The sequence below is a fragment of the Streptomyces sp. PA03-6a genome, assembly GCF_033792765.1.
Taxonomy (GTDB): Bacteria; Actinomycetota; Actinomycetes; order Streptomycetales; family Streptomycetaceae; genus Actinacidiphila.
Window position 1 is genome coordinate 1 of record NZ_JARAVK010000002.1, and the last position, 55716, is coordinate 55716.

Here is a 55716-nt window from a genome sequence, read left to right on the forward strand (position 1 = left end):
TCGGAAATGTTTATCAGGGACAGCTGCCGGAGAGCACGGGTGGCACCCATTCACGGATCAGCGCGCGGAGCCGGGCCTCCTCGTCCTCGTCCCAGGCGAACGGGTGGCGGCCCGGGTCGAGATCGGCCCAGTCGTGCATGCCCGTGAGGGAGGCGGGAGGCACGCGGTTCTCGGGAAGGGGAAGGGTGTCCCGGTTGTACGTCAGTTCCGGCCCCGCTCTGTCCGTCCGGTGTGATGAGCCCTCCAGTCTCGGCCCTCGGTCACCAGGTTGACCAACGGTTTTCGCCGGGCTCAGGCGAAGTCCTCCCTGTCGACCGCGGCCTCCTCCATCGCCTTGCGGAGGGCGTCCCCGACGGTGCCCTGCTCACGGTGCGAGGAGTCGCGGCCTCCTTCGTCCTGGGATTCCTTGCGGGATCGCCGGGTGATGTCGCCGGTCCCGGCGCTCTTCCGGCGGTCTTGTTCTGACGTGGCCATGAGTCCTCCTCGGTGCGTGGCCGGTGACGGCCACGACCTGCCCCTTTCCGGCCCTTCGGGTTCCATGCGGAAAACGGCGGCCCCGTTCGCACGCCATCCGGTGCCCCGTGGTCCACGCATGGCGATCGTGGGTCGGGGCAGACGCGTGGTCAGGAGGTTGACGACATGGTTCCCTTGCTTCTCGTCCTGCTGCTGGCTCTGCTGCTGTTCGGGGCCGGGTTCGCCCTCAAGGCCCTGTGGTGGATCGCCATCATCGTGCTGGTGGTGTGGCTGCTCGGCTTCGTGTTCCGGGCCGCCGAGGGCGGCGGGCGCCGCCGCTGGTACCGATGGTGACCTGACGCCTCTCCCCCGTGCCAGGGTGGGGTTCGCGCTGCCGGAAGGGCCGCGAACCCCACCCTTTGCACTGCCCGGACGCGTCACGGTGGGCGCACCACGGATGGCTCGCCGGCGCCGCGTTCGCCATCAGCGTGGAACCTCCCCGGCGGCCACACCGCCGTTGGAGTGACAACCGCCCAACACCACGCCACGCCGCCCGGTTTCACACCTTCTCATCGGGTTGACTCGGAATGCCGCATCGGTGGTGTTGACCACCGATGTGCACGGCCCTGTGAGCGGTGGGTTGCAACTGCCGGCCACCCACCGCCGCAGGCAGCCATCCGAAGGGCCCTCGCCCTGCGCGTGTTGGGCGCGAGGCTGCCGAGCCGGGCCCTCCCGTTCCAACGGCCGCGACCTCCCCCTCCTCCGCGCCGGCCTGCGCCCTGACCAGCGGTAACAGACACTCACCCCTATGCATCCTTGATCAAGTGTGGTTTTCTCATCGCTCGTGACCAAGGACTCGGTCGGGCGTTCGACCTGAGGGGCAACTCGCCCCAGCGCAGGCCTGCCCAGGCCGTCTCCCGGGTGGCCGGCGACCGCCGGGCACCTCTCTGTCCGCCGCCCGCGTCCCAGGTCTCCCCGGGCGGCCAAAAGGTACTCATACATGCGTATACGAGCCGGATGGGCCCTGGCGTTGGCCGGGCTGGTCGCCGGCGCCGTACCAGGCGCCGCGCAGGCATCCCCGAACGACGCACCGCCCGTACCCGCCCTGGGCCCCGCCTCGCCCGGCGCGAAGGCGGTCCGCACCCTGACCCTGATCACCGGTGACAAGGTCACCGTCACCCAAGGCGCCGGCGGCGTCCCCGCGGTCAGCGTCACACGCGGCCCGGGCCGCGACCGCATCGGTTTCGACGTGTCCCACCAGTGGAAGGGCACGGCCCACCACATCCTCGTGGTCCCGTCCGACGCACAGCCGCTGTTGACCGCCGGGAAGCTCGACCCGCGTCTCTTCGACGTCACCGAGCAGCTCGACGCCGGCTACGACGACGCCTCGAGCGACTCGCTGCGGCTCATCTACTCCAGCCACAGCGCCTCTTCCTCCGCCGCCCGCGGAGCGCTCCAGCGGCACGGCGCCAGGATCACCCGGACCCTGGTCGTCCTCCACGGAGGCAGCCTCGCCCCGGCCAAGCGCGACGCCACCGCGTTCTGGACGTTCGTCAGCGGGACGCAGGGCCTGCGCGGCCCGCTGGACAAGCTGTGGCTCAACGGCCGCAGCCGCGTGGCCCTCGCCGAGAGCACCGCCATCATCGGCGCCCCGAAGGTCTGGGACAGCGTCGACTCAACCGGCGCGCACATCACCGGGCAGGGCGTCACCGTCGCCGACCTCGACACCGGCTACGACCCCACCCACCCCGACCTCTCGGACAAGGCCTCCAGCGGCGGGACCCGGGACTTCACGGGCACCGGTTCGGTGGTGGACGGCAACGGCCACGGCACCCACACCGCTTCCACCATCGCGGGCACCGGCGCGGCCTCCGCCGGCACGTACAAGGGCGTCGCGCCCGACGCCAAGCTGCTGATCGGCAAGGTCTGCACCGACGACGGCTTCTGCCCCGACGACGCCGTCATCAACGGCATGACGTGGGCGGCCGAGGCGGGTGCCAAGGCCGTCAACCTCAGCCTGGGGGCAGCCCCGTACGCGAAGACCGACCCGCTCACCGAGGCGGTCGACACGCTGACCGCCGAGCACGGCACCCTGTTCGTGATCGCGGCCGGCAACGAAGGCGCCCCCGCGGCCGACTACTTCGGCGGCACCGTGGGCTCCCCCGGCATCGCCGACTCCGCGCTCACCGTGGGCAGCACCACCAAGCAGGACTCGCTCAGCACCTTCTCCAGCCGCGGCCCGCGGATCGAGGACTTCGCCGTCAAGCCGGACATCGTCGCGCCCGGCCAGGACATCACCGCGGCCCGCGCGGCGGGCACCACCATGGGCGACCCGGTCGGCTCCTCCTACGTCACCGCGTCCGGTACCTCGATGGCGACCCCGCACGTCACGGGAGCGGTGGCGCTGCTCGCCCAGCAGCACCCGGCCTGGAAGGCCGCCGACTTCAAGGCCGCCCTCACCAGTGCCGCCAAGGGCCTGCCCGGCCTGACCGCGTACGACCAGGGCACCGGCCGGCTGGACGTCGCCCGCGCCAGCGCGCAGAACGTACGCGCCACCTCGGGCAGCATCAGCCTGGGCAAGGCCGACTACCCGCACCAGGACGTCACCCGGACCGGCACCGTCACCTACACCAACGACGGCGCAGCCGACGTCACGCTCCACCTCTCCGTCGACGCGTACGGGCCCCGAGGCACAGCCGCTCCCGCGGGGGCCTTCGCCCTGTCGGCCGACACGGTGACCGTCCCGGCCGGCGGCACCGCCTCCGCCACCCTCACCGCCTCCGTCGACGACACGATGGCGGGCGCCTACGGCGGTTCCATCGTCGCCACCACGGAGGACGGCACCACCACGGTCCGCGACGCCTTCGGTGTCTACGCCGAGCCGCTCACCCGCGCCCTGTCGCTGACCGTCCTCGGCCTCGACGGCAAGCCCGTGGGCCCGGACATCAACGTCGCCGCCTTCGACAGCCGGACCGGTCTGCAGTACAACGCCTCCACCGACGCCGACGGCAAGGTGGCGATGCAGCTGCCCGAGAGCGAGTACGACATCTCGGCGAGCAAGTTCGACCCCGTCGCGCAGACCTCGGTCCTCTTCTCCCGGCCCGGCGTCGACCTCACCGTCGACACCACGCTCGTCCTCGACGGCCGCACCGCGAAGCCGGTCGACCTCACCGTCGACAAGGGCACGGCGCAGAACGACGGCATCTTCGCCAGTACGACGTCGATCAGCGCGGACGGCCGTTACGGCACCCAGAAGTTCGTGCTGGGCTTCCCGGGCAGCCGCGTCTACGCCACCCCGACCACGACGAAGGTCACCAGCCACCCGTTCTGGTTCCTCGCCACCCAGCGGTGGAGCGGCACGGCCCCCAGGACCGCCACCAAGCCGGCCTGGAGCTACGCCTACAACCTGGCCGTCAACACCAAGGGCGGCATCCCGGACACCCTCACCCGCCCGATGCACGACAGGTCCCTCGCCCGGGTCGAGGAGACCTACGCCGACCAGGGCGGCAAGCCGCTCGGGGTCCGGATCGACACCCCGGTCCCGACCTACGGCGCCATCACGTTCGTGGACGGCAACCAGGTCCCGGTCCCCGGCAGGCAGACCCGCTACTACACCGACGACTCCGCGATCGTCTGGGACCGCACCCTCGGCATGCGCGCCCAGGGCACCGCGGGCTACGACGAGATCCAGTTCGCGGGCACCACACGGTTCACCCCGGGCAAGGCCTACACCCGAGGGTGGAACCAGGGGCCGCTGCGTGCCAGGTCGGTGGACGCCCTGCGGCTCGAAGACGGGTTGTACCTCACCCCCGGCCTGTTCTCCACGGCCGCCGAGAACACCGCGACGCACTCGGGCGAGGCCCGGGACACCACGGGCTCGTCGACCCTGTACCGCGACGGCGTGAAGATCGCGTCGCTGGACTCCCTGGGCCGGCTGCAGGCGGCGGTTCCCTACGAGAAGGCGACCTACACCCTGACCTCGTCCGGCACCCGCAAGGTCGGCTGGTCGAGCCTGGGCAGCAAGGCCTCCGCCACCTGGACCTTCACCTCCGGACGCCCGACGGGCCCGGAACCGGCCGAACTGCCGCTGATGAACGTCCGGCTGGGCGGCCCGCTGAACGCCTCCGGCACCGTCACGGGCGACCGCACGTACCTCTTCACCGTCACCGCCGAGCGCGGCAGCAAGGCCGTCACCACCTCGCTGGGCCTGCGGGTCTCCTTCGACGACGGCAGGAGCTGGAAGACCCTCAAGGTCTGGCGCGCAGGCGACCGCGGCTTCGTGAAGCTGACCACGCCCTCGGCCGGCGGTTACGCCTCGATCCGCCTCACCGCCAAGGACGCGGCGGGCGACGCCGTCGACCAGACGGTCATCCGTTCCTTCCGGATAGCCCCCCGACGGTAGGGGGACTCCCGCACGAGGCGGCCTCGCCGACGGCCGGAAACCGTGGGCGAGGCCGCTTCGTGTCCGTGCTGCATCGGCAGCACCAAGGTCAGCCGCGGACGATGTTCTCCGCCTGCGGGCCCTTCTGCCCCTGCGTCACGTCGAACGTGACGCGCTCACCCTCCACGAGCTCGCGGTATCCGGTGCTCTGGATGTTGGAGTAATGGGCGAACACGTCCGGCCCACCGTCCTGTGCGATGAAGCCGAAGCCCTTCTCCGAGTTGAACCACTTCACAACGCCAGATGCCACTGAGTTCGTCCTTTTCATGCTGCTGAGGCGCGCCCTTGGTGCGCCGGCGGACCCCCCTAGTCGGGCCGCCAGGGCACTAATTACCGCATGTCCCTGCCACAGCGCTACCGAATACGCCGATGCAGGACCAAGTGGTCGCTCGAGTGGCCTGCCACCGCGCACCGGGAACGTACCGTCCCGGTAGGGCACCAATCGGGATGATCGGGGTGCAGGTCAGAGGGCTGCTTCGGCCAGTTCCATCAGCGAACCGTCGACGGATTCGGCGCCGCGGCGGGCGGCGGTGACCCCGGGCAGGATGTCGGCCGCGAAGAACTTCGCGGCGGCGATCTTGCCGTTGTAGAACGCCCTGTCCTTGGCGGACGCGTGCGCCAGTCTCGCCTGCGCCACGGCCGCGCCGCGGAGCAGCAGGTAGCCGACGAGCACGTCACCGGACGCCATCAGCAGGCGGGTGGTGTTCAGGCCCACCCTGTAGATGGACTTCACGTCCTGCTCGGTGGCGGCGAGGTCGGTGAGCATGACGCCGACGATGGCCTCCAGATCGGTCACGGCCTGGGCGAGCCGGTCGCGCGCGGCGGCCAGCTCGTCACCGCCGGTCCCGGCCGCCAGGAACTTCTTGATCTCCTCGGTGAGGGCGGTCAGCGCTGCGCCCTGGTTGCGGACGATCTTCCGGAAGAAGTAGTCCTGGCCCTGGATCGCCGTGGTGCCCTCGTAGAGGGTGTCGATCTTGGCGTCGCGGATGTACTGCTCGATCGGGTACTCCTGCAGGAAGCCGGAGCCGCCGAAGATCTGCAGGGACTGGGCGAGCTGCTCGTAGCCCTTCTCGGAGCCGTAGCCCTTGACGATCGGCAGCAGCAGGTCGTTGACGCTGTGCAGGGCCGAGGCGTCCTCGCCGGCCGCTTCCTTGACCTCGATCTCGTCCTGCACGGTGGCGGTGTGGAGCACCAGCGCGCGCATGCCCTCGGCGTAGGCCTTCTGCGTCAGCAGGGAGCGCCGTACGTCGGGGTGGTGGGTGATGGTGACCTTGGGCGCGCTCTTGTCCGTGAAGTCCGCCAGGTCGGTGCCCTGGACGCGGTTCCTGGCGTACTCCAGCGCGTTGAGGTAGCCGGTCGACAGCGTCGCGATGGCCTTGGTTCCGACCGTCATGCGGGCGAGCTCGATGATGCGGAACATCTGGCGGATGCCGTCGTGCTTGTCGCCGATGAGCCGGCCCTTGGCGGGGTGCTGGTCGCCGAAGGTCATCTCACAGGTGTTGGACACCTTGAGGCCCATCTTGTGCTCGACGTTCGTGGCGTAGACGCCGTTGCGCTCGCCCAGCTCGCCGGTCTCGACGTCGAAGAGGTACTTCGGGACGAGGAAGAGGGACAGGCCCTTGGTGCCGGGGCCGGCGCCCTCGGGGCGGGCGAGGACGTAATGGAGGATGTTGTCGCTGAGGTCGTGTTCGCCCGAGGTGATGAAGCGCTTCACACCCTCGATGTGCCAGGACCCGTCCTCCTGCTCGACGGCCTTCGTGCGGCCGGCGCCCACGTCCGATCCTGCGTCCGGCTCGGTGAGCACCATCGTGGAACCCCACTGCCTCTCCACGGCGAGGGTGGCGATCCTCTTCTGTTCTTCGGTGCCCTCCTCGAAGAGCACCATGGCGTAGGCCGGGCCGGAGACGTACATCCACACGGCCGGGTTGGCCCCGAGCACCAGTTCCGCGTAGGCCCACATCAGGGAACGGGGAGCGGGGGTGCCGCCGATCCGTTCGGGCAGGCCGAGACGCCAGTAGCCGGAGTCCATGAAGGCCCGGTAGCTGTTCTTGAAGGTGTCGGGCAACGGTGCGCTGCCGCTGGAAGGGTCGAAGACGGGCGGGTTGCGGTCACCGTCCTCGAAGGACGCGGCGAGGTCGTCCTCCGCGAGACGGGCGACCTCTTTGAGGATGGTCGTGGCGGTGTCCACGTCCATCTCCGCGAACGGGCCGGTTCCGTAGACCTTTTCGCGGCCGAGGACCTCGAAGAGGTTGAACTCGATGTCGCGTAGATTCGACTTGTAGTGCCCCATGGCGCGAGCTCCGTAAGTGTCTGGAAGGCCCTGAGGAGGGGCCCGCCGGTGGGTGTCGGGGGCGGGGGGTGTCCAGGTGTGCGTCGACGCGCAACCGCTGCCCGCTGATGGTGCGTCGGTTCAGCCCGCTACCAGGGGCTCCTCGTTGCAGCCCGCCAGCGCGTCCAGCGCCGCCTGCCGGCCGGTGTCGACGGCTGCACGGAGCGGGCCCGGGCGTCGTTCGGTGTTGCTGATCGGCACGCTGCCGAGAGGGGGACGGATCTGCAGGGTCGCGGGGTGCGAGGCGAGGAGCCGCTCCTCCTCCGTCCTGACGGCCTCGCGTTGCAGCCAGGGCATGAGGGCTCCTGGTGCCCTCCGGGCGAACCAGCGCGACATCACCAGGCGTTGGCCGAGCGGCGGGGCGGACGGGGTCTCGTCCGTACGCCGGGTGCGCAGGGCCACGATGTGGGTGGCCTTCTGCGCGAGTGCCGTGCGTACGGGGACGGCCTCGCTCACGCCGGCGTCGACGAAGGACCGCCCGTCGATCTCGACGGGTCCGCCGGCGAGGAGGGGCATGGCGGCCGAGGCACGCAGTGCTGCCTGCAGGCTGGCCTGGTCACGGATCTGCTCGTGCAGGTCCGTGGGCCGGCCGGTGAGGGCGTCCGTGGCGATCGGGTGGAACTCGACGGTGCTGTCGAGGATCTCCTGGAACCCCATCGGCATGATCTCGGTGTACACGGTGTGTACCAGGAAGCGGGTGTCCACCACGGGCCGGCGGCTCAGGACGCGTCGTGGGTTGATGGTCGTCCTCATGATCATCGGAGTCCACCAGGCGTGCATGGTGGACTCGGCGCGTCCGCACAGCAGCCACGCCGCGTTCAGCGCTCCCGCGGAGCTGCCGTAGACGGCGTCGAACAGCGGTAGGAGCCCGAGTTGCTCGATGGCGATCGCCATACCGCTGGAGTAGGCGCCGCGGGAGCTTCCGCCTTCGACCAGGAGGACCAGGCGCGCGTCGTCGCGGCGGCGTCCGGGGGTGCTCCCCTGCCGCTGACGCTCGCGCAGCAACTGAAGGACGGTTTCGCTCATCGTTGGCTGCCTTCCCGCGGGCGGACGGTGAGGATCTGCTGGACGTGGCCGACCGGGCCGCCGACGTCGTGGAGAACGGCGCTGGTCAGGCCATGTCCATCGGGGCCGAAGCTGACGGTGGTGTCCAGGCCGGTCCAGCTCCCTTCGGGCCGGCGGTGGAAGTGGAGGGTCATGTCCACGTTGGGGTACGTCCACTTCGTGGGGGGCCGCTGCACGGCCATGCCGTTGACGACGTCCACGCGGGCGACGAACGCCGCGAGGGCGCTGCTCGGTTCGCCGGCGACGAGGCCGACGTGGCTGCCGACCCACGCGGCGGCACGGCCCGCCTGGCCGGATGCCCGTCGGCGGACGTGAAGGGAGCGGGTGTAACCGCAGTCCCACAGCTCGCTCATCGCCCACGGTGCGAAGGTCCCGGGTGGGGCGAGCCGTTCGAAGGGAGTGTCGGCGACCGCGGCGGTGTCGAGAGCCGTGAGGAGCCAGGCACGGGCCCGGATCACCGGACGTCCCGCCACGGCGACGACGGCCTCCAGTAGTTCGACGGTGCGGCCGGGGCGGATGGTCTCCACGGTGATCTCGCACTCGTCGAGGGCGAGGAAACCGAGGATGTCGTAGCTGATCCGGGCCAGGACCAGGTCGTCGGCGGGGCCGGCGGCCCGGTGCCCGTCGATCGCGTGAACGACGAGACCGGCCAGGGGGCCGAAGTGGTGCTCCCCCGCGTTCCAGGCGCCCTCCGCGTGGGTGGTGGGTGTGTAGCGATGCTCGCCCGTGCGGTGGTAGTAGCTCTCACCGGGAGCGGCGGTCGGGGTCAACGGGTGTTCTCCTCAGCTGAAGCACGGGGGCGAGCAGGATGAGAAGGCTCGCCGCGTCGGGGCCGGGATCGAAGGACCGGCAGAGCGAGCGCGGCTCCCCACACCCCTTGAAGGGGTCGCCAGTCGTGCCGCCTCAGTGTCGGAGACGGTGAACCTACTCGCGGGTAACGCGCACTTCAATGAGTGTCCGCCAGTAAATCGCTACTGTCAAATAGCAAATTTAGAGTAGCGCTATCAAAAATAATGCGTAGCGATATGCGGCGAGGTCGAACCCCGGGCCATTCCGTCAGACACCGGTCGCCATACCGGAGTCGGCGCAGACGGTGGCCATGCGGTGAATGCCCTCGGCGATCTCCTCGGTGCCGGCGATGTCGGCGAAGCTGAGCCGGATGTACGGGCCCGGAGCCTCGGCGGCGAAGTAGGGGCGGCCGGGGGACACGGCCACGTCGGCCCGGAGGAGTGCGGCGGTGAGCGCGGCCTCGTCGGTGCCGTCCGGCAGGCGGAGCCACAGGTGGTAGCCGCCCGCGGGAGCGCGGACGCCGGCGGCGACACCCGGCAGGTAACGGTGCAGTGCGGCGAGCATGGCCTCGCGGCGCTCGTGCAGGGCGGAGGTGATGGTGCGCAGATGACGGGGCCAGGCAGGGGTCCCGACGAGTTCGAGGGCGGCCTCCTGGAGCGGCCGCGGCACGAAGAAGCTGTCGACCAACTGGATGGCTCGCAGTCGCTCCATGACCGGTCCGCGGGCGACGAGCGCGCCGACCCGGAGGTTCGGCGAGGCCGGCTTGGTCAGCGAGCTGACGTGCACGACGGTGCCGTAGGCGTCATCGGCCACGAGCGGCGGAGGGAGTTGTCCGCCGTGGCCGAGACGACGCGCGAAGTCGTCCTCGATGATGAAGGCCCGTGCGGCGTGCGCGATCTCGGTGATGCGGCGGCGCCGGTCCGGAGCCAGGACCGCGCCCGTGGGGTTGTGGAAGAGCGGCTGGCAGTAGAAGACGCGCGCTCCGGTGGCGGCGAAGGCGTCCTCCAGGAGGTCGACGCGCACGCCGTCGTCGTCCATCGGCACCGGCACGGGGCGCAGCCCCGCGGCCCGGGCGGCGGCCAGCAGGCCGGGGTAGGTGGGCGACTCCACGAGCACGGGGGAGCCGGGGGGAGCGAGCGCCTGCAGGGCGGTGGTCAGCGCGGCCTGACCGCCTCCGGTGACGAGCACCTGTGAGGGGATGACGCCACCCCCCGACCCGCCCACCTCACGGGCGAACCAGGTGCGCAGTGCGGTCAGGCCCTCCAGTGGCGGCCGCACCCACGCGTCGGGACGGCGGGCGGCGCGGGCGAAGGCCGCTCCCAGGGCCTGTTGGGGCTGGAGGGAGGAGTGCAGGTAGCCGCCGTTGAAGGCGATCACGCCTGGAGGAGGAAGCGCGAGGCTGGCGAAAATGGAGGAGGCGTCGACGATCCGCGGTGCGGGCTCGGCGTGTTGCTGGTCCTCGGCCGTGAGCGCGATCTGCTGCCAGGACGTGTCGACGGCCCTGGTGTCGACGACGCTGTGGTGCGCACGGTAGGCCCCGGCCCCGGGCCGGGTGATCACCAGCCCCTCGGCGGCGAGCGCGGCCAGCGCGCGCGAGACGGTGACCGGGCTGACCGCGAAGCGCTCGACGAGGGCCCGGCTGGACGGCAGTTTCTCTCCCGGGGAGTAGCGCTCGAGCTCCTGCCGCAGGGTCGCTGCGATACTGTCGGATCTGCTACTTCTTTTCATGATAAACAAGGATAGTGCTTCCGGTCACGCGCGCGATCGCGTAGCCACCCTGTCGTCGATCTCCGACCTGCGGCGCCATGGTTGCAAGTTGACGCGTGTCCATCAAAGCGCCCACCCGCTTTCGAGGGGATCGACGGGCCCGCCCGTCACGGCGTGGTCCACATTGGGAAAGCGCCAAGGGTGGGCCCCGGTTCGGCGGGCCGGCGCTGCGGTCTTCGGCGCGGAGGATCTTCATGGCTCTGCGAAGGGGAGGCTCAGGCGTCATGACGGCCGGGTCCGAACGTATGGACCGGATCGCCGTGCGGCAGGCCCGCCACCAGGATGGCGAGTCGGTCGGCGCGTTCCTGGCCGGGCTGTCCGTGGACAGCCGCCACCGGCGGTTCTTCTCCCCCATCCGGCATGTCAGCCCCGCCCTGGTCCGGAAGATGGTCACCGTAACGCCCCGTCAGTTCGTCCTGCTCGCCCTGGACGGGGACGCCGTCGTCGGGCACGTGATGGCGGTCCGCACCGGCGAGCGCACCGTCGACGTGGGGATCGTCGTCGCCGAGGGGTACCGGTACCGCGGGATCGGTGGCCGACTGGTGCGTGAACTGGGAGGCACCCTCGAAGCGCTGGGCTGCACGCAGGTGTGCTGCGACGTACTCGGCGAGAACCGCTTCGTGCTGGAGTGGCTCCGTCGCTTGATGCCCGACCTTCGACTGGAGCGCAGCGGCGCGACGGTGACCGTACGCGGCAGTCTCACCCCGCACGCCGCTTGACGGGACACGGGCGCACAGGCGCTATCATTTTTTATGAGGCTTACGAGTAGTGCTACTACTGAGATGCGGGTAGCGGTCGGTGGACGACCGCATTGAGGCCCGGCAGCTGATCAACGCGCTGCTGCCCGAGCGACTGGAACGACTGCGGGAGGCGACCGGCGTGCCGGTCGCCCTCGGTGGCACCACTCGGCACCACGTCAGGGGCCTGTGCCTGGTGCTCGACTGCCTCCTGGGCACGGTGGGCGACTCGATGCGCGGACTGGTCGTACAGGCGGGCAAGGGGCTCGGCGGGAGCGTATTGCGTCGCCGTGCTCCCCTTCGGGTCAACGACTACCTCACCACCATGGCGATCACCCACGAATACGACCGGGTCGTGCGGGCTGAGCGCCTCACCTCCGTCTTCGCCGTACCCGTGCTCATCCGGGGCGAGGTCGGATGCGTCCTGTACGGTGCGGTGCGCGGCCGCAGTCCCCTCGGCGAGCGGACGGTCCGCACCGCCGCGGTCGTGGCCGACCAGCTGCGGCGTGACGTCGAGGAACGGCTGAGCTCCACGCCCGGGGCGGGCTCCCCGCAGACCCGCGGCGCACTGGCCGAGCTCGCCGCCGTCATCCGCGACACGGACGACCCCGCGCTGCGTGCCCGGCTGGTGCGGATCCAGCAGGCCCTGTCGGGTCGGTCGGCACCCGGCACGGTGAGGCCGCTGCTCTCACCCCGGGAGATCGACGTGCTCCGGCTGGTGGAAGTGGGCGCGGGCAACGTGGAGATCGCGGACCGCCTCGGGCTGAGCCTGGAGACGGTCAAGACGTACCTGCGGTCGGCGATGCGCAAGCTGGAAGCCCGCAACCGTACGGCCGCGGCGCACCGCGCACGGCTGAACGGACAGCTGTGACACCGACAGCCGGAGCCGGGACGAGATCCGATCCTCTCCAACTGAGTAGCACTGAAGTCCGTTTCCTCAAGAGACAGGCCCCCGGCGCTTCGCAGCGGCGGGGGCCCGGCTCTCGGCCGAGGGGACGTCTGGGGGAGGTCGACGGACCCTCATGCACGTGCCAAGCCTCGCCCCGGCCGGCCACGGCTGCCAGGCGGGAGGCGCAATCGGGTGACGGGTCGGGAGGGGCGCCCACGCTCCCCCCGCCCGGCCAGGCATGCCCGGCCGTGTGGCGATCGCCATACACGGCGGTCCTGCAGCACCTCATGGACTCGGGTCCCGTGAGAACCCGCTGACCTCTCGCGGTCGCCGATGCCGGCTGAGCGCCCGGTGTGCGACTCGGCCCCTTCCGCACCCCGATCGCGAGCACGCCCGCGGAGCCGGTCCGGTCCGGTCTCAGCGCAAGAGGTCCGACGCCATTTTCGGAGGAGTTGCGATGCAGGTAGCCGTGGTCACGTTCGACGGGTTCAACGAGCTCGACAGCTTCATCGCCGCCTCGTTGATCAACAGGTGCCGCAAGGACGGCCTGGAGGCCTTCATCACGACACCGACGCCGGTGGTCACCTCGATGAACGGCCTCGAGGTCACCGGGCAGCGCCCGATGGAATTCGTGCGCGAGGCCGACGTCGTACTCATCGGAAGCGGCGTGAGGACGCGCGACGTGGTCGCCGACGACCGGTTGCTCTCGATGCTGCCGCTCGACCCTTCGCGACAGCTGATCGGTTCGCAGTGCTCCGGCGCGCTGGTGCTGGCGCGCCTCGGTGTGCTGGGTGACATGCCGGCGTGCACCGACAAGAAGAGCCGGGCTTTCGTCGAGGCCTGCGACGTCACCGTGCTGGACGCGCCGTTCCACGCCGAGGGGAACATCGCCACGGCGGGCGGCTGCCTGGCGTCCCAGTACCTCGCCGCATGGGTGATCACCCGGACGCTCGGGGAGGACGCGGCGCGCGGCGTCATCGACTACGTGGCCCCGGTCGGTGAGAACCAGGAGACCGTCGAGCGCGCCATGCGGGCCGTCCGCGCGGGCGAGGTCGCACTGCACTGACACCCCACAGGTCCGCGTGCTTCACGCCTGAGGGCGCGTGAGCGCGTGGGTCCGCGGGCGCTCAGGCCATGCCCGCCGCGTCCAGCATGGCCGCGGCCGTGGCGACGGCCAGCCCGCCCAGACCTTGGGCCTGGGCTACGGCGCGGGAGCTGGATCCGTCGAAGGCGATGGTGAGCTGGCGGGCCAGCACATCCGGGTCGTGCGCGTCACCGCGGCTCGCCTCCTCTCGGAAGAAGTCGGTGAGCGCGTCCTTGTAGCGTCGCGCCACCACCCTGGCGGGGTGGAGGGGGTCCTTGAGTTCGAACGCGGTCGCCAGGAAGGGGCAGCCCAGGTACTCCGGGGACGCGGACAGCGACTCGAGCCGTTCGAAGACGTGCATGATGCGGTCGCGCGGTGGCAGGTCGGCCCCGGGGGCGGGCAGCAGCCGGGCCAGGTAGCGGGACCCCGCGCGCTCCAGGCTGGCCGCGAGGACGTCGTCCTTGCTCGTGAAGAGCTGGTACATCGACCGCTTGGAGACCCCGGCCGCCCGGCACAGCGCCTCGACGCCGATGTTCACGCCCTCCCGGTAGAAGAGCCCGGCTGCGGCGTCGAGGAGCCGCTCACGGCTTGGGCTCGTCGCGGTCGCAGCCACCCTCGCGGTCGCAGCCGCCGTCGCGGACTCGGACGAGGCCGATGCGGTCGAAGTCATACGCCACAGGCTACGCCCGCTGCTTGCCAGGAAGAAACCGATCGGTTTACGGTACAGAAAACCGATCGGTTTCCGCCGTCGGCCGCAACGCAACTGGGAGCAGCTCATGACCGCAATCGCAGGTTCGACCGTGCTCGTCACCGGGGGCAGCCGGGGCATCGGCAAGGCCCTGGTCGAGTCCCTGTACGCCCGGGGCGCCAAGAAGGTCTACGCCACCGCCCGCGACCCCCGCAGCGTCACCCACCCCGGCGCGGTCGCACTGCCCCTGGAGGTCACCGACCCCGCGTCGGTCGCCGCCGTCGCGGCACAGGCACGGGACGTCACCATCCTGGTCAACAACGCCGCGGCGGCCGTGGCGGCGTCCTTCCTGACCGCCCCGGTGGACGACGTCCGCCGCGAGTTCGAGACGAACTTCTACGGCCCCCTGCAGATGACCCGGGCCTTCGCCCCGATCATCGAGGCCAACGGCGGCGGCCATCTGCTCAACGTGCACTCCGTCCTGTCCTGGGTCGCTCTCGCCGGTTCCTACAGCGCTTCCAAGGCAGCGCTGTGGTCCCAGACCGACTCGCTGCGCCTGGAGCTGAAGCCACGCGGCGTCAACGTGACCGGGCTGCACGTCGGTTACGTCGACACCGATCTGGCGGCGCACATCGACGCCCCGAAGTCGTCGCCGGAGAGCGTCGCCGAGCAGGCGCTGGACGGCATCGAATCCGACGCCTACGAAGTGCTGGCCGACGAGCTGTCCCGCCAGGTCAAGGCGGGCCTGGCGGCCGACCCCGCCGCCCTGTACCCGCAGCTGGCTTCCTGAGCGCACGCCCCGGCGGCGTCGTATCGTCAACGTGTAGGAGCTTCCTCACCGAACGAGGTCGGTGAGATGGACACCTTGGATGGAGCATCCCCCGCCCGCACCCCGGCCCTCGACGGAGGCCCGGCGGCCTTCGTGGTGGACGCGGCGGGCCTGGTGTGCGGATGGAGTCCGGCGGCCGAGCGTCTTCTGGGGTACGAGACTCCCGAGGTCGTGGGCAGACCGGTCGGCGAGCTTTGCCCGGTACTTCCGTGGGACGCCCTCCGGCAACTGGTGCCGGCCACGGAGAGCAGCAGTACCCCCTGGCTCTCGGTCGTCCTCATGCATCGGCTCGGCCGCGCTGTGCCCGTCGCGCTCATGGCCTCTTCCGTGACCTCCGCCCTTCCGGGCAGCGAGCGAACGGTGATCTTGGCGACCGCCGGTCCGCTGCCGCAGATCTCGGAGGACGAGGCGGCGCGCAGCCTGCTCGACCACCACGAGCACCTTGTGGCGGTCGGCCTGAGAAGGCGCATGGAGGCCGCTCACGCACCGGACCACAGCGCGGCCGAGATCTCCCGCTCCTACGTGCCCGCCCGCAGTGGCACGGGGGTGAGCGGCGCGTGGAGCGACGTCGTCCCGTTGTCCGGTATGCGGGTCGCCTTCAGCGTCGGTGACGTCCTGGTCTCCGGGGTACAGGCCACCGTCTGCATCGGGTTGATCGGCGCCGCGGTCCGGGCCCTGTCGGAACTCGATCTCGCACCCGAGGAAGTCCTCGCCCGGTTGGACGACATCGTGTCCCGCTATGCCTCGGGTGAGCCCGACCAGTGGTCCACGTGGTTCGTGGAACGACTGGTCGGCACGACGTTCCTCTACGCGGTGTGGGACCCGGTCGGGCGCCGCTGCGTCCTGGCCAGCGCGGGCCATCCCCCGCCCGCCGTGGCCGGTCCGGACGCATCCGCTCACGTCCTCGAACTGCCGGGCAACCGGCCCTTGGGCATGGGCGAGCCGGTCTTCGAACCCCTGGACCTGGAGCTCGCCGAAGGCAGCACCCTGCTCTTCCACACGGGCAGTCTGGTGCGCGCGTGCGGCAGCGAAGACGCAGTCCCCCGGCTGCTGCGGACCGCCATGCGGCGCGGCGGCCGGTCGGTCGAGGACGTCTGCGGGGGCACCGCGGACATCGCGGCGCCGCTCCTGGCGGCCGAGGACGACCTGTCGCTCCTCCTCGTCCGCACGCACGGACTCAGCGACGACCACGCGGTCACCTGGGAGCTGCCGCGCGACCCTGCCGGTGTCGCGGGCGCCCGCTCCCTCGTGGTGCGGCAACTCGACCAGTGGGGCATCGGTGACCTCGGCTTCACCACGGAGCTGATCGCGAGCGAACTGGTCACCAACGCCATCCGCTACGGCCGTGAGCCGATCCGGCTGCGGCTGATCCACGACCGGACCTTGATCTGCGAGGTGTCCGACGGCAGCAGCACCTCGCCGCACATCCGCCGGGCGAACACCAGCGACGAGGGAGGGCGCGGCCTGTTCCTCGTGGCCGAATGCTCGCGGTGCTGGGGGGTGCGGTACAGCGGCCAGGGCAAGACCATCTGGGCCGAACAGGCACTCGCCGGCGGCGCGGCTCAGACGTGAAGCGGTTCGGCGAAGAGCTCCCGGGCGGCTTCGATGAGTTCGCCGAGATCGGCGGCGGCAGCCCGGTCGCGCCGCCGTACCGGGGCCGTCGTCAGCGACGACCCCGCGGTGGCCGCGGCCTGCGGAACACCTCGCCTGAGGGGCGACCGCCGGTCGTCTTGCGACGGGCCGGATGAGGCGCCGCCCCCTTTGATCACGGACGCCGATATCGGACACATCATCGCTGAGCCGGACGTTTACCTCGCCAGGCGCGGCAGTCGGTGATCGGCACAGGCCGTTCGGCGCTGCGATCCCCGCCAAATCGCCGCGAGCCGCAAGGGGCGCACGATCACCCGTGCAACCGGCGGAGAGCGGGTTCATGGGCACCGTTTTAGACTGTGATTTCGGGCATCACGGCGTTTCCCACGTCGCGTATTCGGGTCGCAATCCGGGTGCACCGTGTCAGCACGCTCGCGCTGTGCCCACTCCATCGCGACGCACCAGGCGAAGAGCCCCGTCCCCAGGCAAGGGAGTGGACTTCAACCTCATCGGTCACATTGGTGCGCAGGTGCCGGCATCTGCGACGAGACAGGAGCGAGGAAACGATGGACGTCCAAGCGAACACCTACGCGCCGGACGAGACAGCCCTGCTGATCATCGACCCGTACAACGACTTCCTGTCCGAGGGCGGGAAGCTGTGGCCGGCCGCCAAAGCGGTGGCGGAAGGCATCGGCCTGCTCGACAACATGCGCGCCATGCTCGGTGCGGCACGTGACCTGGGCTTCCACGTCTTCATCGTGCCTCACCACCAGACGACACCCGACGACTACCGCACGTGGGACCACCTCTCCCCCACCCAGCAGCGCGTCGTGCAGGGGCAGACCTTCGCCGCCGGCAGTTGGGGAGCCGAGTGGCACCCAGACTTCGTGCCGCGCGAGGACGAGCTGGTCATGCGCCAGCACTGGGCCTCGAGCGGCTTCGCCAACACCGACCTGGACATGCTGCTCAAGCAACACCGCATCCAGAAGGTCATCTTCATCGGCATGAAGGCCAACACCTGTGTCGACACCACCGCGCGCTTCGGCCAGGAACTCGGCTACCACGTCACGCTCATCCGCGACGCCATCGGCGCCTTCAACTGGGACGAGATGAAGGCGACGTTCGACATCAACGGCCCTGCGTACGCGCACGCCATCCTCACCACCGACGAATTCCTGACGATCGTGGGCAAGCAGCCCCAGGCGATGGCCATGTGACCCGGCTCCGGGGCCCACCTGCGCACGACGGCGGTCAACTGCCGTTCGGGGCCGGGCGGCTGCGCAGACGGAACGTGCGGCGGTAGGTGTCGGGAGGCACGCCGACCGTGCGGTGGAAGTGCCGGCGCAGTGTTGTCGCGGTCCCCATGCCGGCGGCCGCCGCGATGGAGTCGACGCTGTCGTCGGTGGTCTCCAGCAGCACCTGGGCGTGCCGGATCCGCTGGGTGAGCAGCCACTGCAGTGGCGTGGTGCCGGTCACCGACCGGAAATGGCGTCCCAGGTTCCGTGAGCTCATCCGTGCCCGGCGGGCCAGGTCCTCCACGGTCAGGGGCTGGTCGAGGCGTTCGATCACCCAGGGGAACAGTTCGGCGAGGGGGTGGTGGTCCGGGGCGGGCGCCGGGGCCGTGACGAACTGGGCCTGTCCGCCGTCCCGGTGAGGTGGCACGACCAGGCGGCGGGCGACGGCGTTGGTGACCGACGAACCGTGGTCCAGGCGGACGATGTGCAGGCACAGGTCCATGGCGGCGGCCTTGCCGGCGGAGGTGAGCACGCTGCCGTTGTCCACGTAGAGGACGTCCGGGTCCACCGTCACCTTCGGGTAGCGGGCGGCCATGACCTCGGTGTGCGCCCAGTGCGTGGTCGCGCGTCTCCCGTCGAGCAGGCCCGCGGCCGCCAGTACGAACGCGCCGGTGCACAGGGAGGCCACGCGCGCGCCGGCCTCGTGGGCCGCGCGCACCGCGTCGACCAGTTCGGCGGGCGGGTCCTCGTCGACGTCGGCCCAACCCGGGACGATCACGGTGTCGGCGCCCGGGAGCCGGTCGAGGCCGTGATCCGGCTCCAGCGCGAACCGGCCGGCCCGCACGGCGCCCGGCCCGCAGACGACCAGGTCGTACCACGGACCTGCCATGCCGTCCGGGGCGGAGCCGAAGACCTCGTACGCGAGGGAGAGTTCGAAGTGCAGCATCCCGTCGGTAACGGCCAGCGCCACAGTGCCCATGTCCGGAATTGTACGGGGCATGGCGTTCCGGACACTCACGTTCCGGTGCCCGCCCCGGACAGGATGTTCCTCGGCCGATCACAACGGATCATTCCGATACGGGGGGAACCCATGGATTCAGGGCTCAAGGTGGCGGTGTTCGGCGCGTACGGACACACCGGGCGCTTCGTGGTGGCGCATCTGCGGGATCGCGGGTTCGTCCCGGTGCTTTCCGGGCGCGACGCCGACAAGTTGAAGGAGCTCGCGACATCCGGACCCGGGCTGGACGCCCGCCAGGCGTCGGTCGACGACGCGGCCTCCCTCGACCGCGCACTTGCCGGTACGGCTGCCGTGGTCAACTGCGCCGGGCCCTTCGCGACGACCGCCGCCCCCGTGATCGAGACGGCACTGCGCGCCGGAATCCCGTACGTGGACGTGGCCGCCGAAATCGAGGCCAATGCCGATACGTTCGCGGACTTCGACGACCGCGCCCGCGCGGCAGGGACTGTGATCGTCCCTGCCATGGCTTTCTACGGCGGTCTCGGCGACCTGCTGGCCACCGCCGCCATGGGCGACTGGACGACGGCGGACGAGGCACACGTCGCCTACGGGCTGGACAGCTGGCACCCCACCGCCGGCACGCGTGCCGCGGGCGCGGTCTCCCGGCAGCGGCGGGGCGGGCGACGCGTCCGCTTCACGAACGGGCAGCTGGAGTACCGCGACGACGCCCCGCCGACCCTGACGTGGCCCTTCCCCGACCCGATGGGCCCCCGCAGCGTCATCGGGGAGTTCACCATGGCCGACGTCGTCACCGTTCCCAGCCACCTGTCCATCCCCGAAGTGCGCACCTACATGACGGCCGAGGCGGCCACGGATCTGGCCTCCCCGGACACACCGTCGCCGGCCCCCGTCGACGAGCGCGGGCGGTCCGCGCAGACCTTCCTCGTCGACGTCGTCGTACGCTCCAGGGGCCACGAACGGCGCGCCACGGCGAAGGGCCAGGACATCTACGCCGTCACCGCACCGCTGGTCGTGGAAGCGGTCGACCGCATCCTGTCGGGACGGACCACGACGGTCGGTGTCGCCTCCGCCGGAGCGATCTTCGACGCGCCCGACTTCCTCCGCGCCCTGTCCCCGTACGTGTCCGTGGACCTGGACGCGTGGCGGACTGAACCGGTGGCCCGGTGCGCTGCGCCCCCATGCGGCGGGCGTGACGTGCACCCCTAAGCTCGACCCCATGACCGCGTTCGACGACCTCACTCGCCTCGTCCCTCCGCCGTCGCAGCCGCTGTGGGCGAACGGAGACTGGAATGAGGTGGAGGCAGCACTTGGCAGGGAACTCCCGTCGGACTTCAAGCAGTTGGTCGAAACCTACGGGGCCTACCACTTCGCCGAGTTCCTGACGCCGCTGACCCCCTTCGGCGGGCGGGACCTGCTCGTCGGCCCGGCGAAGCGGCTGCTGGACCAGGAACGCAACTTCCGGGACAGCCACCCCGAAGACTGCCCGTACCCCTTCTACCCGGAGCCGGGCGGACTCCTTCCGTGGGCAGGAACCGACAACGGGGACCGCGTGTGCTGGCTCACCGACGGGAAGCCGGACGAGTGGACGGTCGTCTGCTGGAATCCGCGAGGCTGGTATTACGACGCCCATCCCGTGGGTGCGGTCGAGTTCCTGGTCGGATGGCTGTCGGGACGCATCAGCACCCACGTCTTCCCTGATGCCACCGAGTCCGGCGACGAGGACTGATTCCTCACCGGGTCGGACGAGCCGGCCGTTCAGCATCAGGCACGACGGCGATACCCGCGGATTGACCATGGCTGGATGCGCGCCCTCGTACTCCAGCCGTAGTTCACGATCTTGCCGTCAGCCAGGGCCACCGCGGTGCGGGAGACTCAGGGGCCGTAGGCGAGATCCGTGCCGCCGCTTGCCTCGACCAGCCAGGACAGCGAACCGCTGCCGAACGGCCAGCCGGTGGTGGCCACCTGCACCCAGCCGCCCGACTCATCGGTTCCCGCGTGCCACCACCACCAGCTGCGATCGTCACCGGCCCCTTCCTCGGTCGGGTCGAAGTAGAACAGCCAATCCGAGAGCGTCCACGGCCCACGGCCGGCTACCGCTCTCTGCTCCGGCGTCATCGCCTGCCAGTGCCGCAGCCATGCCTCGGCATCGAAGGGCTCGCCGTGCTCCGGCTCCACAGGCTCGGGCTCGCACCGCCGGATGAACCATGCCGGCAGCAACTGCGGCCACCGCTCCGATTCAGGCCAGTCGCCCATCTGCTCGACCACGCACGTCAGCACCGCACGCGCATTGGCTATCACCAGAGCCGGGTCCTCCGCGGCGAATCGGACGCGCACGAGAAACGGTCGTCGCCGGTCGTCCTCAACTTCCGGTCCGGACCGAAGGCGCCGCAGCTCGCCTTCCACGATGTCCACGGCGAAGAAGTCTGCCTCATCACCGGCGTCCGCCACACCCTGATACCGCGAGTCCCCGAGATCGTGATCGTCATGGCTGGGCGGCTGCTTGGCGGCGGTAGTGGGAGGCGCGGGCTCGGCTTGATGTCGGCGCCGCCACTGTGACCAGCGGAGCCGGTGTGCGAGGTCGTGGCTCGGGCTGATCAGCGCCGCAGACGGGGGTCGGGTCCTTTTCGGTGCCGATCTAAGCGTGTCGAGGCACCGCGTGGACCTTGAATCCTGCTGAGCACTGCACTCATCGAGGCGTGCCGACAGCACGCGAAGCCGGCGTTGCGGTCACATCCACAGCACGCCGTCGTCCTCGTGCTCGCGGACGCGGTGAGCGATCATGCGGCGGAGGAGGCCGGTCGGCACCGGGCTCCCGTACGGGAGCCTGACGGTGCCCTTGCCGGTTCCGAAATCGTTGAGTTCGGCATCGAAGGCTTCGCGGGTACTGGGGGTGAACGCGAAGTTCGCGTGCTTCGCGTGGCCGCTGATCACGAACAGGATCGTTCCCGACGGGTGCACCCACGCGGGGTGGCCCCATTTGATCGCCTCGTTCGCCTCCGGCACGGTCTCACGCGCCAGCACGTGCAGCTGCCCCAGCAGCTCGCGGGCCTGGCCGCCGAAGCCCTCGATGTACTCGTCGATCGTCTGGGGCCTGCTCATGGCATCAGTCTGGCAGGCGACGCGCCCGGCTGGTCCTCGCCCCCGCGGCGCGGCGGCTGAGCGGCCCTCGCGCGAAATCACTGTCACAGGCGGCAAAGCGGTCTTGTCGTCTTTGTGGACAGTCCCCGCTTGGAGGGATGCATGGGCCCAAACCGCTCACACCTGCCCTCGGGCGTCGAGGGGTCCTCGCGCGAGGACACCTTGATCATCCGCTCGTCGCCATGAAAGGCCTTCTGTGAACCGTCCCTCTCAGTACCGGAACGTCAGGACCCCCCTCTCCCCCATGGCCGCGGTGTCCGCTACCGCCGGTCTCCTCTCGGTGGCCGTCGATCCCGCGGAAGCCGTACAGCAAAAGGAGGGTGGTTCGATGCAGGACGGCAAGCCGACGGTCGTCCTCGTCCACGGCGCGTTCGCCGACTCCTCGAGTTGGAACGACGTGATCAAGCAGCTCAAGCGACACGGCTACCCGGTGGTGGCCGCGGCCAATCCGCTGCGCGGACTGGCCGACGACGCCGCCCACATCAGGAGCCTCTTGGCGAGCATCGCCGGTCCTGTGGTCCTCGTCGGCCATTCCTACGGCGGTGCCGTCATCACCAATGCCGCCCACGGCTCCGACCAGGTCAAGGCGCTGGTGTACATCGCCGCCTTCATCCCGGACGAGGACGAGAGCGCCGACGACCTGGCGAGGAGGTTCCCGGGCAGCTCGCTCGCCGACGCGCTGCGTCCCGTCCCGTGCACCCTGCCCGACGGCTCCCCGGGGGTCGACCTCTACATCGACCAGGACAAGTTCCACCATCAATTCGCCGCGGACGTCCATCCGTACACCACGAACCTCATGGCGGCCACCCAGCGCCCCGTGACCGTCGCCGCGCTCGAGGAGCCTTCCGGCGAGCCCGCGTGGAAGACGATCCCCTCCTGGACGCTGGTGGCCGGCGAGGACCTCAACATCCCGCGTGAGGCCCAGATGTTCATGGCCAGGCGCGCCGAGTCCCACATGGTCGTGATCCACTCGTCCCACGCCCCGAGCGTGTCCCACCCGGGTGACGTCGCCGACATCATCGAGCGGGCGGCGCGCTCGGTCCGCTGAGCGAGCGGCTCCACGGGCGGGCGCTGACGTGACTCCCCTCTCGTCGCCGTACGAGCCCTCGCCATCGCCATCGCCGTCGCCAACCGCACGTCCATCCTGGCCCGATCCGGCCTCATCGAAGAGGAAGAACTCCCGTGCCGTACACGCCCAACGCCGGCCCCTACGACAGTCTCACCCCGGACAACGCAGTCGTCCTGCTGATCGACCACCAGATCGGCCTGATGCAGCTCATCGACGACATGCCCCCGGAGACGGCGAAGAACAACGTCGTCGGGCTCGCCCGGGCGGCGAAGACCCTGGGCCTGCCCGTCATCCTCACCACCAGCCGCGACTGGGGTCCGAACGGGGCTCTGCTGCCCGAGCTCGCCTCGCTCTTCCCCGACGAGGAGGTCATCCGCCGACCCGGCGTGATCAACGCCTACCGGTGGCCTGCCTTCCGCGAGGCGCTGGAGGCCACCGGCCGGAAGAAGGTCGTCCTTGCCGGGGTCACCGATGCCACCTGCCTGTCGTTCCCCGCTTTGGACATGGTCCTGGACGGCTACGAGGTGCATGCCGTGATCGACGCCTCCGGCGCCGAGGCGCCCGGCGAGATCGTCCGCGACGCGGTCGTGGCGAACCTCTCGCGGGCCGGGGTGCACATCAAGTCGTGGTTCGGCGTGGTCGCCGAACTCATCGCCGACTGGCGCCGCGACGAGGCGAAGGGCTGGCCGCTCGCCGCGGGTGCGGTCCACGACCACCTGCCCAGCTGGGGATACCTCCTGGACACCGACATGGCCTACGGGACGGGCCGGATGACGCCTCCGGAGTGGTTCGTGGCGGGCGCGTCCGAACCGACCGGCCGCACTCGGGCGGCCGGCACCGCGGAGCGTGGCGACTGACCGGGTCCGCCGGCCACGGGGCGGAGCGGCCACCCTTGGGCGCCGCCTTACCGCTGCGCCGGACGCAGCGGCGCGCGACCGCGATGATGGACGACGTCACGCCGCAAGGAGCCGGGGTTGCCGACCCGGCCCATGCGGCCGCCGGGCAACCGGCCGAGCACATGGTCACCGAACTGAGCCCGGGCGAGCGCGCGCAGTCCGTCGATCTGCTCATGCGCGTCGCCCGTCCCGCGAGCGGCACGACGTAAGCACGCCGGATCACCTTGCAGGTGTGCGCACCTTTCCCACCTCGGTAAAAAAACGAATGTTCGGCTTGACGGGAGACCGCTCGTGCCACAGGATGGGCACCGCAAAAAGGAATGGTTGTTCTCGGAAAGGGAGGAGGCGCCGTGGAAACCGTGCACACCTCGGGGTCGGCTGTGACCGCATGCCGGGTTGCGCGGGATGGCGGGGCTTCCGCCTCACCTTTGCCAACCGGGCCCACCCCGCCCGAAACCGTGGCCTTCGTGCTCCAGGGCGGTGGCAGCCTCTGCGCGTCGCAGGTCGGCGCCTTGCGGGCGCTCACACACGCGGGCATCACGCCCGATCTCATCGTCGGGTCCTCGGCCGGCGCGCTCAACGGCGCGGCTTTCGCGGCCGACCCGACCGCCGAGGGCGTCGACCGGCTGGAAACGCTGTGGCTGAACATCAAGCGGCGGCACGTGGCGCCGATTTCGCCATGGACCGTGATCCGGGCCGCGCTGGGTCACGGCGAGGCCGCGGTCTCGAGCACCGCGCTGCGGCAGGTACTGAGGTGCGGGGTCGGCGTCGACCGGCTCGAAGACGTCGACGTGCCGGTGCACGTCGTGGCGACCGACGTGGAGACCGGCGCCGCGGTGGTCCTCTCCCGGGGCGACGCCGTATCGGCCCTGCTGGCCTCAGCGGCCGTCCCGGGCCTGTACCCCCCTGTGCGCGTCGGGCAGCGTCACCTCATCGACGGCGCCGTATCGGCGGACACGCCCGTTCTCCAGGCGGAGGCACTGGGTGCGACGACCATCTACCTCCTGCCCGCCGCCGTCTCCGAACAGACCGGCCGCCGGGCACGGACGGCCCTGCTCGCCGCCTACCAGGCGGTGGGAAAGATGCTGGAGGAGCGGGAACGCCGGGACGTGGCGGCGGTGCGCGGGTCGGTTATACGGCTGCCGGCCGCCACCACGCCCGTGGTCAGCCTCATCGACTTCCACGACACCCCGCGGCTGCTCCAGACGGGCTACTCGCTCACCCGGGACTGGCTCGCCCGGCAGCCCGCGGCGATGGCCTGAGGACGTCCGATGGCCAACACGGCCCGCTTCATCAGGCAGTTGCTCCCCCGCACCTCACGTCCGCCGAACAGCCGCGCGCCGCGGTGGTGGGCGGAACTGCTGCTGGTCGGGGTGCTCTACGCGGTCTACGAAACCACCCGCGGGCTGCAGCGGGGCTGGGACGCCAGCGCGGACGGCAACGGCCGGAGCATCCAGCGCTGGGAGAACGCCGTACACATGGCACCGGAGCAGCCCCTCAACCAGGTGCTGCACCAGCTGCCGGTCCTGGCCGTCGCCGCCGCGTACTTCTACGCCACGCTGCACTACGTCGTCACGCCTGCCGTCCTCATATGGCTCTACCGCAGGCACCCCACGCACTACCGCGGCGCACGCACCTGGCTCGCCACGGTGACACTGGCCGCGCTCGTCGCGTACTGGCGTTTCCCGACCACGCCGCCCCGTCTGCTGAGCGACGGCGGCATCCACGACATCGTGGCCGACGTCGAGCATTGGGGGTGGTGGAGCGGCGAGACCAGCGCGCCGCAGGGACTCGGCAGCCTCGTGAACGAGTACGCGGCCATGCCGTCGCTCCACGTCGGCTGGGCGGTGTGGTCGGGGTGGCTCCTCTTCCGGCATTCCCGCCGGAAGACGCTTCGGGGCTGCGGCCTCGCCTACCCCGTACTGACCACTCTCGTGGTCGTCGCGACGGGCAACCACTATCTCGCCGACGCCGTCGCGGGCGCCCTCCTCATCGTGCTCTTCGGCTCGTTGACCGCTCTCGTGTCCGCCGAACGTTCCGCCCGGAGCGGCGCACGCCGTGTCCGGCCGGACCACCCGGATCCCCACTCGCAACTCCCCCCAAGGCAGTCCGACATGCCCCACTCCCCCCTACCGTCACTTCCGGGCGACGGAGATCGCCCGAGCGTCTCGCGCACGACACCCGACAGCGGACATGGCACCGGGAAGGCCGGTGGCTGGCTGCGCAGTCGGCGCCCGGGGCAGACCGCCTCACACCTCACGTTGCACTTGGGGGATGTCTTCCTCGTCGGCGACGACGCCGAGGGACCGACCGGGGGTCTGGTGCGGTTCCGGATACCGGACGCCGTCGAGGACGGCCGGCCGCGACGCTCGTGGTGGCCCCGGACGGACGTGGGGCGCCACCTCGCCGGATCCACGGGGGAGCTCCGGCTGGTCCGGAACCACCGCCACGACGGGACCACCGCCCCGCAGGCACTCATCGCGGTGCTCACGCTCAACGGCATCACCGACGTCGTGCCCCTCGTACGGTTCGACATCGCGGACACGCTCCCGCACGTCGCAGACGCGGACTCGGGCCGTGCCGCAGCCGTCGACGTGCACTTCTTCGCGGGTCTGTGGGATCTGCCGATCCCGGCGCGCACGAAGTGCCGGGTGCACCTGGAGGGCCCGGCCCGGCTGCTGCCCGACTGGCCGGGGCGATGAGCGACGAGGACGGGACCGAGGCCGACGACCCGGCGACGGGGCCGGGCGACCGGGCGGGCCACGCCCACCACCCGTGCGGCACGCTCACCGCGCTACCGCGCCTGCGGCGACGTGCCGCGCTGATCGTGGGCGCCATCGCGGTGTTGCTGGGCGCGGACGGGAACCTGGCCCTCACCCCTCACGACGGCGGGGCACCCGCCGGTGAAACCACGACGGTCCGGAAGACGTAGCCGAGCAGGTCCCGCCCGGTGCGGCACCTTCTTGGCAAAAAGAAAACGAATGTTCGGCTTGACGTTTTCCCGCGACAACCCCACACTGGAGCAGTAAATAAAATGATCATTCGTCTTTGTGGAGGCATGGCGTGAAAAAGCCATCGACGGGGCTGCAGTCATGGCACCGGACCGTCATCGCGACCGTGGCGTTGCCATTGGTGATCTCTCTGGCCGTGATGGCGTTCGCGTGGCCCGCGTCGCGGATCGCGCCCCGCGATCTACCCGTAGGGGTCGTCGGCACCAGCGCGGCCAGCCAGAAGGCGGTCGAGGGACTGACGCACGGCAAGCCGGACGGATTCGACTTCCACCTCTACGCGGACCAGGCATCGGCGCGCTCAGCGATCGAGCACCGGGAGATCTACGGCGCCTTCGTCATCACTCCGGGCCACGTCACCGTGCTGGAGGCCACCGCCGCGAGCATGCCCGTCGCCCAGTTGCTGACCACGTCCGGCCAGCACCTGGCGGACCAGGCGGCGAAGGCGGCGAAGGCGGCGGCGAAGGACCCGACGCCGCCGAGCGACGCGTCCGTCCGGTCCACCGCCGCAAAGAAGGCCGCCGCGAAGAAGGCCGCCGCGAAGAAGATCACCAAGGTGAAGGTGAAGACGGTCGACATCGTCCCGATCTCCGCGAGCGACCCGCGCGGCGTCGTCTTCGTTTCGGCCCTTCTCCCGCTCACCGTGTGCAGCATCATCATCGCAGCGCTCATCGCGCTGACACCCGGTCGCGTCTCGGTACGCCGCAGGCTGGTCGACCTGGTCGCCGCGTGCGCCGTGACGGGACTCGCCGCCTACCTCATCGCCCAAGGCCTTCTCGGTGCCCTGCCGCACCAGCACGTGGCCACCTGGGCGGCCCTGTCCTTCACCCTGCTCGCCATCAGCGCGACCAGCTTCGGCCTGGTCACCCTCATCGGTCCTCCCGGGCTCGGACTGAGCGTCGCACTCATGGTCTTCGTGGGGAACCCCTTCTCCGGCAGCACGTCCGCACCGGAACTGCTGCCCAAGGCCGTGGACGAAATCGGCCAGTGGCTCCCGCCGGGTGCCGGCGCGGGCCTTCTGCGCAGCACTGCCTACTTCGACGGGAACGCGTCCGCGGGACACATCGTCGTCCTCGCCCTGTGGAGCGCCCTGGGCCTGGCCGCAGCCCTCATCGGGGGCCGACGACGCTCCGCGGTCGCGAACGGCACCTTGGGGGAGGACCGGCTCGACGCCGGCGACACGAGTGCGGTCGCCCCGGACACGGCCGGCACCACGACGACCGTGACGCCCGCTCCGGTGTTCCGCACGCACTCGCACGCCCGGCACGCCGCCCACGGATGAGGAAGGCGGCTCGTCCTCGCCTCCGCGCGGGAGACGGCGACAGCCGGCCAACGCACCGAACGCAAGGAAAAGAACCATGTCGTCGAAGTCCGCGGAGCGCACCGAGGACCTGATGGACGCACAAACGGCGTTCCACGACGTCCGCAACATCACGTTCGGGATCGCCTACCGGATGCTCGGCAACATCGGCGACGCCGAAGACGTCCTCCAGGAAGCCTGGATCCGCTGGCAGACCTACGACCGCTCCAAGGTGCAGAACCCCGATGCCTTCCTCACCACGATGGTGACCAGGCTGACGATCAACGTGCTGCAATCCGCGAGGGTCCGCCGGGAGAACTACGTCGGCGACCAGCCGCCGGAGTCGCCCGACCCCATGAGCGATCCCGCACTGGGCACCGAGAAGGCGGAAGCGCTGAAGGTCGCGGTGCTGATGCTCATGGAGAGGCTCACGCCCGCGGAACGGGCGGCGTACGTGCTCCGGGAGGCGTTCGAGTACCCCTACGGGCAGATCGCGGAGGTCATCGGACAGTCCCAGGTCAACGTGCGCCAACTGGTGAGCCGCGCCCGCAAGCGACTGGCCGCGCAGAAACGGGCCAGCGTCTCGGCCGCCGACCACCAACGGTTTCTCGTCACCTTCCTGGTGGCGGCCCGGGCGGGGAACGTCGCCCCGCTCGAAAGGCTGTTCGCGGAGGACGTCGCCTGCCCAGCCGGAGGATCGGTGCGTGCGGAGGGGCAACAACCACGCCTGCGAATAGGTCTTCTGACCAGGCGTCACGTATCCGCGTGACCGTACGAGGTGGGTAGTCCCCTGGCTCCGACGACCGGCTGGTCGTCGGAGCCAGGGGACTACCCGCTCGCCGCCGGGGCGCGCCGGTACAGCCGGATGCGGGACGGGCGTGCATGGCCCCGTCGGGCCACCGATGCCGGGCAGCAGATGACACTGGGCCGCGGGCGAGGGGGATGTGTGCGGTGGCGCGTCCGGATCGCGATCCGGACGCGGAGCGGCAACGAGGCCTGCGGCAGGCCCGTGCGTCAGGACGTCGCCGGAGCCGGCCAGAGCGCTCGCAGGGCGCCCGGCACTCCGTCCAGCGCGGAGTCGTCCATCGCCAACTGGAGGATGTAGCCGGGAAGCATGCACATGAACGCGGCGGCCATCGCCTCGGGAGAGACCTCGCGCGGGAGGGTGCCGCTCTGCTGGTGCTCACGGATGACGTCGGCCAGTGCCGTGCGCATCTGGGCCATCAGATCGTCGAGTTGCCTGGCCAGCGAAGGGTTCCGCAGTGCCTCGGACCAGGCCAACACGGAGAGCCCGGCGATGCTCTGCTCGGCGGTCTTGACCTTCACGACTTCCAGGACGTCGGCCATGAGGTCCCCGAAGGAACCGCCGGGCCGGTTCCTCGCGACGCTCTGGACCATGGCGAGGACATCGCGCACGCTTTCCTCGACGATCGCCGTGATCATCTCGTTCTTGCTGGCGAAGTGCCGGTACACGGCGCCGGCCGACAGGCCCGACTCGGCGAACAGATCTTGCATGGACGTCGAATGGAACCCGTCGCGCAGGAAGCAGCGGCGCGCCGCGTCCAGGATCTGCTGACGGCGGGCTTCCATGTACTCCGGCGTGACCTTGGGCATGGATCCATCCTCCGCACAAAAAACGAACCTTCGTATTAACTTATCACGCCGGGCTTGGCCCGGACCGGTTCCACGGAGGGCAGCCGCAGCAGCCCCAGGCTCCGCGCACGACGAGGACGGCACCCATGTGTCACATTTCGCCTCCTTTGACTGTCAATCATGCGAGTTAACGCTATTGAAGGTGGTTGGTCATGGATGTCTACGAGGCGGTCACGAGCCGACGGGCAGTCCGCGCCTTTACCGACCGGCAGGTCCCCGGCGAGGTGCTGGAGCGCGTGCTGGCTGCCGCCGCCTGGTCCCCCTCCGCGTCGAACCTGCAGCCGTGGCACGTCTACGTGGTGACCGGCGGGCCGCTGGCCGAGCTCAAGAAGCGCGCCGGCGAACGGGTGATCGCGGGCGACGCTTGGGACGAGCCCGAGTACGAGCAGTACCCGCCGGCACTGCAGTCCCCGTACCGCGAGCGCCGGGCCGCCTTCGGGGAGCAGCGCTACAGCGCCCTCGGGATCCAGCGCCAGGACCTGGAGGCGCGCCAGAGGGCCGCCGCCGCCAATTGGGACTGCTTCGGCGCACCCGCCGCCCTGTTCTGCTACGTCGACCGCGACATGGGCAAGCCCCAGTGGTCCGACGTCGGCATGTACCTGCAGTCCGTCATGCTGCTGCTCCGCACCGAAGGACTGCACAGCTGCGCGCAGATGGCATGGGCGAAGTACCACAAGACCGTCGCAGAGGTCCTCGCTCCGCCGGACGAGCTCGTTCTCTTCTGCGGCATGTCCATAGGGTTCGAGGACGTCACCGCACGTCACCCCCGCCCGGCACGGGCGTCACTCACCGAGACGGTGGAGTTCGTCGGCGATTAGACCGCGGAGCACCCCACGCGACCTTCCGCCGCTCAGGTCGAACTGCCGGCCGCGGGCGGTCCGTGTCACAAAACGACGCGCTACCCGGTCTCTACATGTGCAGGCCGGCCCGGAGGCAGGGAGTCCGTGGGGCCTTCAGGCCGGCCTGCACCTCGCGTCCGCGTGCACGCGGAGGGACGGGGAAGGCACGCGATCGAGGGTCGGCGCCATCCCGCCCATGCGCTTCACGAGGTCCGGCCGTGCCGCGACGCCCGGACGGCCACGAACCGTCCGGGCCTTCGGACGAACCGCGCGACGGCTCGCCGCCGTGCGGGAACTCGTACAAGGAGTCGGGGACAGCAGATGGCGCAACAGGACAGGGCGGACGGCACTTGGCTGCCGTCGGCGGTCGAGCACTGCGCTCTGTACGAGGACGGCCGTCGAGTGCCCGGCCGGATGGATCTGGACGCACTCATGGACCGGCAGGACGGACAAGCCGGGCGGTTCGCGTGGATCGGTCTGTACGAGCCCACCGCCGACCAGATCCAGCAGGTTGCCGACGCCTTCGACCTGCACCCCCTGGCCGTGGAGGATGCCGTCCACGCCCACCAGCGGCCCAAGCTGGAACGCTACGGCGGCACATTGTTCCTGGTCCTGAAGACCATCGTCTACGTCGACCACGAGAAGGTCACCGCGACCAGCAAGATCGTCGACACCGGGGAGATCATGGTCTTCGCCGGCCCCGGTTTCGCCATCACCGTCCGCCACGGCAGCGCCCCGCCCCTGGACCGCGTGCGCCGCCAACTCGAGGCCGACCCGCAGCAGCTGGGCTACGGACCGGCTGCCGTCATGCACGCGGTCGCCGACCTGGTCGTCGATCGCTACCTGGAGGTCGCCGACGCCTTCGACGGCGACATCGACACCCTGGAGGGCGAGGTCTTCTCCCCCGGGCGCCCCGTCGACCCCGCACGCATCTACCAGCTCAAACGGGAACTACTGGAGTTCAAGCGCGCCGTGATGCCGCTCGGCCCCGCCCTGCAGCACCTCAGCGAGCAGCCGACCCCGCACATGCCGGGCCAGGTTCCCGCCTACTTCCGCGACGTCGCCGACCACCGGCAACGCGTCGCCGAGCAGATCGTCACCTTCGAGGAACTCGTCAGCGGCATACTCGGCGCCAGCATCGCCCAGATCAACGTCCAGCAGAACGCCGACATGCGGCGCATCAGCGCCTGGGCGGCCCTCGTCGCCCTCCCCACCTTGGTCGTCGGCATCTATGGCATGAACTTCGACTACATGCCCGAGCTGAGATCCCCGTACGGCTATCCGGCAGTCCTTGCCGTCATCGCCCTCATCTGCACCGTCATCTACCGGGCCCTGCGCCGCAACAGATGGCTCTGACCGCGCCGCGCAGCCGTCGCTGCTGGTCAGGCGGGCGGGGTGAGCTGTGCGCGCACCCAATCAGGGTCAGGGTTCGTATGTGGCCGGCCGGCCACGACGACGGTCGGCACGGTCTCATTGCCGTCGTTGGCCGCCCTGACCGCCGCGGCACCAGCGGGGTCGCGCCAGATGTCGACCCAGTGCAACTGGTGGGCTCTCCTCCCCAGGCGGACGCGCAGGCGGAGGCAGTACGTGCAGCCGGGCCGCCAGAAGACGACCGGGCGGCCGTCGACCGCGCTCCGGCGCTGCGCCTCCGACGCACTGATGCCTCGGGGGAAGACCAGCGGCGAGTTCACGCCCGCGAGCAGCAAGAACCCCGCGAAGAAGGCTGCGGCCTCACCGGGGCTCCCCCCGAGAACCAGCCCGGTCGCGACAACCGAGCCGCAGACCACGAGCAGCATTGGCAAGATCCACGCACGCGTCATGCTGCCGCAGCCTATCCGTGAGCCGAAAGCGCGCCCGACCGGGCTGCCACGCTTGGGGCTTCGCCGTACGCCGGCACCCCGCGAGGAGGCTCCCGCCCGCCCGCACGACACGGAAATCACCGCCTACGCACCGGTCGGATTCCGCGGCGGGATCTGGCTATTTCCTGACTGGCCCATCACATGGCCGATGTGCGGAAGATCTGCGCAACCGACCTTTGCCCTCTCTGAAACGGCCTTTCTTCGGCCACTGAATGGCGTGTTACTCGTCTTCCCTCTGACTGGGATGCACTGGAATCCTCGGGCCCGCCCCAGCGCAACCTGGTGCGCCGGGGACTCAAGGGAGGGTGAGATGAATCGTTTCCTGGCAGGCCTTGCGACGGTCGCTCTCGGAGCGGGCCTCGTCATAGCCACCGGGGTCCCTGCGTCGGCCACACCGGCTTGTGTCAACTACGGCGGGTTCGAGGTACCTGGAGGGACGGCCTGGGTGCCACTGGCTTCGGGCTTCAACACGAGCTGCCACCTGCAGAGAGGCTATGCGAACGACGGAGTGTGGGCGCTCCAGGTCAGCATGACCGAGTGCTACGGCGAGAACCTCGAGTGGGACGGGGACTTCGGCCCCGCCACCGAGGCGGCTCTCAAGCGCACGCAGAAGAAGATCGGCGTGACCGCCGACGGGCAGTACGGCCCTTACACCCGAGACAGGATGCTGCACGCCGGCACCTGGGCTGGTGAATGCTTCAGATTCGACGGACCCGGCGGCTACTGACCTGAGCTGCCTCAACTCCCTGCGCCCCGTGGCATCGGCCCTCGGGCGCAGGGCTTTTCTCCGTTCGAGACATCGGGCCGGAAATTCGGGGCCCCCCGCCGGTCACCCACGAACTGCGCGACCTCAGATTCCGTCATGGACGTAGTGCACGTCGAGAGTGGAGGCGTCGGCGCGCTGCGGAATCAGTCCGGCCGGTGTCGATCCCCCAGGTGACGCCAGGAAGAACGGACCTCAATCCGGCGACTCGGTCGGTTCGGAGGCCGTTGCCGCAGCGGTGTCGGCTGTCGCACCTCGTGGGCATCATGTACGACTCCGGGACGACGGCAACGCCAGGCCGCCGACGGCGGCCTCCCCGTCGATGCCGGGCACCGCCCCGTCGGCGTTCTCCCGGTCGGCGGTGAAGTAGCGGGGTGCGCAGCCGACGGAACCCGACTGGGCGGGGACGTAGAAAAGCCCAGCCGGGTCGGTTTCGGCGGGTTCGGGGTCTTCCCCGTACACGTACAGGCACATGGTGTTCCTCCTGGAGCGAGGCAGATACGCGACGCGGGCACGGGCCCGCGTCCGGCAATGAGGCTATGCCCGCAGGTCAGGCCACGATCTCGCTCCGCGGCAAACCCTGACGCCGCCCTGACGGTGGGGAGCCGCGCCCGGGCCTCCGCGAGCCCCCCAAGGCCCAGGCGCGGCGGAAGGGTCGGCGGCCTGCGGCAGGGTGCGCGGCAGATCGTGCGCACGGGCGGGACCGAGGGTGCGAGGAAACCGGTCCGGGGAGATCGGGAACCCGGCGGACGGGGTCGACAGGTAACAGGGGACCGCGACCAGTGCCCGGCCCGTATGGGGAGGAACCGATGAGAGCAGATCACTCCCGGCAGAGCCCGGCCGCGTGGGCGGGCTGACTCCCGTGATCTTCCCGGGCTCGGCGACGGTCTCCGCCGCGCCGGGGTCCGGCCGCGGCCACCTCTGCGTCCGTCTTCGGGTCCGGTGCTGGAAGGGGTGGCCCGCCCGACGACCCATCCCCTCCGCTTCCACCCCCTTCCACTGTCACCGGCCGCTTCGCCGTGCCCGGTAAGAAAGGCATGCCTTGACACACAAGAGACGAGCGCCGGTTGCGGCTTTCGCCCCGTTCGCCGCCAGCACCATCGCCGCGGCCCTGCTGAGCGGAACGGTCGGCGTCGTCCAGGCCGCGCCGGCCGATGGCGCGTCCCGTACCGGATCGCGTCCTGGGGCCGCGTTCGGCGCGGGTTCCGACGCCACACGGCGGACGGTCACCCTCGTCACCGGCGACAAGGTGACGCTGGACGCCACCGGCAAGGTCGTCGGCGTCACGGCCGCCGAGGGCCGGGAGGGCATGGCGTTCCGCATATCCCGCGCGGCCGGCGGTGACACCTACGCCGTGCCGCGCGACGCCGAACGGCTGATCGCGGACGGCACCGCCGACCGGCAACTGTTCGACGTGACACGGCTGGTGAGTTTCGGGTACGACGATTCCTCACGGCCCGACCTGCCGCTCATCGTCACCTACACCAAGGGCGGTCCCGTCGCGGCGCGTACGCTGTCGGACTCCGGCGCCCGCGTCACCCGCGACCTGCCCAGTATCAACGGCGACGCTCTGCGGGCCCGCAAGTCGGAGGCCGCGACGCTCTGGCGGACCCTCACCGGCGGTGGCGCGAGCGCCCGTTCGCCGGCCGCCGCCGCCACCTCGGCCCAGGTCGAGAAGATCTGGCTCGACGGCAAGGTCACGGCGACTCTGGACCGCAGCACGGCGCAGATCGGTGCTCCCGCTGCCTGGGCGGCCGGTTACGACGGCGCCGGTGTCACCGTCTCCGTGCTGGACACCGGTGTGGACGCCACGCACCCGGATCTGAGGGACCGCGTCGACGCACAGGTGAACTTCTCCGAGTCCCCGGACACTGCCGACCGCGTGGGCCACGGCACGCACGTGGCCTCGACCGTCGCGGGATCCGGGGCCCGGTCGGGTGGGAAGTACAAGGGCGTCGCGCCCGGCGCCCGCATCATCAGCGGCAAGGTCCTCGGCGACGACGGATCGGGCAGCCCCTCGGGCATCATCGCCGGCATGCAGTGGGCCGTCGCCCAGGGCGCGAAGGTGGTCAACCTCAGCCTCGGCAGCGACGACACCCCGGAGACCGACCCGGTCGAGCAGGCCGTGAACGAGCTGTCGGCGGACTCCGGCACCCTCTTCGTCATCGCCGCGGGCAACGGCGGCCCCGCCGCGGGCACGATCGGTTCCCCCGGCAGCGCCGCCGCCGCGCTCACCGTGGGCGCGGTGGACCGGGCGGACGCCATCGCGGAATTCTCCAGCCGGGGCCCGACCGCCGACGGCTCCCTCAAGCCCGACCTCACCGCCCCCGGCGTGGACATCGTCGCCGCGAAGGCCGCGGAGGGCGTGGAGGGCGACCCGGCAGCCGACGGCTACGTGTCGATGAGCGGTACGTCGATGGCCACCCCGCATGTGGCGGGCGCCGCCGCGATCCTGGCCCAGCAGCACCCGGACTGGACCGGCGAGCGGATCAAGGCCGTCCTCACCGGTTCCGCCGCGCCGACCCCGGACCTGGCCGCGTTCGCGCAGGGCACCGGCCGCACCGACATCGCGCGGGCGATACGTCAGCACGTGACCAGCAGCCCCACCTCGCTGGACTTCGGCACCGCACGGTGGCCGCACGCGGACGACGAGCCCGTCACCAAGAAGGTCACCTACCGCAACGACGGTGACCGCCCGGTCACCGTCGACCTGGCGACCGAGGCGTTCGGCGAGGACGGGAAGCCGGCCGCCGAGGGCATGTTCGACGTCTCGCCGAAGCGGCTCACGATCCCGGCGGTAGGCACCGCGACCGCCACGGTGACCGCCGACAGCCACGCGGGCACGGCCGACGGCACGTTCGGCGGCTCCGTGACGGCGACGGCCGGGGAGACCTCCGTGCGGACCGCCATCGGCGTGCACCGCGAGCAGGAGTCGTACAACCTCACGGTCAGGCACCTGGATCTGGGGGGCAGGCCCACCGGCGATTCCGCGACGGGCGTGTACGGCCTGGACAACGACATCTGGCGGGACTACTCCGACCCCACGGACGGGGAGTTCACCGTGCGGCTGCCCAAGGGCCGCTACTCGCTCGAGGGCCGCGTCTCCACCGGGGCGGACCCCGACGACGGGAAGCTGGCGCTGCTGCTGCACCCGAAGTTCCCGCTGACCCGGGACACCATCCTGGTCATGGACGCCCGCAAGGCCAGGCCCGTCCGGATCACCGTGCCCGACCGCGCGGCCGAGAACACCGACGCCACACTCAACTTCGGCGTCAGCGACAACGGATCCGGCTACACCTCCACCTACGACATGGGCAGCTTCGGCAATCTGCGCGTCGGGCAGCTCGGGGCCCCGCTTCCCGCAGGCGAGGCGTTCGCGCAGTACAACGGGACGTGGACCCACGGCACGGTGAACTACCGGCCGGCCTCGAACCGCACCGGCGACCTCTCCGGATTCACCGCGAAGCTGCGCCGCCAGGACTTCGCCAAGCTCGCGCTCACCCTCGGCGCGCCCGCCGCGGGCAAGACCGGCAGCCTCGTCGCCGCGCCCCTGACGCCGGGCGGCAACTGGTTCGACTTCCACCCGGAGGATGGCGCCCTGCCGCGCACCGTCACCGACTACGTCCTGCCGGGCGTGAAGTGGCAGTACGCCACCGGCCAGTACGGCGCTCCGGGTGCGGACGGCGAACCCGTGTGGGACGGCGGCCAGACCGTCACCCGGGCGAGGGCCTACGCCGCGGGCACGACGTACGCGCAGCGCTTCAACATCGGCGTCTTCGGCCCGCACCTGTACAGCGCAGGTGGGAAGGCGTCGGGTGCGGTCCGTCTCGGCGACGACTTCAGCGCCTACGTGCCGCTGTTCTCCGACGGCGCGGGCCATGTCGGCGTCTGCGACTACACCAAGGCCACGAGCGCGCTGTACGCGGACGGCACGCCGGTGTTCACCTCGGACACGCCCCTGGACGGCGACACGCACACCCTGCCCGCCGGGTCTCGGGCCTACCGGCTCACCACGGACGTCACCCGCGCCGCGTCGCTCTCCGCGGTCAGCACCCGGGTGACCGCGGAGTGGACCTTCCGCTCCGCCCACATCTCGGGCGACACCATGACGTGGCTGCCCCTGTCGGCGGTGCGCTTCACGCCCAAGCTCCAAGCGGCCAGCACGGCCAAGGCTGGCAGGGCCTTCACCGTCCCGTTCACGGTCGAGGGCGCGGCCACCGCCCGCACCGCCCGCAAGCTGGCGTTCTCGGTGTCCTACGACGGCGGCAGGAGCTGGAAGCCGGCCAAGGTCACCGACCGTGAGCGGCTCGAACTGCGCCACCCCGCCCGCCCGGGCACCGTCTCCCTGCGCGTCGTGCTCACCGACGCCGACGGCAACACCGCGCAGCAGACGATCTACCGCGCCTACCGCACCACCGCGTAGGCACTCCGCTCCACGCGCGGGCCCCGGGCCGACGGCCCGGGGCCCGTCCGCTCCCGACGTCCGGGGTTACGCGTCGACCGCGCGGGTCGTCCCGGCCCAGCTGTCCAGGTCGGCCAGGCGTGCGGTGAGGGCGGCGCGCATGGCGTCCGCGCCGAAGACGCCGAGGGCCAGTCGCAGGGGCGGGGCGTCGCTGTCCGCGGCTGCTCGGATGCCCGCGGCGATGCGCGCCGGTGACGCGTACGCGGACGCGGGCTGTGCGCCGATGGCCTTCTGGACCTCGCGGACGGTCTGGTCGTAGTCGTCGATGGCGGCCGCGACGTCGAGGTTGTCGAGGAAGGCCGTGGCGGTGGGACCGGGCTGGACCATGGTGACCTTGATGCCGAGCGGGGCGAGCTCGTCGGCGAGGGCGTCCGACAGACCTTCGACGGCGTACTTGGTCGCCGCCAGGAGACCGACGCCGGAGTGGGCGCACTGCCCGTAGAGCGAGGAACCCTGGAAGATGTGGCCGGAGCGCCGTGCGCGCAGCACGGGCAGGGTCGCGCGGAGCACGTTCAGGACCCCGAAGACGTTCGTGTCGAAGATGGCGCGGGCCTGCTCGTCCGTGGCCTCCTCGACTGCGCCGAAGAGGCCGTATCCCGCGTTGTTGGAGACCACGTCGATCCGGCCGAACCGGTCCACGGCCTGCTCCACCGCCCCCGTCACCGCTTCCTGGTCGCGCACGTCGGCGTCGATCAGGAGCAACCGCTCGGGGTGCGCCGCACGCAGGTCGTGCAGGGACGCGGTGCTGCGGGAGAGCGCGGCGACGTTCTCGCCGGCGTCGAGCGCCTGCGTGGTCAGCTCGCGGCCGATGCCGGAGGTGGCGCCGGTGATCAGCCAGGTACGCGACTGGGTCTGGGATGGCTGCGTCATGATTACGACCGTAATGCGCCGCTTCGTCTTCTTCGACCGCACCAGCCCCGACCGGCCTCACACACCGAAGGCGCCGCCCTCGACGAGGACGAGCGGCAGCAGGATGTGACCCCACCGGCTGAGTGCCTTCGCGATGACCGGGCGGGTGGCGAAGTGCCGGCCCGCGAAGCACCACACCGCCACCAACACCAGGAAGACGACGGCGTAGACGCTCATCCCACCCATGTCGTCGATGTTCGTGACGGCGAACAGCCCGGCTGCCTGCCCGACGACGCCCAGGTCCACGAATGCCCCTCCTGCTCGGTTGCCCGGCGACGATATCCGCCGCACGCCCGTGCCTGGGAACCCCTCGGCAAGCGGCGTCGAAGACCAGGAGGGGGGCGTGCCCTGGCCGACGCCTACTACCTCCAGTACAAGAACGTCCGCCCCGACTACGTCACCAAGCTCTGGGACCTCGTCAACTGGAACGACGTCATCGCCCGCTTCGAGACGGCGAAGGCCGCGTCCGGCGCCTGACGTGCGGCGCGCATCCGGCCTCGCCCGCGCGGCGGGCGGGGCCGTCCGCTCGACTTCCACCCTTTCCGTAACACCCCAACCCTGTGTACGGTTCTTACATGTCGCGTGTGCAGCAAGCCATGGAACGGGACGTTCCGGAACTCGTACGTCTTCGGTCCCTCCTGTTCGAGACCCTCGGGGGCGACTTCTTCAACCCCGCGTCAGGCGACGGCGACTGGCGGGCCGCCCTTGCCTCGGTCCTGAGGGAACAGATCGCGGCGGAGACCGTGCGGATCCTCGTCGTCCCCGGCCCCACAGGCCTCGCGGCCTGCGGCATCGGCACCATCGAGCAGCGCCTGCCCGGACCGCACCTGCGCAACGGCCGTATCGGGCACGTCATCGGCGTGGTCACCGACCCCGCTCACCGGCGACGCGGCCACAGCCGGGCCATCATGCGGGATCTGCTCGACTGGTTCGGGGAACGCGACGTCGCCCGCGTGGACCTGTACGCGTCCGAGGACGGTGAACCGCTCTACCGGGCCCTGGGCTTCACCGACCACCCCGACCCCTCGCTCTACTGGCGCCCGGCCGGCGTGTAGGAGCCGTACGCCCCCGCTGGCGCTTCACTCACAGCGGCGAGGCGTCCGGGCGGGTACCCGAGGGTTCCAGCCGGACGACGATGCCCTTCGAGGTCGGCTGGTTGCTGGTCTCGGCCACGCTCTCCAGCGGCACCAGGACCTGGGTCTCGGGGTAGTACGCGGCGGCGCAGCCCAGCGCGGTCGGGTAGGGGACCACCTCGAAGCCCTCCGCACGGCGCTCCACGTCATCGTTCCACACGCTCACCAGGTCCACCGACTGTCCTTCGCGAAGCCCGAGTTCGGTCAGGTCCGCGGGGTTGACCAGCACGACGCGGCGGCTGCCGTGGATGCCCCGGTACCGGTCGTTGTTGGTGTACGGGATGGTGTTCCACTGGTCGTGGGAGCGCAGGGTCTGCAGCAGCAGGTGCCCGTCCGGGGCCCGCGGCATGGCCCAGGCGTTGCTGGTGAACATGGCCTTGCCGGTGGCGGTGGCGAAGACGCCCTCGTTGACGGGGTTCGGCAGCCTGATGCCGCCCGGCCGGACGACTCGCCGGTTGAAGTCGTGCAGCCCCGGCAGGATGTGCGCGATGCGGTGGCGGATCGTGCCGTAGTCGGTCTCGAACTGCTTCCACGGGATGCCGGTCCTGCCGTCGAGGGTGTGCCGGGCGAGCCGGCACAGGATGGCGATCTCGCTGAGCAGCAGTTTGGAGGCCGGTTCGAGTCGTCCTCGGGAGGTGTGCACCTCGCTCATCGAGTTCTCGACGGTGACGAACTGCTCGCCGCAGGGCTGGACGTCCCGTTCGGTGCGGCCCAGGGTCGGCAGGATGAGTGCCGTCCGTCCGCAGACCGCGTGCGACCTGTTGAGCTTGGTGGAGATGTGGGCGGTCAGGCGGCATCGCCGCATGGCCTCCTCGGTGACCGCGCTGTCGGGCGCGGCCCGGACGAAGTTGCCCGCGAGGGCGAGGAAGACCTTGATGCGGCCCTCCCGCATGGCCTTGATCGAGTTCACGGAGTCCAGACCGTGGGCGCGTGGCGGGTCGAAGCCGAACTCCCGCTGCAGCGCGTCCAGGAAGGAGTCCGGCATCTGCTCCCAGATGCCCATCGTGCGGTCGCCCTGGACGTTGCTGTGTCCGCGCACAGGGCAGGCGCCGGCCCCGGCCCTGCCGAGGTTGCCTCGCAGCAGCAGGAAGTTGACGATCTCCCGGATGGTGGGGACGGCGTGTTGATGCTGCGTCACGCCCATGGCCCAGCAGACGATGACGCGCTCGCTGCGCAGGACGTCGTCCCGTACGTCCTCGATCTCCTCGCGGGTCAGTCCCGTCGCGGGGAGGACCTGTTCCCAGCCGATGCCGCGGGCGTGCTGCGCGAACTCCTCGAAACCGCTGGTGCTGGAGCGGATGAAGTCATGGTCGAGCACGGTGCCCGGCCGGGCGTCCTCGGCCTCCAGCAGCAGCCTGTTGAGGCCCTGGAACAGCGCGAGGTCGCCGCCGCTGCGGATGTGCAGGAACCGGTCGGCGATCTGGGTGCCGTGTCCGACGATCCCGCGCGGCTTCTGCGGGTTCTTGAACCGCAGCAACCCGGCTTCCGGGAGCGTGTTCACCGCGATGATGCGGGCGCCGTTGCGCTTGGCCTCCTCCAGGGCGGACAGCTGCCGCGGATGGTTCGTACCCGGATTCTGGCCCACCAGGAAGATCAGGTCGGCGTGGTGGAGGTCGTCCAGGCTGACCGTTCCCTTGCCGGTGCCGAGGGTCTCGTGCAGGGCGGTGCCGCTGGACTCGTGGCACATGTTGCTGCAGTCGGGCAGGTTGTTGGTGCCGAACGCCCTGGCGAAGAGCTGCAGGACGAAGGCGGCCTCGTTGCTGGCCCGGCCCGAGGTGTAGAAGACCGCCTCGTCGGGTGAGTCGAGCGAGTTCAGCTCCGCGGCGACCAGCTCGAAGGCGTCGCGCCAGCTGATCGGTTCGTAGTGGTCGGAGTCGGGCCGCTTGACCAGCGGTTCGACGAGCCGGCCCTGCTGGTTCAGCCACAGGTCCGACCCCCGTCCCAGCTCGGAGACCGAGTGCCGCCGGAAGAACTCGACGGGGATGCGCCGCGTCGTGGCCTCATCGTTGATGTGCTTGGCACCGTTCTCGCAGTACTCGTTGCGGTGCCGGTGGCCGGGAGCGGGATCCGCCCAGGCGCAGCCGGGGCAGTCGATGCCGTCCACCTGGTTCATGGTCAGCAGCGTCACTCCGGTGCGCGCGACCGAGGTCTCCTCGAGGGAGTACTCCAGCGCGTGCCGTACGGCGGGGACTCCCGCGGCCCATTCCTTGGGCGGAGTCACACCGAGCGCTTCGTCCGGCTCTTCCCGGGGGGCCTTCTTCATGACGTGCGTCCCTCGTTCCCTCGTCCGCGGATCGCTCATCCGACCGGCCAGCGCGGGACCCGGCTCCGTGGCGGTTCCGGCTCCAGCGGCTGCACGTGTCCGTTGTGGATGGACGCCCGCCAGGCCCCGCTCTCCTCGCCGATGCCCTCGATGTACTCCTTGAAGTTGCGCAGCTCGGCGCGGACGACGCGGCGCGTGACGCCGAGGGCACTCGTGACGGTGTCCGCGAAACCGCGGCGTGTGGCCTCGATGCGTACGGTCACCTCGGTGCGGTCCGGCGCCGCGGGGCGGAACGAGACCGTGCCCCGGTGGTAGGGGCTGCGTTCCAGGCTCTGCCAGACGAGGTGGGAGTCCGGTTGCTGCTCGACGATCTCCGCCTTGAACTCCCGGTGCAACGGGCCGATCCCGATGACCCAGTGGGTGACCGAGGGGTTGATCTGCTCGACCCTCTTCACCGCGGACATGAACCGCGGAAAGCTCTTGAACTGGGTCCATTGGTTGTACGCGGTACGTACCGGGACCGCGATCTCGACCACTTCTTCGACGGTCGTCATGGCCCACCTTCTTCAGGCGCCGCTCTCTCCAGTGTCACCGCCCGGCCGGGACGTCGCATGTGGGTGAGCGCGGTGAGGGGACGCTGCGCCCGGCTCCCGTCACGTTCGGTGGCGGCCGCGTCTCCGGCGCTGCCCCACACGACGCAACTGCCTCCGGTCCGGCACAGTGGGCGCGCCGGACCGGAGGCAGTTGACGTTGCGTCTCCCCTTCGACGCTAGGCGGTGCGGTTCCGCCGGACGAACCCGACCGCCGTGTCGACGACGAGGAATCCGAGCAGCGTGACGCCCAGGAGTGGCAGGGCCCAGCCGAGAGCGGCGACGGCCGGGACGCCGATGATCAGCACCGGCGGGGGCAGCTGCCGCCAGGTCCCCCGTGCCGGGGCCTTGCCGAGTGCCGCCGTGCGGTCGCCACGCGTGGGCCGGCGCTGCCACCACATCCGGTAGCCCCACACGATGACGGCGATCAGGCCGAGCGCGATCAGGGCCAGCAGGATCTGGTTGACGATGCCGAACAGCAGGCCCATGTGGCCCTGGACGCCGAGCTTGCTGAGCTTGGCCAGGACCGGGTAGTCGGCCCACCTGCTCTCCGAGGTGACCTCGCCCTTGGCGGCGTCGACGGCGACCTGGTCGTAGTGGACCGGCCAGAGGTCGTCGTCCTGCGCCACGGTCCAGGCGGCCGCGTCGTCCGTGGGCGGCGTCAGCTCCACCCGGCCGCCCAGCCCGGCGTCGCGGGCCACCCCGAGGACCGCGTCGAAGTCGGCGGGGTCCGCCGACGCCGCGCCCTGGTCCGTGCCGTGTCCGGCGTGCCCCGCGTGCTCGCCCTCCGTCGCCTCGGCTCCGCCGGGCAGCGAGGTGACCAGCTCGGGGGCGTGTCCCTTGGCCGCGTCCAGCAGCTGCCCGAACCGGTCACCGGCGTAGTGGGACCAGGTCAGACCGGTGGCGCTGAGAGCGAGCAGGCCGACGGCGATCCAGACGCCCGTGGCCGCGTGCCAGCTGCGGGTACGCCGTACGCCCCGGGCGGAGCGGTCGGGCAGCAGCGCACCGCGCGCCGACGTGGCACGCTGCCCGCGGGCGCGCCCCAGCCACAGGACGAGGCCCCCTGCCACGATCACCCACAGCCAGCTCGCGGCGACCTCCGAGTACAGACGCCCGGTCTCACCGAGGTGCAGGTTGCGGTGCAGGTCGTCCAGCCAGGTGGTCAGCGGCGTCGAGCCGTACCACGTGGTCAGCTCACCCCTGACCTCGGCCGTGTACGGGTCCACGAACACCGTGCGCTGGTTCTCGCCCAGCTCCGGCAGCGACAGCACCACCCGCGTGGTCTCCTCCGGGCCGGACGGAGTGATCACCGAGGACAGCGTGCCCTCCGGGTGGGCCGCCCGGGCGGCGGCGATCTGCTCCGCCAGGGGGCGCGGTTCGTCGCCGGCCTTCGCCACGCTGAGCTGGTCGCCGTAGACGAGCTGGTCGAGCTGGGGCGTGAAGGTGTAGGCCAGCCCCGTCAGGGCGGCCACGAGCAGGAAGGGGGCGACGAACACCCCCGCGTAGAAGTGCAGCCGTACGAGCAGCGCCCGGACGCCCTTCCACGAACGGCCGGGTTGTACGGGACCGGTCCCCGAGGTGGGCCGCGGTACGGCGGGGCCGTCGGCCTCCGCGACGGCCACCGCGGCTCCGTCGCGGTCGTCTCTTGGCGTTTGTTCCTGTGTCGAAGTCATGCGTGCATCCCCAATCGGCGCCCGGCGCGCTGGGCGCGGGCGCTCGTGAAGTCGACGATTCGGTCCGCCTTCACGGCGGTACGGCGTGACGGGCCCGCCGTTCCGGCACCGGGCGCGCGTGGATGCGCCGGGCGGACGGTGTACGTGGGCACGCCGGACTGCGTCCGTCACCACGACGGGGCGTGACGGACGGTCAGGATCAGATCGCCGGCTGCGGGGGGCCGCGCCGTGTGACGCTGTGCCACAGGGTCGCCTGGTGGTCCAGGCGTGGGGGGACGTGGAAGGACGCAGGCGTCGCGGGGGCGGGTGAGGTGACGACGGCTCGGACGTGCGAGGCCCGGCGCAGTGGAGCGAAGACGAAAGCGGCCAGGGATCGGCCGAGTTGGAAGGCCGCGGCCTCACCGCGCCACAACCACAGCCCGCACAGGACCGCGGCCAGGGCGTGGGCGGAGACCATGCCGGTGGACCAGCCGCCCATGGCGGCGGTGCTCATGGGCATCGCGGCCGCAGCGGCCGAAGACCGGTGGCCGGCCGTCATATCGGCGGGGGCGGCCGCAAAGGCCTGGGCGAGGCTGAACCAGCCGTGCAGGGCGAACTGGGCCCCCACGGTCGCCACCATGACCGCCGGGGCACCGCGCTCACGGCGACCCGCCAGCCACCACGCCCCGGCGGTGGTGGCGGCGAACCCGTACCCCACCGCCCAACCGGGAACCGCCCGCGACATCAGGGCGTGTCCGAGACCCGTCACCGCCACGCACACGGCCGCGAACACCGCGGCACGCGCGAGGCGGAAGGCGGGCCCGGATGTCATGGGCAGCAATGATGCCATTGACCACCCGAATGAGGGATGGGGCACGCGGAAGCACCGACGGCGCACGAGGGCCTGTGCTGGCTACGCGCCGTCAGGCTCCGTGGACGCTCCCCCAGTCCATCGCCGCCCACCACAGCGCGCGGCCGTAGCCCCGACCGCGGTGCCCGCGCCGGACCCCGTAGTGCTGGGGCATGAGCCGGCGGGCGCCGATGACACCCGCGACGTGCCCCTCGTGGACGACGACGAGGACCCGTCCCACGGAGCCACGAGCACCGGCCGAGCCCTTCCCAGCGGAAGGGCCCGCACCGCACCCTGCTTCGTGGGGACGGGAGGTCGGCCCCGGCGCGACTTGCTCCGGCGCGGCCCGGCGACATGCGGGCGGCCCGCCGGGTACCGGCGGGCCGCTCCATCCCCACAACCTGGCGGCAGGCGCTCTCCGCCCGATCGCGCCCATGACCTCCCCGCAGGTTGATGCAATAACCCTACATATTGCTTGACGCGGCAAGCAAGTCGCCCGAGGGATCACAAGAGCGTGCCCTGCGGACAAACCGCAGTATTTTCTCGATTCGGCCCATATCCGGGTGAAACGATTTAGCATGCCCCTGTTGGAGCTGGCGGCAGCCTCGGGCACGTCACCGAAAGTGCCCGGGCCGTCATCAGATTTTGCTTTCGCTGACGCGGTGACATCGTGAACCAGGCATTTCGCACGAACATCCTTCCGCCCCACGAGAAGGCGGAGTACTGGACGGACGCAGTCCACCAGGCAGTCACCAGGCTTGAGATCCGGCCTCCAGAGGACGGCACGTTGTGCGGGTCCCTGTGGTTGGCCTCGGTCGGTGCCATCCATGTGGGCCACGTCGAGGCAAGCCCTCAACGGATGGCCCGGACCAGAGGGATCATCGCCAACGACACCGGCAACGCGCTCATCGTGAGCCTGCAGGAAGCAGGCAGCAGCGTCGTGGCGCAGGACGGACGCGAGACCCTCCTCACCCCCGGGGAACTGGTCCTGCTCGACTCCCGGCGACCCTTCTTCAGGGACTTTCCCGGCAGCTTCCGTCAGAACATCGCCTCCATCCCACTCGAGATGCTGGACCTTCCCGATGCGCATCTGGCCCGCGTCACCGGGCAGGCGTATCACCCCACCCACTACATCGGCGGAATCCTCGCCGCGTACGTGACCAGGCTCGCCGCGGCGGCGGAGTCCGAGACCTGCCTGGCAGGAGCGCAGCAGCACCTGGAGCGGGGGATGCTCGACGTGCTGACCGCGCTGGTGGCACACGACGGCCGACTCAACGCGGACGTCACGCCCACCGCCGAGGAGACGATGCGGCTGCTCGTGCGCGACTACATCAAGGCCCACCTCGGCCGACCGGAACTCTCTCCGGCCGTGATCGCGGCCGCGCACCACATCTCCGTGCGCTATCTGCACAAGTTGTTCCAGGGCGAGGACATGACCGTCAGCCGATGGATCCACCACCAGCGGCTGGAAGCCTGCCGCGAGGATCTCGCACGTCCTGACCTGGCCGGGTTGACGGTGGCGACGATTGCGCAGCGATGGGGTTTCGCCAGTCCCGCGCACTTCAGCCGGACCTTTCGTGCCGCCTACGGCATCTCCCCGGCCGCGTGGCGCCGCATGGCCCTCGCCGACCTTCCCTGGCACGCTCGACCGGCGGCTACGACGAGGCGCCGTTCGTGATCAGCGCCGCCGCATGGACCTGACGCCTTCCGACGGGTCGGGGTCCGCCGGGCAGGGAAGGACCGCGCCGCCCCCCTCTCCGTGGCGGGCCAGCGCGATCATCGCGAGATCGTCGGCCGGCAGGGCACCGCAATGAGCGACGATGTCCTCGAGGATCTCCGCCAGGACGTTGTGCAGGCGCTCATGACAGAAACGGTGCTGGTCATGCCACGTCCACGAGGTGGCGCGTTCCAGGAGCGGGAAGGAGATCCCGCTGCAGTCACGGGCCTCGATGAGACCGTCGGTGTACAGCAACAGCGTGTCTTGGGGGCCGAGTTCGAAGGCGTTCTCATGGGCGCGGATGTCGCACAGCGGGCTGAGCCCGAGCGGCGGGCAGGGCGTGCCGGGCAGCAGGACCAGTTCTCCCGGGCGTGCCCGCACCGGGGGCGGATGGCCGAAGTTGACCATGCGGGCGCCGGGCTCACCGTCCGGCACCTCCAGGATCAGTGCCGTCGCGAAGCGTTCGTCCGCGTCGCAGCGTGCGTCGTCGTCCGCGTCGGCCAGGTACCGCAGGAAACTCTCCTCCAGGCGGGTGGACAGCTCGACCAGGGAGACCGGCTGCGGCGCCCATTCGCGAAAGGCTCCGAGGATGGCGATGACGTCGAGGAACGAGGGCAGTCCTCTCCCCCGGACGTCGCCGATGATGATGCGGGTCGCCGCGTCGGCCCGGGCGACCGCGTAGAGGTCCCCGCCCACCCGGACTTGTCCGCCGCAGGCGCGGTAGACGGAAGCGACATCGAGGCCGCCGACGCGCGAGGGAAGCGGTCGCAGCAGCACATCCTGCACGGCGTCGGAGACGGCGAGGGCACTGGCCACCCGCCGGCGGTACAGCCGGAGCAGCCTGCCGCATGCCACGGCCGCCGCCGGTGCCGCAACCAGCTGCAGGAGACGGCAGGCGGTCCTCACCCGACCGCGCAAGGGAACGGCCGCGCAGATCGTGAGTACCCCCAGCAATGCCCCCGCGATGGGTACGAGCCGTACCACTGGCATCTCGTCGAATTGCTCGAGATCGGTCATGCCGCACCTCTCCTTTCCCATGCGCCCGCCCTGTTGGTGGGAGGCTGCGGCGGCCGCCGGGGCGGACGCTCATCGGGGGTCCGGTGGTCGTCGCGCCACGACCGTAGGCGAGGCAGAGCGGCGAAGCTTGCGCGGCGGCGCATGAGATCTTGACCATGCACGCAGCATCCAGAGGGTGGCGCCTCGAAGGCGGCCCGCGACTCGTGCAGGAAAGACGTCGCCGACGGCAGGCCGGGAGCGACAGGCGGTGCTGAGGCCTCGTCACGCGATGCTCGTACTGCTGCACACGCTGCTGTGGCGCGAGGCCGGTTGGCCGATCCCCCCGCCCGCCTGCACCCCATGGGCGCGCGGGTGGATCGACCACGGCGAAATAGGCGACTGGCCATCTATTTCACCCAAGGGGTTCAAGGGTGATGACGTGACGGTATCCACGCGGCAGTCCACGGACGTCATCGAGCCCCCTGTGGGATCGATGCCCACACGGGCCCTCCAGGACGCGGGTCTGCCGTGGATCGAGGACGCCGGCCACATCGCGCCGAAGGATGCCCGCCAGTTGTCGAAGCTGTTCTTCGACCGGCTGCAGAGCATTGAAGAGGGCACAGCCGAGTACAGCTACGCGCGCAACACGCTGATCGAGATGAACGTGTCCCTGGTCCACTTCGCTGCCTGTCGATTCCGCAGCCGCGGTCCCGAGGAGCAGGAGGACATCCTGCAGGTCGGCACCATTGGCCTGATCAAGGCCATCGACCGGTTCGACCTGAGCCGCGAGGTCGAGTTCACGACCTTCGCCGTTCCCTACATCGTCGGAGAGATGAAGCGGTTCTTCCGCGACACCTCCTGGGCCGTGCACGTGCCGCGACGCCTGCAGGAGTTGCGGGTGGAGCTGGCCAAGGCTCGTGACCACCTCACTGCGGTCCTCGACGCCCCGCCCAGTGTCGCGGAACTGCCGGCGTACCTGGAGATCGGCGAGGAGGAGGTCATCGAGGGTATGGTCGCCGCCAACGGCTACAGCGCCGGTTCCCTCGATCTGCCCACTGACGAGGAGGGTGAGGGTGGCATCCGCTCCTACGCCGACACGATAGGTGCCTGCGATCCGGCGATCGAGAAGGTCGAAGACCTGCGGGCGCTCGCCCCCATGCTGGACCAGTTGGGTGAGCGCGAACGTGTCCTCTTGCAGATGCGGTTCGGCCGGGAGTTGACCCAGTCCCCGATCGGCGTCGAACTCGGGCTCTCCCAGATGCACGTGTCCCGGCTGCTCTCGCGGCTGCTGTCCAAGCTCCGTGCGGAGATGCTCACCGACTCCTGAGCCCGCGTCCTCCTGGGGGGGTGACTGATCATCGCCGCCTGCGGCCGCCACGTGCCCGCCCGGAGGAGCGATCAGGACTCTGCTCTTCGTCCTCTTCTTCCTCGCCCTCCTCTGCTTCGTCCTCGGGGTACTCGTCCTCCTCTTCCTCTTCGTCTTCCTCTTCGTCGCCCTCCTCTTCGTCCTCGGGGTACTCGCCCTCCTCTTCCTCTTCGTCTTCCTCTTCGTCGCCCTCCTCTTCGTCCTCGGCGTACTCGCCCTCCTCTTCCTCTTCGTCCTCGGGGTACTCGCCCTCCTCTTCCTCTTCCTCCCCCTCTTCGCCCTCGGGGTACTCGTCCTCGCCTTCGTACTCGTCAGGCTCCTCCGCGCCTTCCTCTTCGGCGGCCTGCTCTTCTTCCTCGATGGCTTCCTCGTGCGTCCGGACCACTTCGCCGTCGCGGATCTCGCCGCGCCAGCCGTCCGCTTCCTCGTCGGTAAGGGTCACGTAACGCTGGAAGTGCTTGAAGTCCAGGCGCAGACGACGCCCTTGCGCGCGCCAGACGTTTCCGGTCTTCTCGAAGAGGCCAGAGGGGTAGTACTCGACCACGAGCACGATGCGGGTGAGGCTGGGTGCCAATTCGTGGAAGCTCACGCAACCGCGCGTGGTGCCCTTGGCACCCTCCGAGGTCCAGACGATGCGTTCGTCCGGCACCTGCTCCTGCGTCGTGGCCTTCCACCCGCGGGTCGACGGACCCACCTTGACCTTCCAGTCGCTGTCCGCCTCCTTGCCCCGTGACGCGCTGCGGACGCCCTTGGTGAAGCTGCTGAACTTCTCGTACTGAGTCCAGTGGTCGTAGGCGAAGCGCAACGGCACGCCCACGTCCAGTACTTCAATGATGTTCATGACCTTGGGCGTACCGGACTTACGGCCCTTGCCCCCTCCGCCGCCGAACACCCCCTTGACCTTGTCGACGACGTTGTCCTTGATGCTCTTCGCCTTCTCACCGATCAGAGCCTTCACCGGTGAGTCCCCTTGGAGCATTCGCAGGCCCGCCTTGGGGAGCACGCCGCCCCCGTCAGCCACACCCTGGAGCCCGCTGGTGACGTCGCCGAGTTTGTCCGTGGCCTTGTCCGCCAGATTCTGTACCTGGGCCCCCAGGAAGCTCGTGAACGCGCCGCGCAACTGGTCGAGCCCCGAGCCCTGTTCGCCTTCGCGTGTCGTGCCGGCCATGGGCCTACCTCCGCCGTGTGGATGCCTTCTTCGCCGCCGTCTTCTTCGCCGCCGTCCTCTTGGCCGGAGCGGAGGCCTTCTTCGCAGCTGCCGTCTTCTTCGCGGGAGCGGAGGACTTCTTCGCCGCCGTCGTCTTCTTCGCGGGCGCCGTCTTCTTCCCTGTTGTCTTCCTGGCCGGCGCCTTGTGGGGAGCCGTCTTGGCGGGGCGGCGGGTTCCACCACCACCGCGAGCACCCTCATCCCGGCCCGCGTCCTTGCGAGCTGGCCGGCGGCGCCTGGGCTCGGGCTTCTCCGGCTCCTCCTCTTCCGTCTCTGCCTCACCCTCGGATGTCTCCTCCTCTTCTTCTTCCTCCTCCTCGGGCTCCTCCTCGGGCTCCTCCTCTTCCTCCTCGTATTCGTCCTCGGGCTCCTCCTCTTCCGGCTCCTCTTCCTTGCGCTTGCCTATGCGCTCAGTACGTGCTTGCAGGGAGTCGGCCAGCGCCGAGAGCTTGCGGTCGGCAACCGCGCCCATCGCCTGGCGGCCGGCTTTCAAAGCCTCACCGCGTAGCTGCTCGCTGAGTTCTTCGAATTGAGGAAGTTCACGCAGCCTCTTGACCCCTTCCGTCAGCAGCTGTTGGGGTTCGAGGCCGACCCGCCGTCCGGCCAGGTAGGTCGCGATGCCGAAGGCCAGCCGCCCCTTCTTGGTCCGGCCGAGGATGTAACCTCCGGCGACCGCGACAGCAAGAGCGACTTTGGGTACGTCGTTCATCGAGTTTCCCTTCGAGAGGGTTACCGAGCTGGTGTTCCGGCTGGCGCCCGCCGTCGCCGGGAACGGGGGCTCGCTCGTCAGGGCGAAGCGTCCGCACGGGGTGGCGCGCAGTGGCCGCGCTGCTCGCTCCGCTATCTCCAGTCTGGGTTGTGACGTCAGCAGGCGCATGCGGAGGGCGGAACGCCATGGAGAATGGCGGCCACCCGATCCGCGCCTCCGCGGTCCGTGAGTCGCCTTGCCACCTCATGCGCCGACGTGGGCGGGCTCCTAGCATGGGATGTATGTGCGCAGATGACGTCCAGCGGCCTCTGATGCAGCCGGACTTCACAGCCCACGCCGTACCCACCAGCGCAGTTCCTGGTCACAGGGCAAAGGGGACGCGCCAGCGAGCGGTCGGTCTCGCCGAGGCGCCCGGACGCGGAGCCGCGGGGGCCGCCCACCAGGTCGGCGAGATGGCGGAGGCGGCCGCCGGGGCCATGGAACCGCTGAAACCGAGACTCCGTGGCTGGTTGCACGCCGGTATGTTTCCGGCCTCACTCATCGCGGGCATCGCGCTGATCTGCCTTGCACGCACAACTCTGACGACGCTCGCCTGTGGGATCTACTCCGCCTCCGCGTGGCTGCTGTTCGGCACCAGCGCGCTCTACCACCGCGGCACCTGGCGTCCTCGCGGGGAGGCGGTCCTGCGCCGACTGGACCACGCCAACATCTTCGTCATCATCGCCGGCACCTACACACCCCTGACCGTGGTCCTTCTTCCCCAGCACAGACGAGCCGTCCTGCTGGGACTCATGTGGGCCGGCGCGCTCGCCGGAGTCGCCTTCCGGGTGCTGTGGGTGGGGGCACCCCGCTGGCTGTCCACCCCCTGCTACCTTGCGCTCGGCTGATCCGGCGCTTTCCTCCTACCGGACTTCCTGCGCGTCGGCGGGCCCGTGGTCGTGGTCCTGATCGTCACCGGCGGAGTTCTCTACACCGCAGGCGCAGTGGTGTACGCGACGAAGCGACCCGACCCCTCGCCGCGCTGGTTCGGGTTCCACGAGGTGTTCCACACCTTCACCCTGGCTGCTTTCACGACCCACTACGCGGCGATCGCCCTGACCGCCGTCTGACCGGCATGTGACCTGCGGTTCCTGGCATGCGCAGCGGGGTCCGTGGAGCGTAGCGTGGGAAGTGTCCGCCCGGCCGGCCGTGTGAATACCCCCACGAGGCCCGGGCCCCGACCGGGCGGGCCCAGGCTGTCCACAGCGTCGATCCCTTCCGGCAGCCGCAGCCGGGGGCCCGGCAGCAAGGGGACGTACGCCTTCACGCAGGAGTGGATTCCGGCCTCTGATCAGCAGTGACAAGCCTATACGGGAGGAGTTCATGGCCGTACAGCACCGTTTGGTGGGCGGATCCCCAGAGGAGGTGTGGGCCGCCCTCGCCGACGGCTCGCGCTACGGCGAGTGGGTCCTCGGCCCCTCGCATTCCCAACAGAGCGACGACCGGTGGCCGCACGTCGGGTCCTCCATCGAGTACAGCGTGAACGTGGGACCCCTGGTCGCAAAGGGGCAGACGGTCGTCCGCGTCTGCCGGCCGCCCCGGCAACTGGAACTGGAGGCCGAGGCCGGATGGCTCGGCACCGCGCGCATCGCGATCGAGCTCCGTCCATGGGGCGAGGACACCCTGATCATCCTCGACGAACATCCGCTGCGGGGCCCTGGCGGCCTTCTCCACAACGCGGCGCTTGACGCATTGATCCAGCTCCGCCACCGCAGCATGCTCGGCAGGCTGGCCGACGCCGTGGAGAACGACGTCCGCGAGCGGGAGAAGGCGAGCTGACCCGCGGTCGCGTGCGCGTGCCGGCGCTGACGGTGCTCCGAGGCCTCCCTGTTCGCAGCGAGGACACGAGCCTCCATGGTGGTCCCATGGACGGCAGCACCGCCGCCCCACACCGGCGATCGTCCTCCTTGTCCCCGGCGCCGGACCGCTGGTGGCTACGGTGGTCGTGTGACCGTCCAGTCGATGACGGTGTGCGATCGATCCAACACTTTCTGACGTACCGGAGGCGGTCGTGGGGGCACGGAGACGTTTGCATGAGGGCCTCGCGATCCCAGGCGAGACGCGGCCCGACGGCCTGCCCGTGGCACTTTCCGACCGACGGCGGCTGGCCGCGGTGGAGGCGACCGGGTTGCTGGACACCGGCCCCGAGGCGGCATTCGACGACCTGGCCCAGCTCGCGGCCTCGGTGACCGGCTGCGGGCGGGCATTCATCACCCTGGTCGACGAGCGTCGTTCGTTCTGGAAGTCCTGCGTCGGGGTGGACGCCGGGGAGGTGGCCGAGCGGCAGATCCCCGTCCAGGAGAGTTTCTGCCTCTTTGTGGTCGGCCGGCACGGGGAGCCGTTCGTGGTCGCGGACGCCGCTGCCGACCCCCGCACGAGCGGCCATCCCGCGGTCACCCGGATGAAGATCGGAGCCTGGGCCGGGTACCCGATCCTCGCCCCGGGCGGGGAGGTGCTGGGCAGCATGAGCGTGGTGGATGAGAATCCGCACGCCTGGCAGCCCCAGGAACTGGCCGAACTGGCCACGATCGCCCGCGCGGCCAGCAACGAGATCAACCTGCGCACCTCGCTGGCCGTTGCCCAGGACGCCCTGGAGACCGCAAGCACGCTGGCCCGCAGCCTCCAGGACAGCCTGCTGCCCCCGGTACTGCAGAAGGTCCCCGGCCTGGAGACGGCCGCCTCGTACTTGCCGGCGGCCGGTGGCAGCGCCGTGGTGGGCGACTTCTACGACCTTTTCCGGGCCAAGGGGCCTTGGTGGTGCACCGTGATGGGCGACGTGTGCGGGAAGGGCACCGAAGCGGCCAAGGTCACCGCCCTGGCCCGCTACACCCTGCGCGCCGAGGCCACCCAGCACAAGTCCCCCGCCTCAGTGCTCGATCACCTCAACTCCGCCCTCATGGAGCAGCGCAAGGGAGAGCGGTTCCTGACCGCCGTCTATGCCACTTTCCGCACCACACCCGTGGGAATCGCGGGGCGGCTGTGCACCGCTGGACACCCCCCGGCCCTGATCCGCAGGGCCAACGGCCGCATCCAGGAAGTCGGACGGTCCGGAAGCCTGCTGGGCATCCTCGCCGACGTCAGGCTGACCGACGTCCCGTTCCGGCTGGCCCCGGGCGACGCCCTGCTGCTCTACACCGACGGCGCCACCGAGGCCCGGGCCCGTCGCACCGCATCTTCCGGCGCCCGGCCGCAGTTCGGCGAGGAAGCACTGGCCGCCGCTTTCGCCGGCTGCCGAGGAATGGATGCGCGGGGCATCGTCACCCACCTCGGCGACCTCATCGCCGAGCACACGGGTGACTGGGCCAGCGACGACACCGCCCTCCTCGCCCTGCGCGTCCCCCCGCGTCCCTGACGGGGCGTGGGACAGAGCGGGCGGCCTTGCCGGTGTCCCAGCGCGCCCGATCCGGGCGCCCTATTCGACGCGGCGCGCTTTGTGCCTGCCGACGTCGAAGCACGCCCGGGTGGGCAGTTCGGTCAACCCGGTGCTCTCGCGCGCGTGCGCGACCGGACCGTGACACAGCGCCTGCAGGACCGGGGCGGGTGCGGCGTGATCCGTCAGCGTGACGGCCACGTCGAGCCGGGGGTGCGCCGGGCGTCCGGTCATGTGGGCGCCCGCCCGCCCGACGCCGGGCAGAGCGCTTGCTTCGGCGGCCACGGCGTCGCTGAGGGCGCGGCCGCGCAGTTCGACACCATCGGGCGGAGGCGTTCCGCCCAGGTGCACCGAGCCGGGACGTTGGCGGCGGAACTGGGCGAGCAGCCACAGGAGGGCCAGCACGGTCGCCAGGGTGAGGCCGGCGATGACGGCGGGCCACCACCACCAGCCCTGGTCGCTCCACCGGATCCGGTCGGCGTTGCTGAGCAGGACGTCATTGTGCGTGGTCAGCGGCCAGCCGGCGGGCGCAGCCACGTGAATCCGACGGTAGAGGTCGAGAGCCGCGGTGAGGATCAGCAGCCCGCCACCCAGCAGCACCAGGCCGCTGATGGCCAGGAGGAGGCGGTTGAGTGTGGATCGGCCGTTCATGGCGCGCTCCCGGGCGGGGTCAACGGGTGTGGTGTCGTAGGCGGACCGTCAGCCGTGGGGCATGTGCCAGAGCGAGCTGGCGGCACTGGTCCTGCAAGGCCTGGGTGAGGTCGTCGCGGACGGTCGCCGGGTCGCGGAAGCGGACGTCCGCTCGGGCGATGACGCGGCGGCGTCCGACCCGGACCCGGGCTCGGGCTATGCCCGGGACCCGCATCGCGGCGTCGCGCAGCACCAGTTCGGCTCCCCGACGGTCCAGCCAGGCCCGCAGTCCGGTACAGCCGTCGGGGGCCCGCAGCGGCAACTGCCGGCGCAGGCCTGGGGTGAGCGCGAGGACGAGCAGCCACAGGCCGAGGAGGACGGCGACGCAGGCGCCGAGCAGCAGCCACAGATCGTCGACCGGGC

53 protein-coding genes and 2 pseudogenes (1 of these 55 only partly in view) are annotated in these 55716 nt (G+C 70.5%); 29 read left to right on the forward strand and 26 right to left on the reverse strand.

The window, feature by feature from the left end:
* Positions 1–13 precede the first annotated feature (13 nt).
* Positions 14–139, reverse strand: coding sequence for a hypothetical protein (locus PV350_RS00575; RefSeq protein ID WP_500332477.1), 126 nt, complete (start codon positions 137–139; stop codon positions 14–16).
* Between the two features lie 152 nt (positions 140–291).
* Entirely contained in the window at positions 292–474 is a 183-nt protein-coding gene (locus tag PV350_RS00580) for a hypothetical protein (protein ID WP_499509721.1), read from the reverse strand.
* A gap of 165 nt (positions 475–639) precedes the next feature.
* Between PV350_RS00580 and PV350_RS00585 the strand changes: the two genes are divergently transcribed.
* Both PV350_RS00585 and PV350_RS00590 read left to right on the forward strand, forming a co-directional pair.
* Positions 640–807 carry a DUF5670 family protein gene (locus tag PV350_RS00585; RefSeq protein WP_499509722.1) on the forward strand — a complete coding sequence of 56 codons (168 nt, stop codon included), beginning with the start codon at positions 640–642 and terminating at the stop codon, positions 805–807.
* 646 nt (positions 808–1453) lie between these two features.
* On the forward strand, positions 1454–4855 hold the full coding sequence (locus tag PV350_RS00590) for a S8 family serine peptidase (protein ID WP_500332478.1): 3402 nt from the start codon (positions 1454–1456) through the stop codon (positions 4853–4855).
* A gap of 88 nt (positions 4856–4943) precedes the next feature.
* Here the strand turns inward: PV350_RS00590 and PV350_RS00595 are convergent, their stop codons facing one another.
* The 5 genes from PV350_RS00595 to PV350_RS00615 form a co-directional block, all read right to left on the reverse strand.
* Complete coding sequence (locus PV350_RS00595; RefSeq protein WP_499509724.1) at positions 4944–5144, reverse strand: cold-shock protein; 201 nt, start codon at positions 5142–5144, stop codon at positions 4944–4946.
* 213 nt (positions 5145–5357) lie between these two features.
* Positions 5358–7184, reverse strand: coding sequence for an acyl-CoA dehydrogenase (locus tag PV350_RS00600; RefSeq protein WP_499509725.1), 1827 nt, complete (start codon positions 7182–7184; stop codon positions 5358–5360).
* Positions 7185–7304: 120 nt separating this feature from the next.
* Positions 7305–8249 carry a patatin-like phospholipase family protein gene (locus PV350_RS00605; protein ID WP_499509726.1) on the reverse strand — a complete coding sequence of 315 codons (945 nt, stop codon included), beginning with the start codon at positions 8247–8249 and terminating at the stop codon, positions 7305–7307.
* Positions 8246–9058: a thioesterase family protein gene (locus PV350_RS00610; protein WP_500332479.1), complete on the reverse strand. Its 813-nt coding sequence runs from the start codon at positions 9056–9058 to the stop codon at positions 8246–8248. The genes PV350_RS00605 and PV350_RS00610 overlap by 4 nt, the downstream gene beginning before the upstream one ends.
* Positions 9059–9344: 286 nt before the next feature.
* Positions 9345–10805, reverse strand: coding sequence for an aminotransferase-like domain-containing protein (locus PV350_RS00615; protein WP_500332480.1), 1461 nt, complete (start codon positions 10803–10805; stop codon positions 9345–9347).
* A gap of 263 nt (positions 10806–11068) precedes the next feature.
* Between PV350_RS00615 and PV350_RS00620 the strand changes: the two genes are divergently transcribed.
* The 3 genes from PV350_RS00620 to PV350_RS00630 all read left to right on the forward strand — a co-directional run bounded on the left by PV350_RS00620 (position 11069) and on the right by PV350_RS00630 (position 13536).
* Positions 11069–11563 carry a GNAT family N-acetyltransferase gene (locus tag PV350_RS00620; RefSeq protein ID WP_500332481.1) on the forward strand — a complete coding sequence of 165 codons (495 nt, stop codon included), beginning with the start codon at positions 11069–11071 and terminating at the stop codon, positions 11561–11563.
* Positions 11564–11642: 79 nt separating this feature from the next.
* Positions 11643–12452 carry a helix-turn-helix transcriptional regulator gene (locus PV350_RS00625; RefSeq protein ID WP_499509730.1) on the forward strand — a complete coding sequence of 270 codons (810 nt, stop codon included), beginning with the start codon at positions 11643–11645 and terminating at the stop codon, positions 12450–12452.
* Positions 12453–12927: 475 nt separating this feature from the next.
* Positions 12928–13536 carry a type 1 glutamine amidotransferase family protein gene (locus tag PV350_RS00630; protein ID WP_499509731.1) on the forward strand — a complete coding sequence of 203 codons (609 nt, stop codon included), beginning with the start codon at positions 12928–12930 and terminating at the stop codon, positions 13534–13536.
* 61 nt (positions 13537–13597) lie between these two features.
* Here the strand turns inward: PV350_RS00630 and PV350_RS00635 are convergent, their stop codons facing one another.
* Positions 13598–14167, reverse strand: a complete 570-nt coding sequence (locus PV350_RS00635; protein WP_499516724.1) for a TetR/AcrR family transcriptional regulator — start codon at positions 14165–14167, stop codon at positions 13598–13600.
* A 163-nt stretch (positions 14168–14330) separates the two neighbouring features.
* Between PV350_RS00635 and PV350_RS00640 the strand changes: the two genes are divergently transcribed.
* The 3 genes from PV350_RS00640 to PV350_RS00650 all read left to right on the forward strand — a co-directional run bounded on the left by PV350_RS00640 (position 14331) and on the right by PV350_RS00650 (position 17878).
* Positions 14331–15032 (forward strand): SDR family oxidoreductase, encoded by a 702-nt coding sequence (locus PV350_RS00640; protein WP_499509732.1) that lies wholly within the window; start codon positions 14331–14333, stop codon positions 15030–15032.
* A 66-nt stretch (positions 15033–15098) separates the two neighbouring features.
* Positions 15099–16643: a SpoIIE family protein phosphatase gene (locus tag PV350_RS00645; RefSeq protein WP_500332482.1), complete on the forward strand. Its 1545-nt coding sequence runs from the start codon at positions 15099–15101 to the stop codon at positions 16641–16643.
* 584 nt (positions 16644–17227) lie between these two features.
* Positions 17228–17878 carry a cysteine hydrolase family protein gene (locus tag PV350_RS00650; RefSeq protein WP_499509734.1) on the forward strand — a complete coding sequence of 217 codons (651 nt, stop codon included), beginning with the start codon at positions 17228–17230 and terminating at the stop codon, positions 17876–17878.
* A gap of 34 nt (positions 17879–17912) precedes the next feature.
* On the opposite strand, the gene PV350_RS00655 is transcribed toward PV350_RS00650, so the two are convergent.
* Positions 17913–18875 carry a helix-turn-helix domain-containing protein gene (locus PV350_RS00655; RefSeq protein ID WP_500332483.1) on the reverse strand — a complete coding sequence of 321 codons (963 nt, stop codon included), beginning with the start codon at positions 18873–18875 and terminating at the stop codon, positions 17913–17915.
* A 111-nt stretch (positions 18876–18986) separates the two neighbouring features.
* Here PV350_RS00655 and PV350_RS00660 point away from each other — a divergent pair, with 111 nt between their 5' ends.
* Both PV350_RS00660 and PV350_RS00665 read left to right on the forward strand, forming a co-directional pair.
* Positions 18987–20081 (forward strand): saccharopine dehydrogenase family protein, encoded by a 1095-nt coding sequence (locus tag PV350_RS00660; RefSeq protein ID WP_500332484.1) that lies wholly within the window; start codon positions 18987–18989, stop codon positions 20079–20081.
* A 10-nt stretch (positions 20082–20091) separates the two neighbouring features.
* Entirely contained in the window at positions 20092–20601 is a 510-nt protein-coding gene (locus PV350_RS00665; RefSeq protein WP_500332485.1) for an SMI1/KNR4 family protein, read from the forward strand.
* 146 nt (positions 20602–20747) lie between these two features.
* Here the strand turns inward: PV350_RS00665 and PV350_RS00670 are convergent, their stop codons facing one another.
* Positions 20748–21287: a hypothetical protein gene (locus tag PV350_RS00670; protein WP_500332486.1), complete on the reverse strand. Its 540-nt coding sequence runs from the start codon at positions 21285–21287 to the stop codon at positions 20748–20750.
* 315 nt (positions 21288–21602) lie between these two features.
* Positions 21603–21974 (reverse strand): iron chaperone, encoded by a 372-nt coding sequence (locus PV350_RS00675; RefSeq protein WP_500332487.1) that lies wholly within the window; start codon positions 21972–21974, stop codon positions 21603–21605.
* A gap of 367 nt (positions 21975–22341) precedes the next feature.
* On the opposite strand from PV350_RS00675, the gene PV350_RS00680 reads away from it, so the two are divergent.
* The 8 genes from PV350_RS00680 to PV350_RS00715 all read left to right on the forward strand — a co-directional run bounded on the left by PV350_RS00680 (position 22342) and on the right by PV350_RS00715 (position 29055).
* Positions 22342–23061: an alpha/beta fold hydrolase gene (locus PV350_RS00680; RefSeq protein WP_500332488.1), complete on the forward strand. Its 720-nt coding sequence runs from the start codon at positions 22342–22344 to the stop codon at positions 23059–23061.
* A gap of 134 nt (positions 23062–23195) precedes the next feature.
* Positions 23196–23939, forward strand: coding sequence for an isochorismatase family protein (locus tag PV350_RS00685; protein ID WP_500332489.1), 744 nt, complete (start codon positions 23196–23198; stop codon positions 23937–23939).
* Positions 23940–23974: 35 nt separating this feature from the next.
* Positions 23975–24187 (forward strand): hypothetical protein, encoded by a 213-nt coding sequence (locus PV350_RS00690; protein WP_500332490.1) that lies wholly within the window; start codon positions 23975–23977, stop codon positions 24185–24187.
* Positions 24188–24436: 249 nt separating this feature from the next.
* A complete protein-coding gene (locus tag PV350_RS00695; protein ID WP_500332491.1) occupies positions 24437–25240 on the forward strand; it encodes a patatin-like phospholipase family protein in 804 nt (267 codons plus the stop codon).
* Positions 25241–25249: 9 nt separating this feature from the next.
* Positions 25250–26680, forward strand: a complete 1431-nt coding sequence (locus PV350_RS00700; protein WP_500332492.1) for a phosphatase PAP2 family protein — start codon at positions 25250–25252, stop codon at positions 26678–26680.
* Positions 26677–26910 (forward strand): hypothetical protein, encoded by a 234-nt coding sequence (locus tag PV350_RS00705; RefSeq protein WP_499509745.1) that lies wholly within the window; start codon positions 26677–26679, stop codon positions 26908–26910. The genes PV350_RS00700 and PV350_RS00705 overlap by 4 nt, the downstream gene beginning before the upstream one ends.
* A gap of 131 nt (positions 26911–27041) precedes the next feature.
* Positions 27042–28268, forward strand: coding sequence for an ABC transporter permease (locus PV350_RS00710; RefSeq protein ID WP_500332493.1), 1227 nt, complete (start codon positions 27042–27044; stop codon positions 28266–28268).
* Positions 28269–28344: 76 nt separating this feature from the next.
* Positions 28345–29055 carry a sigma-70 family RNA polymerase sigma factor gene (locus PV350_RS00715; protein WP_499509747.1) on the forward strand — a complete coding sequence of 237 codons (711 nt, stop codon included), beginning with the start codon at positions 28345–28347 and terminating at the stop codon, positions 29053–29055.
* A 245-nt stretch (positions 29056–29300) separates the two neighbouring features.
* On the opposite strand, the gene PV350_RS00720 is transcribed toward PV350_RS00715, so the two are convergent.
* Positions 29301–29900 (reverse strand): TetR/AcrR family transcriptional regulator, encoded by a 600-nt coding sequence (locus PV350_RS00720; protein WP_499509748.1) that lies wholly within the window; start codon positions 29898–29900, stop codon positions 29301–29303.
* A 191-nt stretch (positions 29901–30091) separates the two neighbouring features.
* On the opposite strand from PV350_RS00720, the gene PV350_RS00725 reads away from it, so the two are divergent.
* Together PV350_RS00725 and PV350_RS00730 are read left to right on the forward strand one after the other, a co-directional pair.
* Positions 30092–30757 (forward strand): nitroreductase, encoded by a 666-nt coding sequence (locus tag PV350_RS00725; protein WP_499509749.1) that lies wholly within the window; start codon positions 30092–30094, stop codon positions 30755–30757.
* A gap of 342 nt (positions 30758–31099) precedes the next feature.
* A complete protein-coding gene (locus PV350_RS00730) occupies positions 31100–32134 on the forward strand; it encodes a magnesium and cobalt transport protein CorA (RefSeq protein ID WP_500332494.1) in 1035 nt (344 codons plus the stop codon).
* 26 nt (positions 32135–32160) lie between these two features.
* Here PV350_RS00730 and PV350_RS00735 read toward each other — a convergent pair whose 3' ends face one another.
* Entirely contained in the window at positions 32161–32598 is a 438-nt protein-coding gene (locus tag PV350_RS00735; RefSeq protein WP_499509751.1) for a glutaredoxin domain-containing protein, read from the reverse strand.
* Positions 32599–33082: 484 nt separating this feature from the next.
* On the opposite strand from PV350_RS00735, the gene PV350_RS00740 reads away from it, so the two are divergent.
* A complete protein-coding gene (locus PV350_RS00740) occupies positions 33083–33364 on the forward strand; it encodes a peptidoglycan-binding domain-containing protein (protein ID WP_499509752.1) in 282 nt (93 codons plus the stop codon).
* Between the two features lie 300 nt (positions 33365–33664).
* Here the strand turns inward: PV350_RS00740 and PV350_RS00745 are convergent, their stop codons facing one another.
* The gene (locus PV350_RS00745; RefSeq protein ID WP_499509753.1) at positions 33665–33874 is read right to left on the reverse strand and encodes a hypothetical protein; all 210 of its coding nucleotides are present in this window, start codon (positions 33872–33874) and stop codon (positions 33665–33667) included.
* Positions 33875–34442: 568 nt separating this feature from the next.
* Between PV350_RS00745 and PV350_RS00750 the strand changes: the two genes are divergently transcribed.
* Positions 34443–37823 (forward strand): S8 family peptidase, encoded by a 3381-nt coding sequence (locus tag PV350_RS00750; RefSeq protein WP_500332495.1) that lies wholly within the window; start codon positions 34443–34445, stop codon positions 37821–37823.
* A 66-nt stretch (positions 37824–37889) separates the two neighbouring features.
* Here the strand turns inward: PV350_RS00750 and PV350_RS00755 are convergent, their stop codons facing one another.
* Together PV350_RS00755 and PV350_RS00760 are read right to left on the reverse strand one after the other, a co-directional pair.
* The gene (locus tag PV350_RS00755; protein WP_499509755.1) at positions 37890–38732 is read right to left on the reverse strand and encodes an SDR family NAD(P)-dependent oxidoreductase; all 843 of its coding nucleotides are present in this window, start codon (positions 38730–38732) and stop codon (positions 37890–37892) included.
* A 57-nt stretch (positions 38733–38789) separates the two neighbouring features.
* Positions 38790–39017: a hypothetical protein gene (locus PV350_RS00760; protein ID WP_499509756.1), complete on the reverse strand. Its 228-nt coding sequence runs from the start codon at positions 39015–39017 to the stop codon at positions 38790–38792.
* 105 nt (positions 39018–39122) lie between these two features.
* Between PV350_RS00760 and PV350_RS00765 the strand changes: the two are divergent.
* A pseudogene (locus tag PV350_RS00765) lies at positions 39123–39248 on the forward strand (Fe-Mn family superoxide dismutase); the annotation flags it as partial.
* Between the two features lie 98 nt (positions 39249–39346).
* Positions 39347–39826, forward strand: a complete 480-nt coding sequence (locus PV350_RS00770; RefSeq protein WP_500332496.1) for a GNAT family N-acetyltransferase — start codon at positions 39347–39349, stop codon at positions 39824–39826.
* A 28-nt stretch (positions 39827–39854) separates the two neighbouring features.
* On the opposite strand, the gene PV350_RS00775 is transcribed toward PV350_RS00770, so the two are convergent.
* The 5 genes from PV350_RS00775 to PV350_RS00795 all read right to left on the reverse strand — a co-directional run bounded on the left by PV350_RS00775 (position 39855) and on the right by PV350_RS00795 (position 45500).
* A complete protein-coding gene (locus tag PV350_RS00775; protein WP_499509758.1) occupies positions 39855–42167 on the reverse strand; it encodes an FdhF/YdeP family oxidoreductase in 2313 nt (770 codons plus the stop codon).
* 35 nt (positions 42168–42202) lie between these two features.
* Positions 42203–42721: an SRPBCC family protein gene (locus PV350_RS00780; RefSeq protein ID WP_499509759.1), complete on the reverse strand. Its 519-nt coding sequence runs from the start codon at positions 42719–42721 to the stop codon at positions 42203–42205.
* A gap of 215 nt (positions 42722–42936) precedes the next feature.
* The gene (locus PV350_RS00785; protein ID WP_500332497.1) at positions 42937–44430 is read right to left on the reverse strand and encodes a PepSY-associated TM helix domain-containing protein; all 1494 of its coding nucleotides are present in this window, start codon (positions 44428–44430) and stop codon (positions 42937–42939) included.
* Between the two features lie 199 nt (positions 44431–44629).
* Positions 44630–45241 carry a hypothetical protein gene (locus PV350_RS00790; RefSeq protein ID WP_500332498.1) on the reverse strand — a complete coding sequence of 204 codons (612 nt, stop codon included), beginning with the start codon at positions 45239–45241 and terminating at the stop codon, positions 44630–44632.
* 91 nt (positions 45242–45332) lie between these two features.
* Positions 45333–45500, reverse strand: a complete 168-nt coding sequence (locus PV350_RS00795) for a GNAT family N-acetyltransferase (RefSeq protein ID WP_499509762.1) — start codon at positions 45498–45500, stop codon at positions 45333–45335.
* Positions 45501–45929: 429 nt separating this feature from the next.
* On the opposite strand from PV350_RS00795, the gene PV350_RS00800 reads away from it, so the two are divergent.
* Positions 45930–46937: a helix-turn-helix domain-containing protein gene (locus PV350_RS00800; RefSeq protein WP_500332499.1), complete on the forward strand. Its 1008-nt coding sequence runs from the start codon at positions 45930–45932 to the stop codon at positions 46935–46937.
* Here the strand turns inward: PV350_RS00800 and PV350_RS00805 are convergent, their stop codons facing one another.
* Positions 46938–47993: a PP2C family protein-serine/threonine phosphatase gene (locus PV350_RS00805; protein WP_500332500.1), complete on the reverse strand. Its 1056-nt coding sequence runs from the start codon at positions 47991–47993 to the stop codon at positions 46938–46940. It abuts the gene before it with no gap.
* Positions 47994–48465: 472 nt separating this feature from the next.
* On the opposite strand from PV350_RS00805, the gene PV350_RS00810 reads away from it, so the two are divergent.
* Positions 48466–49299, forward strand: coding sequence for a SigB/SigF/SigG family RNA polymerase sigma factor (locus PV350_RS00810; protein WP_500332526.1), 834 nt, complete (start codon positions 48466–48468; stop codon positions 49297–49299).
* A 28-nt stretch (positions 49300–49327) separates the two neighbouring features.
* Here the strand turns inward: PV350_RS00810 and PV350_RS00815 are convergent, their stop codons facing one another.
* The gene (locus PV350_RS00815) at positions 49328–50506 is read right to left on the reverse strand and encodes an SRPBCC family protein (RefSeq protein ID WP_500332501.1); all 1179 of its coding nucleotides are present in this window, start codon (positions 50504–50506) and stop codon (positions 49328–49330) included.
* Between the two features lie 4 nt (positions 50507–50510).
* Positions 50511–51254: a histone protein gene (locus PV350_RS00820; protein ID WP_500332502.1), complete on the reverse strand. Its 744-nt coding sequence runs from the start codon at positions 51252–51254 to the stop codon at positions 50511–50513.
* 452 nt (positions 51255–51706) lie between these two features.
* Here PV350_RS00820 and trhA point away from each other — a divergent pair.
* The 3 genes and pseudogenes from trhA (at position 51707) to PV350_RS00835 (ending at position 54645) form a co-directional block, all read left to right on the forward strand.
* Positions 51707–52363, forward strand: a pseudogene (gene trhA / locus PV350_RS00825) (PAQR family membrane homeostasis protein TrhA).
* A 253-nt stretch (positions 52364–52616) separates the two neighbouring features.
* The gene (locus PV350_RS00830) at positions 52617–53072 is read left to right on the forward strand and encodes an SRPBCC family protein (protein ID WP_500332503.1); all 456 of its coding nucleotides are present in this window, start codon (positions 52617–52619) and stop codon (positions 53070–53072) included.
* 301 nt (positions 53073–53373) lie between these two features.
* A complete protein-coding gene (locus PV350_RS00835; protein ID WP_499509768.1) occupies positions 53374–54645 on the forward strand; it encodes a PP2C family protein-serine/threonine phosphatase in 1272 nt (423 codons plus the stop codon).
* A gap of 60 nt (positions 54646–54705) precedes the next feature.
* Here PV350_RS00835 and PV350_RS00840 read toward each other — a convergent pair whose 3' ends face one another.
* On the reverse strand, positions 54706–55314 hold the full coding sequence (locus tag PV350_RS00840) for an Asp23/Gls24 family envelope stress response protein (protein ID WP_499509769.1): 609 nt from the start codon (positions 55312–55314) through the stop codon (positions 54706–54708).
* A 19-nt stretch (positions 55315–55333) separates the two neighbouring features.
* Positions 55334–55716, reverse strand: the 3' portion of a protein-coding gene (locus PV350_RS00845; RefSeq protein ID WP_500332504.1) for a DUF6286 domain-containing protein. Its footprint extends 106 nt past the window's final position; 383 of the gene's 489 nt are visible here — the last part of the coding sequence; its start codon lies beyond the right edge, outside the window; it ends in the stop codon at positions 55334–55336.

What these genes read in the sequence shown, in the direction of transcription:
- PV350_RS00640 (WP_499509732.1), top strand. Translation starts at nt 14,331, where the DNA reads ATGACCGCAATCGCAGGTTCGACCGTGCTCGTCACCGGGGGCAGCCGG.
- PV350_RS00790 (WP_500332498.1), bottom strand. Translation starts at nt 45,241, where the DNA reads ATGACATCCGGGCCCGCCTTCCGCCTCGCGCGTGCCGCGGTGTTCGCG.
- PV350_RS00705 (WP_499509745.1), top strand. Translation starts at nt 26,677, where the DNA reads ATGAGCGACGAGGACGGGACCGAGGCCGACGACCCGGCGACGGGGCCG.
- PV350_RS00580 (WP_499509721.1), bottom strand. Translation starts at nt 474, where the DNA reads ATGGCCACGTCAGAACAAGACCGCCGGAAGAGCGCCGGGACCGGCGAC.
- PV350_RS00665 (WP_500332485.1), top strand. Translation starts at nt 20,092, where the DNA reads ATGACCGCGTTCGACGACCTCACTCGCCTCGTCCCTCCGCCGTCGCAG.
- PV350_RS00585 (WP_499509722.1), top strand. Translation starts at nt 640, where the DNA reads ATGGTTCCCTTGCTTCTCGTCCTGCTGCTGGCTCTGCTGCTGTTCGGG.
- PV350_RS00780 (WP_499509759.1), bottom strand. Translation starts at nt 42,721, where the DNA reads ATGACGACCGTCGAAGAAGTGGTCGAGATCGCGGTCCCGGTACGTACC.
- PV350_RS00840 (WP_499509769.1), bottom strand. Translation starts at nt 55,314, where the DNA reads ATGAACGGCCGATCCACACTCAACCGCCTCCTCCTGGCCATCAGCGGC.
- PV350_RS00815 (WP_500332501.1), bottom strand. Translation starts at nt 50,506, where the DNA reads ATGGCCGGCACGACACGCGAAGGCGAACAGGGCTCGGGGCTCGACCAG.
- PV350_RS00600 (WP_499509725.1), bottom strand. Translation starts at nt 7,184, where the DNA reads ATGGGGCACTACAAGTCGAATCTACGCGACATCGAGTTCAACCTCTTC.
- PV350_RS00575 (WP_500332477.1), bottom strand. Translation starts at nt 139, where the DNA reads ATGCACGACTGGGCCGATCTCGACCCGGGCCGCCACCCGTTCGCCTGG.
- PV350_RS00755 (WP_499509755.1), bottom strand. Translation starts at nt 38,732, where the DNA reads ATGACGCAGCCATCCCAGACCCAGTCGCGTACCTGGCTGATCACCGGC.
- PV350_RS00655 (WP_500332483.1), bottom strand. Translation starts at nt 18,875, where the DNA reads ATGGGCACTGTGGCGCTGGCCGTTACCGACGGGATGCTGCACTTCGAA.
- PV350_RS00605 (WP_499509726.1), bottom strand. Translation starts at nt 8,249, where the DNA reads ATGAGCGAAACCGTCCTTCAGTTGCTGCGCGAGCGTCAGCGGCAGGGG.
- PV350_RS00720 (WP_499509748.1), bottom strand. Translation starts at nt 29,900, where the DNA reads ATGCCCAAGGTCACGCCGGAGTACATGGAAGCCCGCCGTCAGCAGATC.
- PV350_RS00590 (WP_500332478.1), top strand. Translation starts at nt 1,454, where the DNA reads ATGCGTATACGAGCCGGATGGGCCCTGGCGTTGGCCGGGCTGGTCGCC.
- PV350_RS00620 (WP_500332481.1), top strand. Translation starts at nt 11,069, where the DNA reads ATGACGGCCGGGTCCGAACGTATGGACCGGATCGCCGTGCGGCAGGCC.
- PV350_RS00675 (WP_500332487.1), bottom strand. Translation starts at nt 21,974, where the DNA reads ATGAGCAGGCCCCAGACGATCGACGAGTACATCGAGGGCTTCGGCGGC.
- PV350_RS00615 (WP_500332480.1), bottom strand. Translation starts at nt 10,805, where the DNA reads ATGAAAAGAAGTAGCAGATCCGACAGTATCGCAGCGACCCTGCGGCAG.
- PV350_RS00645 (WP_500332482.1), top strand. Translation starts at nt 15,099, where the DNA reads ATGGACACCTTGGATGGAGCATCCCCCGCCCGCACCCCGGCCCTCGAC.
- PV350_RS00700 (WP_500332492.1), top strand. Translation starts at nt 25,250, where the DNA reads ATGGCCAACACGGCCCGCTTCATCAGGCAGTTGCTCCCCCGCACCTCA.
- PV350_RS00805 (WP_500332500.1), bottom strand. Translation starts at nt 47,993, where the DNA reads ATGACCGATCTCGAGCAATTCGACGAGATGCCAGTGGTACGGCTCGTA.
- PV350_RS00660 (WP_500332484.1), top strand. Translation starts at nt 18,987, where the DNA reads ATGGATTCAGGGCTCAAGGTGGCGGTGTTCGGCGCGTACGGACACACC.
- PV350_RS00810 (WP_500332526.1), top strand. Translation starts at nt 48,466, where the DNA reads ATGCCCACACGGGCCCTCCAGGACGCGGGTCTGCCGTGGATCGAGGAC.
- PV350_RS00630 (WP_499509731.1), top strand. Translation starts at nt 12,928, where the DNA reads ATGCAGGTAGCCGTGGTCACGTTCGACGGGTTCAACGAGCTCGACAGC.
- PV350_RS00730 (WP_500332494.1), top strand. Translation starts at nt 31,100, where the DNA reads ATGGCGCAACAGGACAGGGCGGACGGCACTTGGCTGCCGTCGGCGGTC.
- PV350_RS00725 (WP_499509749.1), top strand. Translation starts at nt 30,092, where the DNA reads ATGGATGTCTACGAGGCGGTCACGAGCCGACGGGCAGTCCGCGCCTTT.
- PV350_RS00770 (WP_500332496.1), top strand. Translation starts at nt 39,347, where the DNA reads ATGTCGCGTGTGCAGCAAGCCATGGAACGGGACGTTCCGGAACTCGTA.
- PV350_RS00715 (WP_499509747.1), top strand. Translation starts at nt 28,345, where the DNA reads ATGTCGTCGAAGTCCGCGGAGCGCACCGAGGACCTGATGGACGCACAA.
- PV350_RS00745 (WP_499509753.1), bottom strand. Translation starts at nt 33,874, where the DNA reads ATGTGCCTGTACGTGTACGGGGAAGACCCCGAACCCGCCGAAACCGAC.
- PV350_RS00820 (WP_500332502.1), bottom strand. Translation starts at nt 51,254, where the DNA reads ATGAACGACGTACCCAAAGTCGCTCTTGCTGTCGCGGTCGCCGGAGGT.
- PV350_RS00680 (WP_500332488.1), top strand. Translation starts at nt 22,342, where the DNA reads ATGCAGGACGGCAAGCCGACGGTCGTCCTCGTCCACGGCGCGTTCGCC.
- PV350_RS00775 (WP_499509758.1), bottom strand. Translation starts at nt 42,167, where the DNA reads ATGAAGAAGGCCCCCCGGGAAGAGCCGGACGAAGCGCTCGGTGTGACT.
- PV350_RS00830 (WP_500332503.1), top strand. Translation starts at nt 52,617, where the DNA reads ATGGCCGTACAGCACCGTTTGGTGGGCGGATCCCCAGAGGAGGTGTGG.
- PV350_RS00735 (WP_499509751.1), bottom strand. Translation starts at nt 32,598, where the DNA reads ATGACGCGTGCGTGGATCTTGCCAATGCTGCTCGTGGTCTGCGGCTCG.
- PV350_RS00650 (WP_499509734.1), top strand. Translation starts at nt 17,228, where the DNA reads ATGGACGTCCAAGCGAACACCTACGCGCCGGACGAGACAGCCCTGCTG.
- PV350_RS00785 (WP_500332497.1), bottom strand. Translation starts at nt 44,430, where the DNA reads ATGACTTCGACACAGGAACAAACGCCAAGAGACGACCGCGACGGAGCC.